The 56590-nt window shown below is 54.7% G+C and carries 56 protein-coding genes, 2 pseudogenes and 1 riboswitch; of the genes and pseudogenes, 17 read left to right on the top strand and 41 right to left on the bottom strand.

The features are described from left to right. Together FKP33_RS27450 and FKP33_RS28095 are read right to left on the bottom strand one after the other, a co-directional pair. A pseudogene (locus FKP33_RS27450) lies at positions 1 to 203 on the bottom strand (restriction endonuclease); the annotation flags it as partial. Positions 204 to 1239: 1036 nt separating this feature from the next. Continuing rightward, on the bottom strand, positions 1240 to 1557 hold the full coding sequence (locus tag FKP33_RS28095; protein ID WP_181410141.1) for a zinc ribbon domain-containing protein: 318 nt from the start codon (positions 1555 to 1557) through the stop codon (positions 1240 to 1242). 172 nt (positions 1558 to 1729) lie between these two features. On the opposite strand from FKP33_RS28095, the pseudogene FKP33_RS13430 reads away from it, so the two are divergent. Both FKP33_RS13430 and FKP33_RS13425 read left to right on the top strand, forming a co-directional pair. After that, positions 1730 to 1894 (top strand): annotated as a pseudogene (locus FKP33_RS13430) (tyrosine-type recombinase/integrase); the annotation flags it as partial. 450 nt (positions 1895 to 2344) lie between these two features. Continuing rightward, entirely contained in the window at positions 2345 to 3307 is a 963-nt protein-coding gene (locus FKP33_RS13425; protein ID WP_054797798.1) for a cation diffusion facilitator family transporter, read from the top strand. Between the two features lie 67 nt (positions 3308 to 3374). Here the strand turns inward: FKP33_RS13425 and FKP33_RS13420 are convergent, their stop codons facing one another. Continuing rightward, on the bottom strand, positions 3375 to 4448 hold the full coding sequence (locus FKP33_RS13420; RefSeq protein WP_127604864.1) for a LacI family DNA-binding transcriptional regulator: 1074 nt from the start codon (positions 4446 to 4448) through the stop codon (positions 3375 to 3377). Positions 4449 to 4608: 160 nt separating this feature from the next. Then, positions 4609 to 4749 (bottom strand): hypothetical protein, encoded by a 141-nt coding sequence (locus FKP33_RS27180; RefSeq protein WP_155614605.1) that lies wholly within the window; start codon positions 4747 to 4749, stop codon positions 4609 to 4611. A gap of 185 nt (positions 4750 to 4934) precedes the next feature. Here FKP33_RS27180 and FKP33_RS13415 point away from each other — a divergent pair, with 185 nt between their 5' ends. Next, positions 4935 to 5453 carry a DUF3231 family protein gene (locus FKP33_RS13415; RefSeq protein ID WP_141335439.1) on the top strand — a complete coding sequence of 173 codons (519 nt, stop codon included), beginning with the start codon at positions 4935 to 4937 and terminating at the stop codon, positions 5451 to 5453. Between the two features lie 84 nt (positions 5454 to 5537). On the opposite strand, the gene sdhB is transcribed toward FKP33_RS13415, so the two are convergent. From sdhB to FKP33_RS13400, 3 genes are read right to left on the bottom strand one after another with little or no spacing between them, the layout of a single operon-like run. Then, positions 5538 to 6305, bottom strand: coding sequence for a succinate dehydrogenase iron-sulfur subunit (gene sdhB, locus FKP33_RS13410; protein WP_127604868.1), 768 nt, complete (start codon positions 6303 to 6305; stop codon positions 5538 to 5540). A 2-nt stretch (positions 6306 to 6307) separates the two neighbouring features. Then, on the bottom strand, positions 6308 to 8068 hold the full coding sequence (gene sdhA, locus FKP33_RS13405; RefSeq protein WP_127604870.1) for a succinate dehydrogenase flavoprotein subunit: 1761 nt from the start codon (positions 8066 to 8068) through the stop codon (positions 6308 to 6310). A 16-nt stretch (positions 8069 to 8084) separates the two neighbouring features. Continuing rightward, the gene (locus tag FKP33_RS13400) at positions 8085 to 8741 is read right to left on the bottom strand and encodes a succinate dehydrogenase cytochrome b558 subunit (protein WP_054797796.1); all 657 of its coding nucleotides are present in this window, start codon (positions 8739 to 8741) and stop codon (positions 8085 to 8087) included. A gap of 255 nt (positions 8742 to 8996) precedes the next feature. Between FKP33_RS13400 and FKP33_RS13395 the strand changes: the two genes are divergently transcribed. Beyond that, positions 8997 to 9884, top strand: a complete 888-nt coding sequence (locus FKP33_RS13395; protein WP_127604872.1) for a LysR family transcriptional regulator — start codon at positions 8997 to 8999, stop codon at positions 9882 to 9884. 10 nt (positions 9885 to 9894) lie between these two features. Here the strand turns inward: FKP33_RS13395 and FKP33_RS13390 are convergent, their stop codons facing one another. From FKP33_RS13390 to FKP33_RS13380, 3 genes are read right to left on the bottom strand one after another with little or no spacing between them, the layout of a single operon-like run. Further along, positions 9895 to 11115 carry a cation:proton antiporter gene (locus tag FKP33_RS13390; RefSeq protein ID WP_141335438.1) on the bottom strand — a complete coding sequence of 407 codons (1221 nt, stop codon included), beginning with the start codon at positions 11113 to 11115 and terminating at the stop codon, positions 9895 to 9897. Between the two features lie 53 nt (positions 11116 to 11168). Next, positions 11169 to 11834, bottom strand: a complete 666-nt coding sequence (locus FKP33_RS13385) for a potassium channel family protein (protein WP_141335436.1) — start codon at positions 11832 to 11834, stop codon at positions 11169 to 11171. A 13-nt stretch (positions 11835 to 11847) separates the two neighbouring features. Beyond that, positions 11848 to 13200 (bottom strand): TrkH family potassium uptake protein, encoded by a 1353-nt coding sequence (locus FKP33_RS13380; protein WP_141335434.1) that lies wholly within the window; start codon positions 13198 to 13200, stop codon positions 11848 to 11850. A gap of 70 nt (positions 13201 to 13270) precedes the next feature. After that, positions 13271 to 13421, bottom strand: a riboswitch (cyclic di-AMP (ydaO/yuaA leader). A 237-nt stretch (positions 13422 to 13658) separates the two neighbouring features. Here FKP33_RS13380 and FKP33_RS13375 point away from each other — a divergent pair. Beyond that, a complete protein-coding gene (locus tag FKP33_RS13375) occupies positions 13659 to 15290 on the top strand; it encodes a CPBP family intramembrane glutamic endopeptidase (RefSeq protein ID WP_141335432.1) in 1632 nt (543 codons plus the stop codon). Here the strand turns inward: FKP33_RS13375 and uvrC are convergent. After that, entirely contained in the window at positions 15247 to 17259 is a 2013-nt protein-coding gene (gene uvrC, locus FKP33_RS13370) for an excinuclease ABC subunit UvrC (protein WP_141335430.1), read from the bottom strand. The genes FKP33_RS13375 and uvrC overlap by 44 nt on opposite strands. 91 nt (positions 17260 to 17350) lie before the next feature. Further along, the gene (gene trxA, locus FKP33_RS13365) at positions 17351 to 17668 is read right to left on the bottom strand and encodes a thioredoxin (RefSeq protein ID WP_054797792.1); all 318 of its coding nucleotides are present in this window, start codon (positions 17666 to 17668) and stop codon (positions 17351 to 17353) included. A gap of 229 nt (positions 17669 to 17897) precedes the next feature. Between trxA and FKP33_RS13360 the strand changes: the two genes are divergently transcribed. Next, complete coding sequence (locus FKP33_RS13360; RefSeq protein WP_127604883.1) at positions 17898 to 18047, top strand: YqzM family protein; 150 nt, start codon at positions 17898 to 17900, stop codon at positions 18045 to 18047. Between the two features lie 144 nt (positions 18048 to 18191). On the opposite strand, the gene zapE is transcribed toward FKP33_RS13360, so the two are convergent. The 3 genes from zapE to FKP33_RS13345 form a co-directional block, all read right to left on the bottom strand. Continuing rightward, on the bottom strand, positions 18192 to 19145 hold the full coding sequence (gene zapE, locus FKP33_RS13355) for an AFG1/ZapE family ATPase (RefSeq protein WP_054797791.1): 954 nt from the start codon (positions 19143 to 19145) through the stop codon (positions 18192 to 18194). Positions 19146 to 19214: 69 nt separating this feature from the next. Then, positions 19215 to 20726, bottom strand: coding sequence for a DnaD domain protein (locus tag FKP33_RS13350; protein WP_141335429.1), 1512 nt, complete (start codon positions 20724 to 20726; stop codon positions 19215 to 19217). A gap of 119 nt (positions 20727 to 20845) precedes the next feature. After that, entirely contained in the window at positions 20846 to 21130 is a 285-nt protein-coding gene (locus FKP33_RS13345; RefSeq protein WP_054797790.1) for a YuiB family protein, read from the bottom strand. Positions 21131 to 21343: 213 nt separating this feature from the next. Between FKP33_RS13345 and hemQ the strand changes: the two genes are divergently transcribed. Then, a complete protein-coding gene (gene hemQ / locus FKP33_RS13340; RefSeq protein ID WP_141335427.1) occupies positions 21344 to 22090 on the top strand; it encodes a hydrogen peroxide-dependent heme synthase in 747 nt (248 codons plus the stop codon). Between the two features lie 145 nt (positions 22091 to 22235). On the opposite strand, the gene FKP33_RS13335 is transcribed toward hemQ, so the two are convergent. Together FKP33_RS13335 and FKP33_RS13330 are read right to left on the bottom strand one after the other, a co-directional pair. Next, entirely contained in the window at positions 22236 to 22508 is a 273-nt protein-coding gene (locus tag FKP33_RS13335; protein WP_054797788.1) for a hypothetical protein, read from the bottom strand. 3 nt (positions 22509 to 22511) lie between these two features. Then, positions 22512 to 23702: an NAD(P)/FAD-dependent oxidoreductase gene (locus tag FKP33_RS13330; protein WP_054797787.1), complete on the bottom strand. Its 1191-nt coding sequence runs from the start codon at positions 23700 to 23702 to the stop codon at positions 22512 to 22514. A gap of 434 nt (positions 23703 to 24136) precedes the next feature. Here FKP33_RS13330 and FKP33_RS13325 point away from each other — a divergent pair, with 434 nt between their 5' ends. After that, positions 24137 to 25126: an NAD(P)/FAD-dependent oxidoreductase gene (locus FKP33_RS13325; protein WP_141335425.1), complete on the top strand. Its 990-nt coding sequence runs from the start codon at positions 24137 to 24139 to the stop codon at positions 25124 to 25126. Between the two features lie 128 nt (positions 25127 to 25254). Here the strand turns inward: FKP33_RS13325 and sda are convergent, their stop codons facing one another. Further along, on the bottom strand, positions 25255 to 25410 hold the full coding sequence (gene sda, locus FKP33_RS13320) for a sporulation histidine kinase inhibitor Sda (protein WP_054797786.1): 156 nt from the start codon (positions 25408 to 25410) through the stop codon (positions 25255 to 25257). A gap of 295 nt (positions 25411 to 25705) precedes the next feature. On the opposite strand from sda, the gene FKP33_RS13315 reads away from it, so the two are divergent. Then, positions 25706 to 26002 (top strand): magnetosome magnetite crystal formation protein family, encoded by a 297-nt coding sequence (locus tag FKP33_RS13315; RefSeq protein WP_054797785.1) that lies wholly within the window; start codon positions 25706 to 25708, stop codon positions 26000 to 26002. A 115-nt stretch (positions 26003 to 26117) separates the two neighbouring features. Continuing rightward, positions 26118 to 26447: an SPW repeat domain-containing protein gene (locus tag FKP33_RS13310; RefSeq protein ID WP_127604893.1), complete on the top strand. Its 330-nt coding sequence runs from the start codon at positions 26118 to 26120 to the stop codon at positions 26445 to 26447. Between the two features lie 69 nt (positions 26448 to 26516). Here FKP33_RS13310 and FKP33_RS13305 read toward each other — a convergent pair whose 3' ends face one another. From FKP33_RS13305 to FKP33_RS13295, 3 genes are all read right to left on the bottom strand, one after another. Further along, positions 26517 to 26906, bottom strand: a complete 390-nt coding sequence (locus FKP33_RS13305) for a hypothetical protein (protein WP_141335423.1) — start codon at positions 26904 to 26906, stop codon at positions 26517 to 26519. 481 nt (positions 26907 to 27387) lie between these two features. Further along, positions 27388 to 27750, bottom strand: a complete 363-nt coding sequence (erpA, locus tag FKP33_RS13300) for an iron-sulfur cluster insertion protein ErpA (RefSeq protein ID WP_141335421.1) — start codon at positions 27748 to 27750, stop codon at positions 27388 to 27390. A 33-nt stretch (positions 27751 to 27783) separates the two neighbouring features. After that, positions 27784 to 28029, bottom strand: coding sequence for an aspartyl-phosphate phosphatase Spo0E family protein (locus tag FKP33_RS13295; RefSeq protein ID WP_230876077.1), 246 nt, complete (start codon positions 28027 to 28029; stop codon positions 27784 to 27786). Between the two features lie 380 nt (positions 28030 to 28409). Here FKP33_RS13295 and mqnE point away from each other — a divergent pair, with 380 nt between their 5' ends. Next, positions 28410 to 29483: an aminofutalosine synthase MqnE gene (mqnE, locus tag FKP33_RS13290; protein ID WP_373423885.1), complete on the top strand. Its 1074-nt coding sequence runs from the start codon at positions 28410 to 28412 to the stop codon at positions 29481 to 29483. Positions 29484 to 29513: 30 nt separating this feature from the next. Further along, positions 29514 to 30578, top strand: a complete 1065-nt coding sequence (locus FKP33_RS13285; RefSeq protein ID WP_127604897.1) for an NAD(P)/FAD-dependent oxidoreductase — start codon at positions 29514 to 29516, stop codon at positions 30576 to 30578. 2 nt (positions 30579 to 30580) lie between these two features. Here the strand turns inward: FKP33_RS13285 and FKP33_RS13280 are convergent, their stop codons facing one another. Then, positions 30581 to 30835, bottom strand: coding sequence for a YuzB family protein (locus FKP33_RS13280; protein ID WP_054797780.1), 255 nt, complete (start codon positions 30833 to 30835; stop codon positions 30581 to 30583). A 78-nt stretch (positions 30836 to 30913) separates the two neighbouring features. On the opposite strand from FKP33_RS13280, the gene FKP33_RS13275 reads away from it, so the two are divergent. Then, positions 30914 to 31162: a NifU family protein gene (locus tag FKP33_RS13275; RefSeq protein ID WP_127604899.1), complete on the top strand. Its 249-nt coding sequence runs from the start codon at positions 30914 to 30916 to the stop codon at positions 31160 to 31162. Between the two features lie 57 nt (positions 31163 to 31219). On the opposite strand, the gene FKP33_RS13270 is transcribed toward FKP33_RS13275, so the two are convergent. The 5 genes from FKP33_RS13270 to FKP33_RS13250 all read right to left on the bottom strand — a co-directional run bounded on the left by FKP33_RS13270 (position 31220) and on the right by FKP33_RS13250 (position 36294). Next, complete coding sequence (locus FKP33_RS13270; protein WP_054799176.1) at positions 31220 to 32038, bottom strand: SDR family oxidoreductase; 819 nt, start codon at positions 32036 to 32038, stop codon at positions 31220 to 31222. Between the two features lie 59 nt (positions 32039 to 32097). Beyond that, positions 32098 to 32862, bottom strand: coding sequence for a Cthe_2314 family HEPN domain-containing protein (locus tag FKP33_RS13265; protein WP_127604901.1), 765 nt, complete (start codon positions 32860 to 32862; stop codon positions 32098 to 32100). A 156-nt stretch (positions 32863 to 33018) separates the two neighbouring features. Beyond that, positions 33019 to 34779, bottom strand: a complete 1761-nt coding sequence (locus FKP33_RS13260; RefSeq protein WP_127604903.1) for a UbiD family decarboxylase — start codon at positions 34777 to 34779, stop codon at positions 33019 to 33021. 51 nt (positions 34780 to 34830) lie between these two features. Then, positions 34831 to 35757, bottom strand: coding sequence for a COX15/CtaA family protein (locus tag FKP33_RS13255; protein ID WP_230876078.1), 927 nt, complete (start codon positions 35755 to 35757; stop codon positions 34831 to 34833). A 192-nt stretch (positions 35758 to 35949) separates the two neighbouring features. Then, positions 35950 to 36294 (bottom strand): thioredoxin family protein, encoded by a 345-nt coding sequence (locus tag FKP33_RS13250; protein ID WP_054798606.1) that lies wholly within the window; start codon positions 36292 to 36294, stop codon positions 35950 to 35952. A gap of 203 nt (positions 36295 to 36497) precedes the next feature. Between FKP33_RS13250 and FKP33_RS13245 the strand changes: the two genes are divergently transcribed. Both FKP33_RS13245 and FKP33_RS13240 read left to right on the top strand, forming a co-directional pair. After that, on the top strand, positions 36498 to 37343 hold the full coding sequence (locus FKP33_RS13245) for an SPFH domain-containing protein (RefSeq protein WP_127604907.1): 846 nt from the start codon (positions 36498 to 36500) through the stop codon (positions 37341 to 37343). Between the two features lie 15 nt (positions 37344 to 37358). Next, the gene (locus tag FKP33_RS13240) at positions 37359 to 37577 is read left to right on the top strand and encodes a type II toxin-antitoxin system antitoxin (RefSeq protein ID WP_127604909.1); all 219 of its coding nucleotides are present in this window, start codon (positions 37359 to 37361) and stop codon (positions 37575 to 37577) included. 112 nt (positions 37578 to 37689) lie between these two features. Here the strand turns inward: FKP33_RS13240 and FKP33_RS13235 are convergent, their stop codons facing one another. After that, positions 37690 to 39288, bottom strand: coding sequence for a copper amine oxidase N-terminal domain-containing protein (locus FKP33_RS13235; protein WP_127604911.1), 1599 nt, complete (start codon positions 39286 to 39288; stop codon positions 37690 to 37692). Between the two features lie 135 nt (positions 39289 to 39423). On the opposite strand from FKP33_RS13235, the gene FKP33_RS13230 reads away from it, so the two are divergent. After that, positions 39424 to 40710 carry a DUF2515 family protein gene (locus FKP33_RS13230; RefSeq protein WP_127604913.1) on the top strand — a complete coding sequence of 429 codons (1287 nt, stop codon included), beginning with the start codon at positions 39424 to 39426 and terminating at the stop codon, positions 40708 to 40710. Positions 40711 to 40862: 152 nt separating this feature from the next. On the opposite strand, the gene FKP33_RS13225 is transcribed toward FKP33_RS13230, so the two are convergent. The 13 genes from FKP33_RS13225 to FKP33_RS27175 form a co-directional block, all read right to left on the bottom strand. Next, positions 40863 to 42578, bottom strand: coding sequence for a putative polysaccharide biosynthesis protein (locus tag FKP33_RS13225; RefSeq protein ID WP_141335419.1), 1716 nt, complete (start codon positions 42576 to 42578; stop codon positions 40863 to 40865). Positions 42579 to 42713: 135 nt separating this feature from the next. Next, positions 42714 to 43202, bottom strand: a complete 489-nt coding sequence (locus FKP33_RS13220) for a DUF456 domain-containing protein (RefSeq protein WP_127604917.1) — start codon at positions 43200 to 43202, stop codon at positions 42714 to 42716. Between the two features lie 51 nt (positions 43203 to 43253). Then, complete coding sequence (locus FKP33_RS13215) at positions 43254 to 44012, bottom strand: Cof-type HAD-IIB family hydrolase (protein WP_054796360.1); 759 nt, start codon at positions 44010 to 44012, stop codon at positions 43254 to 43256. Positions 44013 to 44045: 33 nt separating this feature from the next. Beyond that, a complete protein-coding gene (gene asnB, locus FKP33_RS13210) occupies positions 44046 to 45920 on the bottom strand; it encodes an asparagine synthase (glutamine-hydrolyzing) (RefSeq protein ID WP_127604919.1) in 1875 nt (624 codons plus the stop codon). Between the two features lie 231 nt (positions 45921 to 46151). Then, entirely contained in the window at positions 46152 to 47036 is an 885-nt protein-coding gene (locus FKP33_RS13205) for a metal ABC transporter permease (RefSeq protein WP_054796359.1), read from the bottom strand. Next, positions 47033 to 48001 carry a metal ABC transporter permease gene (locus FKP33_RS13200; protein WP_127604923.1) on the bottom strand — a complete coding sequence of 323 codons (969 nt, stop codon included), beginning with the start codon at positions 47999 to 48001 and terminating at the stop codon, positions 47033 to 47035. The genes FKP33_RS13205 and FKP33_RS13200 overlap by 4 nt, the downstream gene beginning before the upstream one ends. Before the next feature lie 5 nt (positions 48002 to 48006). After that, positions 48007 to 48780: a metal ABC transporter ATP-binding protein gene (locus tag FKP33_RS13195; protein WP_127604925.1), complete on the bottom strand. Its 774-nt coding sequence runs from the start codon at positions 48778 to 48780 to the stop codon at positions 48007 to 48009. A 56-nt stretch (positions 48781 to 48836) separates the two neighbouring features. Further along, a complete protein-coding gene (locus tag FKP33_RS13190; protein ID WP_230876093.1) occupies positions 48837 to 49724 on the bottom strand; it encodes a metal ABC transporter solute-binding protein, Zn/Mn family in 888 nt (295 codons plus the stop codon). Positions 49725 to 50186: 462 nt separating this feature from the next. Next, complete coding sequence (locus tag FKP33_RS13185; RefSeq protein WP_127604927.1) at positions 50187 to 52271, bottom strand: peptidoglycan D,D-transpeptidase FtsI family protein; 2085 nt, start codon at positions 52269 to 52271, stop codon at positions 50187 to 50189. A gap of 21 nt (positions 52272 to 52292) precedes the next feature. Next, the gene (locus tag FKP33_RS13180) at positions 52293 to 53009 is read right to left on the bottom strand and encodes an HAD-IA family hydrolase (RefSeq protein ID WP_127604929.1); all 717 of its coding nucleotides are present in this window, start codon (positions 53007 to 53009) and stop codon (positions 52293 to 52295) included. Positions 53010 to 53163: 154 nt separating this feature from the next. Then, positions 53164 to 54333 (bottom strand): transglutaminase domain-containing protein, encoded by a 1170-nt coding sequence (locus tag FKP33_RS13175; protein ID WP_230876079.1) that lies wholly within the window; start codon positions 54331 to 54333, stop codon positions 53164 to 53166. Between the two features lie 53 nt (positions 54334 to 54386). After that, positions 54387 to 54821 carry a hypothetical protein gene (locus FKP33_RS13170; protein WP_230876080.1) on the bottom strand — a complete coding sequence of 145 codons (435 nt, stop codon included), beginning with the start codon at positions 54819 to 54821 and terminating at the stop codon, positions 54387 to 54389. A gap of 71 nt (positions 54822 to 54892) precedes the next feature. After that, positions 54893 to 55045 carry a hypothetical protein gene (locus FKP33_RS27175; protein ID WP_155614613.1) on the bottom strand — a complete coding sequence of 51 codons (153 nt, stop codon included), beginning with the start codon at positions 55043 to 55045 and terminating at the stop codon, positions 54893 to 54895. 208 nt (positions 55046 to 55253) lie between these two features. Here FKP33_RS27175 and FKP33_RS13165 point away from each other — a divergent pair, with 208 nt between their 5' ends. Next, positions 55254 to 56438, top strand: coding sequence for an MFS transporter (locus FKP33_RS13165; protein ID WP_141335417.1), 1185 nt, complete (start codon positions 55254 to 55256; stop codon positions 56436 to 56438). The last annotated feature ends 152 nt before the right edge of the window (positions 56439 to 56590 follow it).

Raw genomic sequence — 56590 nt, 5'->3', positions numbered from 1 at the left:
TTCTGCTTTTTCTCGGTTCGTCTTTTCCGAGTCCAGATAGCTCCTATGATATCCGCAACTATGATTGAACCGATGAGTATGCCAAAGAAGAATCCCCAATGCAATCCTGGGATGTTGAAGTACAAAGTAAGCCCACCAATAATAAACAAGCCTCTCAAGACATATGCGAGTTGTCTTCCTTCTGCGTAGTAAGTTCTAGCCATTGGTTCTTTAACCCCCTATTTCCTTGTCTTTCCATTGGTCAGTTCGAATTTTCCTAACAATTTCTCTTCTAATCTTCTCTCGGTATGCATGGAACCCACTCTCAATTGTTTTTCTAAAACCGCAATTCTCACATGTTAAAAGCTCAATCCCATACGAGCCCTCATTCATTACTAAGTATCCATTACATTCTTTGCAAATTGGAACAGGAAGTTGTACTTGTTACTGTAGGTCGAGAGATACCAACCCTCAGTTAAGAAGCTCATCATTAGTCAAGAACCAGATTTTAATTCCTACACGAGCGATATTGTAGACGGGGTAAAGTGGGATGTTATTGCAGCTCCGATAAAAAAGGTAATTGCCCCAGCTACTATTGGGTGTTTGAGTAATTCTTTCATCTACCGACCAACCAACTCTCATTTTAGTCTATTAAATGAAAAAGGGGCGCCTACTGAGGCAACACCCTGCTCTTATGCCTATATTCGATTATAGGTCAAAATGCTTAATTTTGGAATATCATGCCGACTAATGCCGAATTCTCTTATTAGGAATAGTCATTATTGTAACAGCCCCAATTATAGCTGTCACCAAGAACAATGTGTACCAAGCATTATTATAGTTCGTCTGCTGATGTTCGAGTTGATGCGCCTTCTCGCAGGCCTTACGAATTGAATTAGAATTGTCCGAAAGCAATGTCTCCAGTATGTAAATAACAACTTCGACCAACAAAACAATTGCACAGATCATACCAACTATAGTCTTCCTGCTCATGCCTGACTGGCCTCGCTTGTTGTCCCGCTTGCTGCTAGAGGCTTATTAAATCTTCTTCTTATCGGAGCAATCAGCAAAATCGATACAATGTTCACGATATTTAGTGCAATCGTCCATCCATAAAAGCTCTTTGCTGTCGAGAACACGTAATCATAAGAATTACGTTACACGAAGGACATGACGCGCGTTTGCGCCCACTGCTGAGTTGCCACCGCATCTTGATACAACGTATTTACGTTGAAAAATAACACTATGCCGAATACGACGTCAGAAGGAATGCGTGATACGAGCCGTTCCGAACATCATCACCGATAACCTTGAATAGTCTAAAGACCAGATACACAACAATGATGTTAAGCAAAGCGTTAATGCACGCTGAATAATTTTAGCCTTTGTGCCGCGCGTAGCCGCTAAGCCATTTTGAGCAAGCGACTCTTCTTCAAGCTTTGTAATAGATACTTGCGGAGCCTCCACATCTGTTGTATCGATAGGTCGCCCTTCATCTGATACTAGCAACTTCGTTCCGCAAGAAGAACAAAACTTAGCGCCCTCTAGGACTTGCTTGCCACAATTTGAACAGTACATTCGTTCCTTCATGATTAAAGAGGAAAAGCTGGCCACGGGGGAACGATATGAAGATAGGAGCTTCCTAGTTGCAGTAAGTATGGTATTCCTTTGTCCCAAGCTAATTGCAGTGTGGTTTGAAAGCGTATGCTCAAGAAGACGAACATGCGAGTGATCAGACTTTCATGATCTTCGTCATACGTGCGCTTCCCTACTCATGAGTCTGGACATTCATCCAAAGATAGTCCAAGAACAGCTCGGTCATTCATCCATAATGATCACCTTGGACACTTACTCTCACCTAATGCCAAATATGCAAGCTGAGGCGGCTACTGCTTTGGAGAAACTCCTAAGGTAGCCGCCTTTCTCCTGCCATTACCCGTAATCCCCCGCCAAATTCCTGCCAAAACGCATAATTCGATCATTTCCCTGCCAAGGTAAAGCTTAAAAGCCCCTATGGGACAAGGGCTCCTAAACATACAGACAAAAAAAGAGACCCGCCAACGGGGCGGATCTAAGGGTGTATATATTAAAAAGGGGGTCTTGCTATCTATAATACACGGATAACATGTTAAACACGTAACAGATATATTTCAATTATGTAACAAAATTGAAAGCGTTATATACCGGAATGAGAATCAATGTCATAATATCGAGAAATATTATCAAAATCAAAGAAAACGCTAACCTTGATACCGATAATTAGTCTCAAAAGGCTGAAAATCGATATCAATTAAAGTATTTGCCAAAATTTCGACCTTGACGTATAATCCAATCAAGGACTTACCTTACAGAAAGGGTGATTCGGATGTACGATTATCACCATCTCGACCATGCGAAGAAACAAAGCCGTTCCAAGAAAACGCTGTGGATCACGCTGAGTTTAACTTTATTCTTCACCATCGTTGAAGTCATTGGCGGACTGCTGTCCAATTCGCTCGCCCTGCTCTCCGATTCCGCGCATATGATCTCTGACGTGCTCGCTCTCGGATTGAGCATGGTCGCCATCTATATGGCGACGAGACAACCAAACGCCAAATATACGTTCGGCTTCCTCCGTTTTGAGATTATCGCTTCGTTCCTCAACGGTCTGGCGCTGGCCATCATTTCGATCGGCATCTGTATCGAAGGGATACGGCGATTTATGAACCCGGAACCGATCGATCTCAAGCTCATGCTGATCATTGCCTCCATCGGGCTGACGGTCAACCTCGTCCTGACGCTGGTGCTCAGCCGCAGTATGAAGGAAGAGGAAAATTTGAACGTGAAAAGCGCTTTATGGCATTTTATCGGAGATTTGCTAAGCTCCATTGGAGTTATTGTTTCTGCCGTACTCATTTATTATACCGGATTGCCTTGGTTCGACCCGATTATCAGCATTGTCATCGGCGGCATCATCTTCACCGGCGGTGCGAAAATCATTAAGGAATCGTACCTCGTCCTGATGGAATCGGTGCCGGAGCGCTTCGATCTGGATGAAATCCGGGCAGCCATCGCTGCCGTGGAAGGTGTCGAAGATGTGCACGAGATGCATCTGTGGGCCGTGTCCTCGGATCATTATTCCCTCACGGCGCACGTCTTTATCGACGACAGCATCCAGCCGTTCTGCATCATCCTCGCCATCAACGAGACGCTGAAGAACAAGTACGGCATCGAGCACACGACGATCCAGATGGAGCATGCGGGCATCCACCCGCACGGCGAATACGGCAAGCAATTTATGCTGGCCAAGGAGCAGAAGCAGACCCGGAGTATCGGTCCTGTCTTCTAGAAGACGTCAAGACGCCTTGCCTCACCTGACCCCCACGAACTGTGGTGACCGGAGAGGCAAGGCGTCTTTATTCGAGCGCTTCCGCAATGCTCGATCTCCGCGCAATCAGGCGGAGCGGAATTTGAATTTCATGGCCGATACGTTTAAGCTTCCGCGCCTCATCTGCCGGAGATTGCTTCAGCGCTCTCGTATCGCCAAGCGCCTCAAGCATCAGCATCATGGTCATTTCAGCCTGCAGCGCATACGGGATATCGAGCGACGTCAGCATCGGGTGGCACACCGTCGTCACCGGATCGTTGTTGATGCCGGCAATCCGAAAATCCTCCGGCACCCGGTACCCCCGCCGTTGTACAGCGGACATGAATGCCAGCGAAATCACATCGTCGAACCCAAGAATGCCGACCGGAGCTTCTCGATTCCAGAGTCTCTCCACTTGTTCCAACGCCTGGTCGATCGTCTCCACCTCATCCGAATCGATCATGTCGTACGGCACCGGTTCAGGCAGCTTCGAAAGCCCGTTTCGAAAGCCCGCTCTTCGTTGAAGATCGGTAGCGTACAAGCTTGTTTTGGCCAAATACACAATCGTTCGGCAGCCCTGCTCATACAGATGTCTCACAGCCTCGTCACAGCCATCGACAAAATCGAGGTTCACGGCCCCGACGGCGATGTCGTTCGGCCATCCCCACGCATTAAACAAAACAAGCGGCGTCCCTTCGCCCACCAGATGGCGGGTCGCTTCCTGCGACATCGCCAGCCCGTGGCAGATGAGCCCGTCCACCCGGCGCTGCAGCAGCACATCCAGGTGGCGCTTCTCTATCTCCGGATCGAACCCCGCTGCCGAAAAAACGGACAAATGGTACCCGTACCCATGCGCCATACGCTGCATTTCTTCGGCAAACTGCCCGTGATATCCGCCGAAGACAGGCACGAGCATGCCGAGCTCATACGACTTCTTCCGGCTTAGACTGGCGGCCATAACGTTGCGGCGGTAGCCGAGCTGTTCCGCCGTCTGTTCCACTTTACGGATCGTTTCCGGCGTCATCGGCACATTGCGCCTGTTCAACACGTTAGAAACCGTAGCAATTGATACTCCAGCCGCTTCGGCGATATCGACGATGGTGATTTGCCGCTTTTTACTCATGCCGCGTTTCCCTCTCCCTGGTCAAAACTTTCATAGAATAAAATAATCGATTTAAGCGTTTAATCTTTTCATTTTACCGCCAATCCATTGGACGCGTCAATGCAGCGGATAAGAAAAAAACCGTTCCGCCCTCTGGCGAAACGGCTGAACAAGACCATCGTTATATCGACGGTCTATTCGGCTCATGCTTGTCCTTGTGATAGGTCGGCATGGTGTAAGCTTTGCTTTCCACCGCCTGATTCGAGTGATCGGCCATCGACTGCATGGTTTGATTCATGCTTTTGTTTTTGCCTTTGCGCATCGAACTTCCCTCCATCCGTTAGGAACAATATGAGTTGCAGAGTATGCCTTCATGTTTTGTCACCAAACACCGGAAGATATGCAGGACGCAAGACGCCAATAATTCCTACGGTAAGGGAAGATAGACCGTCGGTTCTCCGTACATACTACACGAGGAACTTCATCACCATGCGAAGGAGAATCGATATGGGAATCTTAGACGGAAATCCGAAACACGAGCCTATGCATTATGGTGAAATTTATGCTTTGTGGGCATTCAGCTCGCAGACAAAGCTAGCTTCAACCGGTTACCATACGCTGCGTAATCACGCCGGTGATTCGGATTTAAGAGAATTCATGAAGGAATTAATCGATGTCGCGGCTAAAGAAATCGATGACTGCGATGCACTGTTAATCAAGAACGGCATCACCCCCCCGCCGTCGCCGCCGGAGAAGCCGAAAGCGAATCTGGAAGACATTCCGGCAGGCGCTCGTTTCACCGATCAGGAAATATCCGCCTCATTGAGCGTCGATCTGATGATCGGATTAAACATGTGCAGCCAAATCATCGGTCAAGCCATTCGCGAGGATATTGGCATGTTATTTACGAAGTATCATCAAACCAAGACCGGCCTCAGCAGCAAGCTGCTGCGCATGAACAAAGCCAAGGGCTGGCTCGTGCCGCCGCCACTGCAGCTGCAGACGAAAGAATTGGTGCACAGCTAGTCCTTCTATCACAAAAAGGCTCCCTACCGCGCCAAGCGCAAGGTAGGGAGCCTTCATCATTGTATCAAGTTCGGCGTAAGGAAATTACATGCTGAGCCATTTCTTGAACAGATGCTTCGTCGTGTCGAGATTCATCGCCGCGATCGAAGTCGTAAGCGGAATGCCTTTCGGGCAGGAGCGCACGCAGTTCTGCGAGTTGCCGCAGCCTTCGATGCCGCCGTCTTCCATCAGCGCTTCCAGACGCTCGTGAGCGTTCATCTCGCCCGTCGGGTGAGCGTTGAACAACCGTACTTGCGAAATGGCAGCCGGTCCGATGAACGTCGTCTTGTCGTTCACATTCGGACAGGATTCCAGGCACACGCCGCAAGTCATACATTTGGACAGCTCATAGGCCCATTGACGCTTGGACTCCGCCATCCGCGGTCCCGGTCCGAGATCGTACGTACCGTCGATCGGAATCCATGCTTTCACTTTCTTCAAAGCCGAGAACATGCGCTCACGGTTGATGACCAGGTCGCGGACGACCGGGAAGGTGCTCATCGGAGCGATCCGGATCGGCTGCTCCAGCTTGTCGACAAGCGCGCTGCAAGCTTGGCGCGGCTTTCCGTTAATGACCATGGAGCAAGCTCCGCATACTTCTTCCAAACAGTTCGATTCCCAGCACACCGGCGTCGTTTTGTCGCCTTTGGCATTCACGGGATTCCGCTGTACCTCCATCAGAGCGCTGATCACGTTCATGTTCGGACGGTATGGAACCTCGAACTCTTCCGTATACGGCTTGCTTTCCGCTGAGTCCTGACGGGTGACGATAAACTTAATCTTTTTGTTTGCTGTCGCGGTTGCTTCGGCCATGATCAATGACCTCCCTTCTTCTTGTCGGTTGTGTAGTCACGTTTACGCGGCGCGATCAAGGAGACGTCGACATCTTCCCACTCGATTTGCGGGCCGTCGGCCGTCCATTTCGCCTTCGTCGTCTTCAAGAACTCCTCGTCGTTACGTTCCGGGAACTCCGGCTTGTAGTGCGCGCCGCGGCTCTCGTTACGAAGAAGTCCGCCAAGCGTCATCGCGTGCGCGAGCTCCAGCATGTTCCACAATTGACGCGTATAAGCGACGCCCGGGTTGTTGAAGCGAGCCGAGTCGTTGATGTTAATGTTTTTGTAGCGCTGCTTCAGCTCGTTGATTTTATCGATCGTTTGCTCCAGGTTTTTGTTGTAGCGAACGACCGTCATGTTGTTGGTCATCCATTCGCCGAGCTCCTTGCCAAGCACGTACGCATTTTCCGTACCGTTCATTTTCAGGATGCTTTCGTACTTCTCGGTGTGCAGCTTCGCATAACGTTCGTAAACGGTCGAGGAAATGTCCTCCGCATGCTTATCCAACCCTTTGATGTACTCGATCGCTTTCGGACCGGCCACCATACCGCCGTAGATCGCGGAGAGCAAGGAGTTCGCGCCCAGACGGTTCGCGCCGTGGTACTGGTACTCGCACTCGCCTGCGGCGAACAAGCCCGGAATGTTCGTCATCTGGTTGTAGTCGACCCACATACCGCCCATCGAATAGTGAACGGCCGGGAAAATCTTCATCGGGATTTTACGCGGATCGTCTCCCATGAATTTCTCGTAGATCTCGATAATACCGCCCAGCTTGACGTCGAGCTCCTTCGGATCTTTATGCGACAAGTCGAGGTAAACCATGTTCTCGCCGTTGACGCCGAGCTTCATGTCGACGCAGACAGCGAAAATTTCGCGAGTCGCGATATCGCGCGGAACCAGGTTTCCGTAAGCCGGATATTTCTCTTCGAGGAAATACCAAGGCTTCCCGTCCTTGTACGTCCATACTCGTCCGCCTTCACCGCGAGCCGATTCGCTCATCAGACGCAGCTTGTCGTCCCCGGGAATCGCCGTCGGGTGAATCTGAATGAATTCGCCGTTCGCATAATATACGCCTTGCTGATATACGGCACTGGCTGCCGTACCCGTATTGATAACCGAGTTTGTCGTTTTCCCGAAAATGATCCCGGGACCGCCCGTCGCCAAAATAACCGCATCCGCAGCGAACGTATTGACTTCCATGCTGCGCAGATCTTGTCCGGCAATACCGCGGCATACGCCGTCGTCGTCCAGAATCGCGCCGAGGAATTCCCAGTGCTCGTATTTCTTCACGAGGCCGGCCGTTTCCCAGCGGCGTACTTGCTCGTCGAGCGCGTACAAGAGCTGCTGGCCTGTCGTGGCGCCGGCGAACGCCGTACGGTGATGCTTCGTGCCCCCGAAGCGGCGGAAGTCAAGCAAGCCTTCCGGGGTACGGTTAAACATAACGCCCATCCGGTCCATTAAGTGAATGATGCCCGGCGCGGCTTCGCACATCGCTTTAACCGGCGGTTGGTTGGCAAGGAAGTCGCCACCGTATACAGAGTCGTCAAAGTGCTCCCAGGGAGAATCGCCTTCGCCTTTTGTGTTAACGGCGCCGTTGATGCCCCCTTGAGCACAGACGGAGTGAGAACGTTTAACAGGAACCAGAGAGAACAAGTCGACATGGACTCCGGCTTCTGCAGCTTTAATGGTGGCCATCAAGCCTGCAAGGCCCCCACCGACTACGATAACTTTCGAATTCGCCATGATTGTCCGATCCCCCTTAACCTTTCGTTACTGACGTTACATGCTGAAACGCTGGATCCAAGAATGCCGTCAGCGACATAATGAACATAGCGGACATCACCACGAACACGCCCATCCAAACGTAAGTCGACACACGCTGCGCGCGCGGACCGACCGTAATGCCCCAGCTGACCAGGAACGACCACATGCCGTTGCTGAAGTGGAACACAGCGGCGATGACGCCGATTACATACAATACGAAGTAAACCGGATTCGATGCGATTTGGTGCATATGCGAGCCGATTTCCATTTGCTCGACGCTGCCGATCGCAATTTGAAAACGGGTTTGGAAAAAGTGCCACGCCACGAACAGGAACGTAACCACACCGGTCACGCGCTGCAAGAAGAACATCACGTTGCGGAAATAGCCGTAGTTATTTACGTTATTTCGCGCCGTGTAGGCGACATACAAACCGTAAATCGCGTGATACGCCAGCGGAATCCAAATGCCGAAAATTTCGAGCGCCAATACGAGCGGCAAACTGTGCAGCCATTCGACGTGCTCAAGAAAGCTCTCGGGTCCGCCCTTCGCTGCCGAGTAGTTCGTCAGCAGGTGTTCGATCAGGAAAAACCCGACCGGAATAACCCCCAGTAAGGAATGGAGCTTTCGTGAAAAGTACGAGTTCTTGAACATTACCCTTCGTTCCCCCCTAAAATTAGGCTTGCCACGGCCTTCGTGAAAACCATTACCCATTGTACTCCCGACGCCTGAGAGCGTCAACACAAAACGATACAACTATTTTCCATGAATCGACAGTCTTGTATACGGTTCACGGTAATTATTGTGAACAATCCGTGACATATACATCCTACTCTTATTTCGCTTATAATGGAAGTGCCGATTTCTTATAATCTCTTATAACTACAGTGCATATAGAAAGGAATAACTATGGAACAATTCGACATGTTCGTCACGGTCGTGCAGCAGCAAAGCTTGAATAAAGCGTCGCAATTGCTGAACATCTCGCAGCCCGCCCTTTCGCGCAAAATCATGAAGCTGGAGCAGGAGCTTGGCGTCGAGCTGTTCCGCCGTAAAGGCAAGAGGCTCGAGCTGACGCGCGCCGGCGAGGTTTGTTACGAATATGCGCTCGATCAGCAGCGTCTGGAGCGGAAGCTGCACGATTCGCTGCGCGCGTTCCGTTCCGCGACGAAACCGGCCAGCATCGTCATCGGCGCCAGTCTGACCACCCTGCAATCCACCTTGCCCGATTTGATCACCATTTATACACGCGAGCATCCGCATACCGATATTAAAGCCGTCACCGGCAAAACGCACGAGGTCGTCCCGCTCGTCAAGGAGAAAAAAGTCGACATCGGTCTTGTCGCCTCGCAAATCGACGACCCCGGCCTCGTCAGCGTCCCGCTGTTCGACGATCATCTCTGTCTGGTGCTCCCCGCCGCACACCCTTATGCCGATCACGCCGGCTTGACCGTCCACGATTTGCACGAGCTGCCGATGATCTTATTCTCCCGCGGGACATGGTATCGCGTACTGATGGACGAAATGTTCCATCGCTGCGGCGTCCATCCGGATGTGAAGATGGAGATCGATTCGTTCGAAGCGATCGTCCGCCTCGTCGCGACGTGCCAGACAGCCACGCTGCTCCCGGAATCGTACCTGCGCCATCCGCTGGTCGGCAACAATGAGCTGACCGTTCGTTTCGTCCCCGAGCTGGAGCAAACGAAAAGAACGACTTCGCTCCTATATACGGAGGAAGCCGCTCTCGAAGCGCCGATCCGGCGGTTTATCGACCTGGCGGTGAAGCATTACCGTTGACCCTCCAGGCTCACTTCTCCTCGAGCCCCAGCTTGCGCGCGGCATAAGCCGTCGTGCTCGCCTGGAGCAGGATCGTGAGCAGCACCGCCAGGAACGTAACGGACGAGATGATGTCCGCATGCGCGATGCCCATCCCGGCTACCATACCCGACAGCGCGGCGGGAATGACGCCCGTCTCCCGCACCCAGAACATAAATACAATCTCGTTCCGCTCCCACTTGGCCTTCCGGTCCGGAAGCGCGGAGGCCAGCACGGTAAGCGGCCTTGCGATCAGCATGAATACCGCAATGACACCGAGGCTCGGCCACAAGTGTTCGAAGATCATGCCGAAGTTTACCTGGCTTCCGAGCAGAATGAAAATAAGCATGCGCATCAGCACCGTCATATTTTCGGTAAAATGGCCCATTTCCTGCAGCTTGTCGTCCATGTGGAGCTTGAACAAATCGCTGTTCCCCCAAATCAGTCCGGCCGTGAACGTCGCCATAAATCCGCTCACATGCAGCGCGTCGCCCAGCCAGTAGGCCCCAAGCGCGGTAACGACGAGGGCGATCGTGGTGTAATCGCGCAGCCATCCGAGCCTCAGGTGCGCCGTGATGAACGCCAGCCCGAACCCGACACCGATGCCGACCGCGATGCCGCCGAGCGCCGTTTGCAGAAACTCGAGCACGCTTGAGGAGAGCGATATCGCCTGTCCGCCCGTAATCGCGCCGAGCACCGAGAAGGTGAGGATCGAGCCGGTTGCGTCGTTGAAGGCGGATTCGCTTTCCACCGTTTCCCGTACTTTGCTCCGGATCTTCACTTGCTTGAAGACGGGGATCAGCGTCGCCGGGTCGGTCGACGAAATAATCGCCCCAAGCAGCACCGCATACATGAACGGGATCCCCAGCAGGTAATGGGCGGCGAAAGCGACGACCGCGCACGTAATCAGCACGCCCGGCACGCTTAGCAAGGTAAGGGTGACCCATACCTGGCGAAGGCCCGACATCCGGATGTTGCGCCCCCCGTCGAATAAGATGAGCGCGGAACCGACGGTTAAGATGAATTGATTCGTGAACGAGCTGCTCGGCTCGTGAATCAGGTGCAGCCCTTGACCGACGATCATGCCTGCGGCCAAAAAGAGAGCGACGTCCGGCAGTTTCAGCCAATTCGCCGCTTTTCCGAAAATCATGCCCAGAAATAAGACGGAAACGATTAAAAAGATGACATGCTCGATAAGTACGGCATTCTCCAACTCTCCGCGGCTCCTTCCTATATAAACCCAACGGTCGATCGTCTAACAAAGCCTTAACGAACCAAGGCGTTCTCGAAATGCTCGATCTGTTCGTTCGTGCCAATGATGACCATGACGTCCTTCTCGTCTACGGTATCGGTAGCCGTCGGCGCGATGATCACGTCGCCATGCTTCTTATTGATAGCGACGACGCTGCAGCCATAACGAGCCCGGGTATCAAGCTCCTTCAACGACAGACCATCCAAACACTTCGGAACGGCCAGCTCGGCGATCGTGTACTCCTTCGACAGCTCGATATAATCGAGCAGATTCGGGGAAACCAGCTGATGCGCGACGCGAATGCCCATATCCCGTTCCGGAAAAATGACCCGGTCGACGCCGATCTTATGCAGCACCTTCCCGTGCAGCTCGGACAACGCCTTGGCCACAACCATCTTCACCCCGATATCCTTCAAGAGGATCGTCGTCAGGATGCTGGCTTGAATATCGTCGCCGATCGCTACGATCACGCAATCAAAATTCCGGATCCCAAGCGAACGAATGACATCTTCGTCCGTCGAATCCGCAACGACGACGTGCGTGAGCTCTTCGCTCATTTCTTCTACCGCTTCCTCGTCCATATCGATCCCCATTACTTCATAACCGAGCTGTATGAGCTCCTTTGCCAGACTCGAGCCGAAACGGCCGAGTCCGATTACCGCGTACTGACTGCGTTTCATCGAATGCCTCTCCCTATCCAATCGTAATTTTCCCTTCCGGGTATCTGAACAGCTCTTTCTCTGCCTTCGGACCGAGCGCATACGCGAGCGTCAACGGACCGAGCCGGCCGATAAACATCGTAAGGGCGATCATCAACTTGCCGAACGTGGTCAAATCGGGCGTGAGCCCCATCGTCAGTCCGACCGTGCCGAAAGCCGACGTCGCTTCGAACAAAATCATCAGGAAATTGTGATCTTCCGTCGTGGACAGCAGCATGGTGACGAAGATGACCCAGAACAAGGCGATCATGGTTAACGTAATCGCTTTAAGAATCCGGTCTTTGCCGAGCCGGTTATGGAACAGCACGATATCCTCTTTCCCCCGGATCATCGCGATAATCGCCCCGATCAGCGTCGTGAACGTCGTCGTCTTGATCCCGCCGCCCGTCGATCCCGGGGACGCCCCGATGAACATGAGAACAATAATGAAAAACTGCGACGCCTGCCTCATGCCCGCGATGTCGATGCTGTTCGCGCCGGCCGTTCGAGGGGAGACCGATTGAAAGAACGAAGCCAGTATTTTACCGTTCCAGTTAAGCGTGGCAAGCGTCTTCGGATTCGTAAATTCAAAGATGAAGATGACGATGGCCCCGACCAGGATCAGAATGCCGCTCGCGCTCAACACGACCTTGGAATGGAGCGACAGCCGGCGGCGCTGCTTGTACTCCATCAAGTCGGACAGGACGACAAACCCGATCCCTCCTAATATAATCAACGCCATGGAGACGATATTGATCACATAATCGTCCGCGTAAGCCGTAATGCTGGAGAACCGGCCGGTAATCGGACCGAACAGATCGAACCCGGCGTTGTTAAAGAACGAGATCGCATGAAACACCCCATACCCCAGCGCACGCACCGGACCTAAATCGAACGACCACCGGATGGCGAAGATGACAGCCGCTGTGAACTCGATCGTCAACGAGTACACCAGAACTTTACGGATTAAGCGCACGATGCCTTCCATGCTGCCCTGATTCATCGCTTCTTGAAGAATGAGCCGTTCTTTCAGCGAAAGCCGCTTCTTCAAGGCGAAGGCGAACAGGGTGGCCATGGTCATGAACCCGAGACCGCCGACCTGAATCAACGAAATAATGACAATCTTGCCGAATAAAGACCAATGAGTGCCTGTATCGACTACGACCAGACCGGTCACACAGGTCGCCGAGGTCGCCGTGAACAACGCGTCCAGGAAAGGCGTCGGCACCCCGGACGCCGCTGACACCGGGAGCGTTAACAAGCCGGCGCCCGCCAGTATGATCAAGGCGAACCCGATGACCAAAATTTGCGGCGGGGTAAGCTCGATTTTTTTCGATTTGGATTTCATCCTGAACCTGCACCTTCTCAACTTTTTATGAACAACAAAAAAAAGACACGGGAAACCCAGTGCCATCCAAGGTTCCTGTAACACAAGCCTACGAGGTTAGCTGACGGATTCGGGTATACAGGCCCCCTATCCATGCGGCCCGTTACCCGGCCCTGCACGGAATTCACCCCTATGATTCATGGTTCCCCCGTTTTCTTGAAGAAATTCGGCTTCTTATTCAATTGATATGAATTATAAGGTTCTTTGGAACGAAGTACAAAGCTCTATTTGGCGGAAAAGGAAGGATTTTCGGAACATTACGATACATGACAGCGCTCTCAAACGGTGAAGTCTTCTCCTTGCTTGTTTTTTCCGGCGGTTTCTCGTGATATCATGAGATTACCCTATTAGCATGGATGGCCATAACGGAGAATACGATTAAGATAAGCTGTTACGATTTACCGGATAAGGAGTGTGTCATGCCCAACAAAGTTTCTCGTCCCCCCTTATGGCTGGCGGTCATCGGTCTTCTGCTGTACTTCGGGCTATCTTATCTCGCCCCGCTGATTCAGGACCACAACGATCTTGACGGGGAAGCGCAGGCGGCGCCTGCCATTAGTAAAGCGGAAGCGGCCGACCTCGCGATCGCCTTCGCCGATCACAAATTCGGGCTCTCGCCCGGCCGCACGGCGGATACGTTGTTTCAATCGAACACGGTTCGCAGCGGGTACATCCAGAAGGAAGGCTTGGAGGAAGAGTATCGAAAGCGGTTCGAGAAGCGTTATCCAATCGATTATTACGAAGTGGAAATCCGCGATGGGCAAGCCACCTATTACATCGGGGTCAACTTCAACAACCGTCAGGTGATCAGCTATAGCGCTTCGAAAGCGCCGACGGCCAAAACCGAAGCGCGGCCGGCGGCGGAAACGGATACGTCCTCGATCGCCGTAAGCGCCGTCCGCGATATGGGCTTCGATCCGGCTGCGTTCACACTGGCTGGCAGCGCTGCGGACAAACGCCCGCCCGGCGAATTCGTATTCGTCAGCAAGACGGAGCGGATCGGCGAAGCCCCGCTGGAGCTGCACGTGCAGACGGCGAACGGGCAAGCGGTGTCGTTCCGCCCGGCATTCCCGCCGCCGGAAAGCTTCACGCTCTGGCAGCAGATGCAGGACGAGCGGTCCGCTCTGATGACGCGGATCAGCTTGTTCGCATCGCTGCTGATGGCGCTCGCCGCCTTGATCCTCGTCGTACGGCAGCGCAAACAGATCGACTTCGCGCGCGGCGCGCTGCTGTCGATCGTGTTCCTGGCGATCTATGTGAGCAATAACTACAATCTGATGCCCGCCTTCCGTACGATGCACGGCAGCGGTCCTTCGGAGCCGGATGCGGTGTTGTACTTGTGGATCAGCAACATCTATGTGGCGCTGATGGCGTTGTCCTCTTACTTCGCCTTGGTTGCCGGAAGCCGGCTGACGCTTGACCGGGGCGAACGCCCGTGGGCCGTATGGCGTGATGCGGACTTCGGCGGGCAAGTGAAGCAGGCGATGAGCAGCGGATATGTGATCGCCCTGTTCATTCTCGGCATCCAGCAGGCGTTGTTCTTCGCCGCCACCGAGCTGTTCGACGTCTGGGCCGTGAACGACCCGACCGATTCGGTGTACAATATGCTGCACCCCGAATGGTTTCCGCTGCTGGCCTGGTCTGCAGCCATCTCCGAGGAAGCCGTCTACCGGGTGCTCGGCGTGTCGCTTATGCTGAAGCTGACACGCCGTCCTTTCGTGGCGGTGCTTGTGCCTAGCGTCATCTGGGCGATGAGTCACACCCAGTACCCGGTATACCCGGTGTACACCCGGCTTGTAGAGGTGTCGGTCATCGGCATCGTGTTCGGTTACGCGTACTTGCGGTACGGCTTCCTGACCGCCCTGTTCGCCCACGCGGCGATGGACAGCATCCTGATGGGCTTCTCGCTGATGTACAGCGGCGACGACAGGCAAGCCGCCGTCGGCCTCGCGTACTTCTTCGCGCCGGCTGTCGTCGGTTGGCTGCTGCACAGGCTGCACGGGCGCTTCAGGCCTCGATCCCCGTCGAATCCGCCGCTGCGCCATCCGTAATCGGGTCGGCGCTATCGCTTGCGCCGGGCCCGGCTTCGGCTCCTTCGGCGGGGCCGTTCAAGGAAGCGAGAATGTGCTGCGCCAGCTTTTCCCCGATACCGAGAGGCTTGAAGTCTTCGACTTGAGCCTCTTTTATTTTTTTCAACGAGCCGAAGTGCTTCAAGAGCGCCTTGCGCCGCTTCTCGCCGATGCCCGTGATCGAATCGAGCGTCGATACGGTCATCGACTTGGCGCGCGTCTCGCGGTGGAACGTGATGGCGAAGCGATGCACCTCGTCCTGGATGCGCTGCAGCAAATAAAATTCCTGACTGTCGCGCGGCAATGGCACCACTTCGGGCGGATCGCCCATTAACAGCTGGGCCGTCTTGTGCTTGGCGTCTTTGACCAGACCGCATACCGGCAAATGCAAACCGAGCTCGTTCTCGAGCACGTCCACTGCAGCCGCCAGATGGCCCCTGCCGCCGTCGATGACGATCAGGTCGGGCATCTTCAGTCCTTCCTTCAACACACGCTCGTAGCGGCGTCTGACGACCTCACGCATCGTCTCGTAATCGTCCGGTCCCTGCACCGTCTTGATTTTGTACTTGCGGTATTCCTTGCGGTCCGGCTTGCCGTCCGTGAACACGACCATCGCCGACACCGGGTCGCTTCCCTGGATGTTCGAGTTGTCGAACGCTTCGATGCGATGGATCGTGCCCGTACCGAGGTATTGGCCCAAATTTTCAACGGCCTTGATCGTCCGCTCGGCATCCCGTTCGATCAGCTTAAACTTCTCTTCAAGCGCCACGCGCGCGTTGTCGCTCGCCATCTCAACCATGTTCTTCTTCAAGCCGCGGCGGGGCATATGCACCCGCACCTTCAGCCAGCTTTCGAGCGCATCCTTGACGTCGGATTTCGTCTCGGCCGCGGCCGTCTCCTTCGGCACAGGCGTTCCCTGCTCCGCATCTGCGCCCGCCGCAGGCGTCTCCACAGCGGCCGGACGTTCCTCCGCCGGATTCGGCGGCAGGAAAATTTCCTTCGGCAGCGCCGGGTTATCGCTGTAATACTGGGTCACGAACGAGGTGAAATCGTCATACGCTTCGCCATAGTAAGGGAACATCGTTGCATGCCGCTCGATAAGCTTCCCTTGGCGCATATATAGAATCTGGACACACATCCACCCTTTGTCGACGGCAAAACCGAATACGTCGCGGTCCATCTTATCGTTCGTCGTAATCTTCTGCTTCTCCATGACGGCGTCGATATGCACAATTTGATCCCGCAGCTCCTTGGCCCGTTCGAAGTTCAGCTCCTCGGCCGCTTCCTGCATTTTGCGCTTCAGGTCCTCCTTGATCTCGTCGTGGCCGCCGTTCAAAAAGCGCGCGATCTCCCCGACCATCTTATCGTACGTCTCCTGCTCGACCTCGAACTCACAGGGCGCGATACACTGGCCCAAGTGGTAGTACAGGCATACCTTATCCGGCAGCGTATTGCACTTGCGCAGCGGGTACAACCGGTCCAGCAGCTTCTTCGTTTCCTGAGCGGCGTACGCATTCGGATAGGGGCCGAAATATTTCGCCTTGTCCTTATGCACCCGCCGCGTCACTTCGAGCTTCGGATGCCGCTCATGCGTAATTTTTATATAGGGAAAAGATTTATCGTCCTTCAGGAGTACATTGTACCTCGGGACGTACTTCTTGATCAGATTGCACTCCAGGATGAGCGCTTCCATGTTGCTGGCGGTCACGATATATTCGAAATCGACGATTTCGCTCACCAGCAGCTGCGTCTTCGCCGTATGACTGCCCGTAAAATAAGTCCTCAGCCGGTTGCGCAATATTTTCGCTTTGCCGACATAAATGATCGTGCCTTCGCGGTTCTTCATCAAGTAACAGCCCGGCAGCTCCGGAACGAGCGAAAGCTTCGTTTTGATCGCTTCCAGCGTCTTCTTCCGGTCCTGCGGATTCCATTCCCCATGCGTGTCCGACATGCCCTTCTCTCCTTTCGCAGGCAACAAAAAAAGCTCTTTTTCAGCATAGCAGAAAAAGAGCTTTTTCTCACGTCATCGTCAGACTGCCAAATTATTGATGGCGGCCCAATACGTTCTTCAACGCGTCTTTCGATTGGAAGCCGACGACCTTGTCCACCGGTTGACCGTCTTTGAAGACGATCAAGGTCGGGATACTCATAACGCCAAAGCGCGAAGCGGATTCCGGATTGTCGTCCACGTTCACCTTCGCGATCTTCACGTTGTCGCCGAGTTCTTTATCCAGCTCTTCCAGGACCGGAGCGATCATTTTGCAAGGACCGCACCAGGGAGCCCAGAAATCTACGAGAACCGTACCGGATCCTTCCACTTCACCGGTGAAGGATTGATCAGTCACATTTACAATAGCCATGATGGGAATTCTCCTTTCGCGGATAATGTCAACATGTAAAGTATACCACATTGCTTTCACTTTTCAACCGAACCAAAGTTTGCATAATTGTCACTTTCGCATCCTTTACAATCATCTGCGAAGTTGGGTATACTAGGCCTATATAATTACGATAAGTCTCGCGGTGTGCGATCGGACGTTCCTGAAGAGCCCTTCTTCGGGCCGCACGAAGCGACAAGGAGGAACTGAAATGAGTAACGATCCGAAACATCCGGAATTGCACGTATATGAAGAAGAGCGCAATGACTTGATCGATGTCGCGTTGGGCTTCGGGGTTTTCTTCGGCGTTTTGTTTTTAATCGCGATCGTAGCCACAGTCATCACGCTGGTTGCGAAGTAACGATTGGGTAAGGCGATACCTGCTGCCGGATGAGGCGGCAGGTATTTTTTTGTGCGCGAGGCCCGTCCACGGTCTGTGCGCGGCTCGTGCACAAGGGTTTGTGCGTGCGGTCCTTGCTGCGCCCCGTACTCCCTGCCTATTCCTTTATTTCGATCCCCGCTTGTTATACCCGTTCACCATCACCACATCGACGAAAGGCCGAATCCGGTCCATAATGCGCCGGCCCTTATACTCCTCGTCCCCGTCCTTGCTCGTAAAGCTGAAATGCTTCTCCAGCGCGTCCAGATCGTGATTCGACGTGAAGAACGTCGGCTTCCGGTTCATCCGGTAGTTCAGAATCGCACCCATCACATGATCGCGCAGCCACGGATTTAAATTCTCCGCGCCGATGTCGTCGAACACGAGCAGGTCGGTTTCTTTCAGGATGTCGATCGTTTCCTTCAGCTTCAGCGGGTCCTGGAACATCGACTTCAAATCCTCGGCAAAATCCGGCATATACACAATTGCGCCGGTATAGCCGTCCTTCGCCAGCTCGTAGAGCATGTAACACATCAGGAACGTCTTCCCGGTGCCGAAATGGCCGGCCAAGTACAAGCCCGTCTGCGGCAGCCCTTTCGTACGCACGTTCAAAATATAATCCATCACTTGCCCGACCGCTTCCTCCCGCTGCGGATCCTTGTCCAGAATCTCCAGCGACGAATACCCTTGGGAAAGCGCGCGTTCATCCACATAAAAGCTTCGGATCCGGCTGCGAACCGCATCCTGCGTCGACTTCGCCAAAAACTTCTTGCACGCCACCTTATGATCGTAGACGCGCGTCCAGTCATCCCCCGGCTCCACCTGGAGCATCGTGTAATGGCCTTCGAGATCGTTCGGGCAGCGGTCAAGCCCCGGACAATTCGTACAATTATTGTATTCCTTCACATATTGATGCAGCTTGTTTAAATTCAGCTTGATCGTCTGGTTATCGAGCTGCGGATACTTGCTCCGCAGCTTCACGATCAGCGGATCGGCCGCAACCTCGCGCAGCTTCTCTTCCGCTTGCTTCAACAGCTGCCGGCCCTGCGAGCCGCGCAGCAGCTCCCCTAGCGATTCCAACGCGAAGCACCTCCCCCATGAAGTACCTGTTTCTCTTCTCCGGTTCTCTCACTCAGTCCCCGGCAGCCGCTACCTTTGTCCGTCCAGCTGCTGCGCTTTCCGGCGCAGCGCCTCCCGCTCCTCATCCGAACGCGGCTTGCTCGGGGCCGAATCCGGCACGATCGGAATGAGCGGCTTCTGCCTTGCGCCGCCACGGCCGGACTTGGCCGTACCTCCGCTGCCTCCGCGATAGGCGCCCTGCGTGCCCTGAGCCGTTTTTTTCTCGCTGTACGCCATCTGCTCGCGCACGTAACGAACGGCTTGCTCGAACGATCCGACCTGTTTCCCCAGCATGTCGGTGACGATCGCTTCCATATATTTTTTCGACCAGGAACGTTTGGTGACATAAATATAATGAATAAGGACGTTGATCACTTCTTCATGCAAACCGTAATTCAGCTCGACCTTCGCCAGCGTATCGAGCAGCCCGTCCGGCACCGTGCCTTTAGAAAAAATTTTCTCCAGCAAAAACATGTACGGCTCGTTCCGCAAAATGTAATTATACTGATGCTGGTTGCACTCTCCTTGAAACAAATCCGGCACGTCCAGGTAAAATTCCATCTCGACCGGCTTATCCTTCGAACCGGCCCCTTCCACCTTCTCTTCGCCTTCCGCATCGGCCTTGCCGGGCAGCTTGGCCATCCACCTTACCCTATCTTCCGTTCGTTTCTTATCTTGACGGAATACTTGGTTCGCTTTATGCTGCAGCAGCTCGAGCGCGAGCGTGCCCGCTTCGTCGAATACGCCGTCCTCGTCCAGCAGCCGGCAGATGTCGGTTAGGTAGAGGCTGTACTTTTTCGCTACGAAATTGATCGTCGCCATCTGCTCGGGCTCGTATTTCAACCGCTCGACATATTCCCGGTTGAACGACTCCCTCGGAAAATGCATGATGATTTCCGCATACGTGAACCCTTTGTACGTCACTTCCGGCTTCGTCTGGTCAGTCGTGGCTGCGGCCGATTCGAAGAAAGCCTGCTCCAGCTCCTGATCGACGACCTGCGTGTTTAGCCGGAACAGCTCGTAGAACGGTACCGATAAATTTTCGGCGTTCGCCTGCTTCAGCTCGTCCGCTTCGGGCAGCATAAATTCGTCCCGCAGCGCAAAAACGGCATACTTTCCGACTTTATCGCGAAGCAGCAGCGTGAGATGGTGGTTTTTGAAAAACTCCCCCGGCGTCAGCGGTTCGAACAGCTGATACTCGTACAAATAGTCCTCCGAAGCGGCCGCAAAGCGGCGTGACGTGCGAAGCAGACCGACCGCCTCCAGCTTGGAGGTTTGCTCGATAAACCATTTACGCCCGCGCTCTCCGCCCTCGATCTCCATCGTCAGAAACAGCTTCCGCTGCTGCTCGATCGGCGAGAAGCCCACTTGATCGGCAGGCAGCTGGTGATACAATGTATAATAAACGCTAAGGGCAAAAGCGCCGACCATCGGCTGGTACATCGAGGTCAGCACCTTGTAATCGAGACTGCTTAAGGCAAAGTCGCGGTTAACGACAAACCGGTGATACTCGGAAAAGTGAAGCATATTCGTAATTCGCATGCATACAAAACTCCATCCGTGTTGCTAAAGTCTTAATCTTCATTTTACCACAGCAATCGACAACGGTGTAGAAGAAAAAGAAGGCTTCGCCGGCGTACCGGGAGCCTTCCTCCGTTTCCTCAGAACATCTTGAAGCCTTTCTGACGCAGCGACTTGATCGTCGAGCCGCTCAGGATGGCGCCCGCCAATCCGCCTAATGCCGAGATATAATCGACAAACGTATACTCGGCGATATTTTGCGAAAGCGAGCCTGTCCCCCAACCCCAATACAACACAAGACCGATCACAAGTACGATATATCCGTAAATGGGAAACCAAGTCGTCTTCAGCAGCATGTTGAGAATAAACCCGATTCCGAAGAACAGCACGAACAGCAGCACGGTAGCGATAATCAATTGCAGCAATGCAGACAACTCCTTCTTCTCATACCTTCGTCTACTTTCTATTATAATCAAAAGCGCAGGACGGTAAAGGGCGCCCTCGTCCCGGGAATGTGAACACTTTGTCACCGTTTAGCCCCCAGCCTTGGTGCATTTGCCCTTTCCCGCATCTTTAGCTACAATGAAACAAGCAAAAGAATCGAAGTGAAAATCAATATCATGAGGAGAGAGAGATCCATGAGTGAAGCCGTACATACGTTGGAAGGCTGGTACTGCCTGCATGACTTCCGCGCCATCGATTGGAACGTCTGGAAAAGCTTGACCGCGCAAGAAAGAAACCGCGCCGAGGACGAGCTGTTGTCCTTGCTGAAGCAATATCAGAGCACCGAGGATCAGAAGCTCGGAAGCACAGCGTTCTACTCCATCGTCGGGCAGAAAGCCGACTTCGTCTTCATGCACCTGCGCGAAACGCTGGAAGAGCTGAACGAGCTCGAGAACGAGTTTAACAAATCGATGTTCGCTCAAGTGACCATTCCGACCTATTCCTACGTATCGGTCGTCGAACTCGGCGGTTACATGGCCAAACCGGGTACGGATCCGATGCAGGATCCGGACATCGTCGCCCGCTTGAAGCCCATCCTGCCGAAAGCGAAGCACATCTGCTTCTATCCGATGAACAAGCGCCGTGAAGGCAACGATAACTGGTACATGCTCAGCACCGAAGAGCGCCGTTCCTTCATGCGCGGCCACGGCACGATCGGCCGCACGTACGCCGGCAAAGTCAAACAAATTATCGGCGGCTCCATCGGCCTCGACGATTGGGAATGGGGCGTCACGTTGTTCGCCGACGATGCACTGCAGTTCAAGAAGATCGTCACCGAAATGCGCTTTGACGAAACGAGCGCCCGCTTTGGCGACTTCGGCGACTTCTACATCGGCAACCTGCTCGATGCGGATAAGACTTCCGCCATGCTGAAGTTATAAGCCGGCGCCCCTTGGCGAAGCTCCGGGCCCCAGGCGCCGCCGCGGCGGGTTCGCCGCCCGGAGCTTGAGCTGCTTTCCCGGGTTACGCAAAAAAACCTTGCCCATACGGCTGCAGCAGCCGTGTCAGGCAAGGTTTTTTGGGCTTCTAGTCGTCGTCTTCCTCGGCAAGCTTCGCGAGTTCCTGCTCCAGCGCTTTGCGACGCAAATACTCCTCGGTATCGCGGTCGCGTTGACGAGACTTCTCCTTCAACCGTTCAATGGCCGGCAGGATCAGAATGTCGATCTCCTTCTGAACCGTCGCCACCAGATCATAGCGGTCTTGCGTCTCCAGATAATGGCCGACATCGATCAAGGCGTTATACCGGTCGAGCTCCTCGCGGGTCAGCAGCCCGCGAACCTGTACACTGCAGTGACGCATCGTTTAGAAACGGCCTTTCTTCAGGACGAGCGGGATGCCGCCGATAATGTACAGGTAGCGAAGATCGATAACCTTCTTCATCACGGCCGCGACACCGCCTTTAATTTTGCGCGAGCCGACGATGCCGATCGCTTCGCCGCGGCCGAGCGAGGCCACGGTGCCTTTCGGCTTGTACTCGAACTTCTGCAGCTCGGAATTGCGAATTTGCGCAACAAGATTGTGCGCGCACACTTCCGCCTGCTGCATCGAAATTTGCGCGGTCGGCGGATAAGGACGGCCTTCCGGACTCATCACGATCGAGCAATCGCCGAGCACGTAGATGTTCTCATGGCCCGGGATGCGAAGCGTGTCGTCTACTTTGATGCGGCCGCGCATCGTTTCGAAACCGGCTTCCTCCAGCATGTGGTTGCCGCGGATACCGCCGGTCCAGATGATGGTGGCCGATTTGATCTCTTCGCCGGTCGCCAGAACGACGCCTTCCGGTGTGCATTCTTTAATCGCCGTGGCAATTTTGAACGTAACGCCTTTGTTCTTCAGAACGTTCATCGCATACTCGACCAGTTCCGGGTCGAAGCCCGGCAAAGCTGTTGGAGCCGCTTCAATATTATAAATGTTCACGAGAGATGGATCGATGTCAAACTCCTTACAGAGCTCCGGAATGCGATCGGCCAGCTCGCCGACGAATTCAATGCCTGTGAAGCCTGCTCCGCCGACGACGAATGTCAAGTAATCCGTACGGGAAGGCTCGCGCTTGAATTTGGCGAACTGATATTCGATATGCTCTCGAATGAAACGAACGCTGTTGATCGAGCGGATGTTCATCGCGTATTCCTTCAAGCCGGGAATGCCGAACGTTTCCGGCTCCCCACCGAGACCGATAACCAGGTAGTCGTAGGACAACGTGCCTTCTTCGAGAATAACTTTCTTCTCTTGCGGGCGAATTTGAACGACTGTCGATTTCACAAAATCGATTTTGAACTCGTCGATCAACTTTAAGATGCTGACACGTGCATTTTCCGGATTATCCGTGCCGGCAGCCGGCATGTGCAGATGCGTGGTAATGTAATGGTAATCATGCTTATTTACCAGCGTTACGTCCGCCTCGTTATAGTTGAGTTCCTTCTGCAGCCGGATCGCCGTCACAATACCGCCGTAACCTGCACCCAAAATGACAATCCTTGGAATTCGACTCATGGCTCTATCCCTTCCATCCTCGCGTATTTTCTATATTTCTTTATAAGTTTGACCAAAATTCTTTGTGAAAAATTACACAATCTATGCCGGAATGTGATTTTAATTTTATTTTTGGCATCAGTTAGTCAAAATATAAGCGTTTCAAGTGTTTATGCAACAACAAATTTAACCAATTCAAAAGAAATGATATAATGATACGCTTGAAATAGCAAGTATTATTTTGATTAAAATCGCCCCTTTTTCGCCATCTTAAGAAAGGGATTCCCCCGATTGTTTCCTCTCTCGTTTTTTCCCGCCGGAATTGAAATTATACGGAAAGGTTATGAATACCATTAATTAATTTAATCTAAATACGCTATGCTTTCATATTTTCATGGAAAGAGCGTACGTTTATAATAGAATGGATACATATCGTACCGGAGGTGCTTATTGTAATGAGTAGCGGAATTGTTGACATTATTATCGTCGGCGGCGGTCCGGCAGGCATGTTCGCTTCGTTCTACGGCGGCATGCGCCAAGCATCCGTCAAATTAATCGAGAGTATGCCGCAGCTCGGCGGACAGCTCACCGCGCTTTACCCGGAAAAATACATCTACGATGTGGCCGGCTTTCCGAAAGTAACGGCTCAGGAGCTCGTCAACAATCTGGACGAGCAGATGAAGCATTTCTCCGACATCCAAATTTGCCTGGAAGAGAAAGTGCTATCCGTGGAGAAGAAAGACGAGCGTTTGTTTGAAGTTACGACCGACAAAGGCGTACATCAGTCCAAAGCCGTTATCATTACAGGAGGCGTCGGAGCGTTCGAGCCGCGCAGACTGGAATTGCCCGAGGCCGTTAAATACGAGAAGAAAAACTTGCACTACTTTGTCAGCGACCTTAACCGCTTCAAAGGCCAAAAAGTCTTGATCAGCGGCGGAGGCGATTCCGCCGTGGACTGGGCGCTCATGCTGGAACCGATCGCCGAGCAGGTAACGCTTATTCACCGTCGCGATAAGTTCCGCGCTCACGAGCACAGCGTTGAAAACCTGATGAATTCGAAAGTCAACGTCGTAACGCCGACAGAAATTAAGGCGCTTCACGGCGAAGATACGATTACCCAGGTCACGCTGGCCGATATCAAGAGCGGTGTGGAAACTGTCATCGACGTTGACGCGGTTATCGTCAATTTCGGATTCGTTTCCTCCCTTGGACCGATTGCCGAATGGGGACTGGAAATCGACAACGGCTCGATCGTCGTCGACTCCCGTATGGAAACGAGCATACCGGGCATTTTCGCCGCGGGCGACATCACCACATACCCAGGCAAGCTGAAACTTATTGCCGTAGGCTTCGGCGAAGCGCCGACTGCGATCAATAACGCGAAGGTGTACATCGACCCGACCGCGAAGCTGTCCCCGGGGCACAGCTCGAATATGAAGAGGTAATGCCGGTTTTTCAGGGCAATTGTTCTCGCTAGCGACAAATAACCCCTGCTTACGCTTTAGCGGCGAAGGAGGGGTTTTTTTGGAGTATGAGGGCTACTATCCGATAGGGGAGAGAAAGAAAGTTCAGGTCATGAAACCTGCGCGTCCCCTTCCCGGTAATAATCCAGGTTAAGTTCGCGACGATGTATTTCTTCCAGCAGCAGTTCGACAAATTCTTTTTCCAATTTTAGATCGAGCGCTTTGAAGTATGAATCCACCAATATTTCATTACTGATCAATTTCATCTCAATCACCTTGATTCTTTAAAGTAAAATTATAGTAACACGGTTCAAAAATTAGAACAAGCGTTCCGTTATCCACATCAATATGTGCACAACCTGTGTGCATCTTGTTAATAACTGTAGAAAAATGGATAATACTGCGCCGGGTCATGTGGACAAAGTTATACACAATGAAACCGGACGTGCATGCAATAAAAAAATTTTATCAACTTTGGTTTAATTTCCCATTTGACTCGAAACCGTATTTACGGTTCTGCGTATTGCGTAATAGCTTTTACGGATGGAAGGGGCTGTTCTCTTGGAAACGCGTAAACTCATTTCGGCCTTATGCTATTTCAGCATTTTCTTCGCGGGGTTCATTATCCCGATCGTTATTTACTTCATTACCGATGACCCGGAAGTGAAGCATCATGCGAAAGCGGCGTTCGTCTCGCATATTTTGCCTTTCGCCTCTTTATTGTTTTTGTTGATCGCCGTCTTTACGCTGCCGACCTTCAGCGGTTTTATTATCGCGCTAGTACTTTGCGGCGTTCTGTATGCAGCCGTTACGATCTACAACGTCATTCAAGGTATTCGGGTGCTCGTCTCCCGCTAACAAAGTGTTGACCCCATGCGCCATTAATCCGAACTATCATGTAATCGCTTGCATATCATGTAATAAGAGCTAGCTTTCCAGCCGGCTCTTATTACGGATCGGGGTGGTGAACGCGATGGCCTTTCGCAACGGATTCACGGCGATGATCGGCGTCCTCTGGCTCACAGCACCTTGGTGGGCAAGCTTTACCGATACGTCCGGCGCCGTCCTTGCCGGCGTGCTGTTCGGGCTGCTTCAAGCGGTTTCCTCGCTGCTCGCCCGCGGCAGAACCGGTTGGTCTTCATGGCCGAATTGGATCAGCTTGCTGTGCGGCGTTTGGTTTATTTTGTATCCGTTCCTGTATCATTTCGACTGGATGCTGACCCTGCTGTACGTTGTTCTCGGTTATTTGACCGTACTGCTCAATTACACGAATATGAATACCGACCCTCCGCAAGCGAAATGAGCTGACGCGGGCGTTAAGAAACCTTTCGGGACTTTTACCGAAAGGCTTCTTTTTTATGAACCACGAATGTCAATCGTATAGTTCAATAAAATCGCTATGCCGATATAAGCTGCCAGGTTCAAAAGGTACGCCATTGTTTCCGATCACAAGCCAAACTTCAACTCCAGTGCCTGCTCCCTCAGGATCCTTTACATCCCCTTCCACAACAACTCTAAGGTTGTCAGATGCATGGAACCCGTAGACCAGATGAGTTGTACCACTATGCGGACTCAGCAAGACCTCTTCTTTGTAAAGAACCTCCCCTTCGGTTTCCATGTACGGGAAATATCGATTAACCGTAGCACAAACTCTCATCGCATGATCTTCCAGGTTTCTTAGATTAATAACAAGACTATCGATAGGCAGTCCACTAGCCGTAATCCGGGGAACAACAAACGGTTTCGTAGTGATCTTCGACATACTATCACCTCCTGAATATGAGAGAATACTATATTATATTTAATTATTAGATAGTGGTATCGGCGAATCGATAGAATACGAATGTACAAGCACCGAAATTGGATTGGTTTTTTTAAGTTTACGTAAGGCTAATGTTCATGGTAAAATCGGAAATCTGTGCGGTAAATGGAAGTAACCTTCCCTGTTGTGGATGACGTGGATAAGTGGCTTGATAACGCGCCGAATCTGCTTATCCACATGTGGATAATTCCGTTTAGCCACCGTAGTTATTCACCTTCTTCGTTATCTACCGCAGCGTTAATCGCCAAAATAAAAAAACTCCCAACGTTATTTCCGAAGAAATCATATTGAGAGAATCTGGAGCGTGGTCATAACGAAAAACCTCCTGACGTATGTTCCGTAGAACTAACGTCAGGAGGTGTGCAATCCGCAACCCGTAATCAACTATTGATCAGAATCAGAACCCGCACCGCTCCCGCGATTAATCCTCGCAAGGCTGTGCCAGTACCGCATCTTCCTCTTTCGTACGGAAGCTGGAGCCGCACCCGCACGTCGCTACCGCGTTCGGGTTGTGGATGGTGAAGCCGCCGCCCATGCCGGCATCCTGGAAGTCGATCTCGACACCGTACAAATACTTGGAGCTTTCTGCGTCGACAACCACCTTCAATCCGTGGATGTCCATCACTTTATCGTCTTCCTTCTGGTTATCGTCAAAGCCCATTCCATAGGAAAATCCGCTGCAGCCTCCGGATTTTACGCCAATGCGAAGGAACAAGTTGGACGACTCCTCCGCCGCGAGCATTTCTTTAATTTTATCGCTAGCTGTTTCGCTGATTGTAATCATATGAATTCAGCCTCCCTTACGATTAAATCGGTTCTAACATAAAGTATACTCTTTTGAAGCCGACACCTCAAGGGATTTTGTTCCCTGCCCGCCGCTTCTTCTTATTTTATCAATTTCGTAATAACGTAACAACAGCACGTCCAATTGTTGGCTGCACAGATGAACCTCGGGATGCATCAAACCGAGCTCACTGCCCAATTGAACCATCCGTTCGCGAACGCTCTCGATTTCCCGGGAAAGCGCCAGGTACTGCTCTTGTGAAACAGAAATCAGCATCATCGCACCGTCCCCTCTTAGAAAAATCGTTTTAGTAAGAAATCCGACAATGCTAAAGTATACTAGATTTGGCGGCTAATTGAAATACCAAATTTTAGGTTTTTCCACTTTACTGAAATAAAATTTTATGGTAATCGTGTCATTTACTCCCATGGAAATAATCAACCTTGGTTTGCTGAAACATTTTTGTCGAAACCATGTATTGCCCAGCCCGAACAGGAGGTTTATAATAGGGTGTATTGTTCAACCTTATTTGTGTTATAAGGATATCTTATATATGATGTGTGATCAGCATGCGCCCTTGAGCCTACGGCCAAGGGCGCCTATCCAGTTTACGGAGGTGGATTCGATTGAAATCCGCAATCAGCAACCCCGAATTGCGCATGGCCGAAATTGCTGAGAAAGTAGAGCACGGCGAGCGCCTGACGTTAGAGGACGGCGTGTTCCTCTACGAATCCGACGATTTGTTAACGATCGGACAATTGGCGGGCAAAGTGAACCTGCGCAAGAACGGCAAGAAAGTGTATTTTGTCGATAACATGAGTCTCTATTTTACGAACGTATGCGAAGAGCACTGTGCATTCTGTCATTTTCGGAGAGACGAAGGCCAGCCGGGCGCCTATACGTTAACGCCTGAAGAAATGTTCGCCTATATCGACAAGCATTACCATCCCGGCATGCGCGAGTTTCACATTACGGGCGGGCATAACCCGAACGTACCTTTCCAATACTATGTAGACTGCATCCGGGGTCTCAAGCAGCGTTACCCGGACGTCACGATCAAAGCGCATACGGCGGCGGAAATCGAGTTTTTCTCCCGTCTAAGCGGATTAAGCTATAAAGAGGTGCTGCAAACGCTGATCGACGCCGGGCTGGGCACGATGCCGGGCGGCGGAGCGGAAATTTTGTCCGAACGCTACCGCAAGAAGATGCACCTCGTCGACAAGGCTTCTACCGATCAGTGGCTCGAAGTGCACCGGACTGCGCATAAGCTCGGGTTGAAAACGCACGCGACGATGCTGTTCGGTTCCATCGAAACGTTCGAGGAACGCATCCGCCACTTGATGTATTTACGCGAGCTTCAGGACGAAACGGGCGGGTTCATGGTATTCATCCCTAACTCCGTGCAGCCGGCCAACGTCGATGCGGGTTTGAAACGCCGCGTCTCCGCTTACGATAACTTGCGAACGATCGCCATCAGCCGTTTGATGCTGGACAACATTCAGCATGTGAAAGCTTATTTTATCAATCTCGGCACACAGCTGACGCAAATCGCCTTCGCCTTCGGGGCGTCCGATGCGCACGGCACGATTATTCAAGAACGGATCAGCCATTCGGCGGGAGCCACTTCCCCTGAAGGATTGACCCGGGACGAGCTGGTTTACTTGATCCAAGGAGCGGGACGAATTGCGGTTGAACGCGACACGTTCTACAACGAGATCAAGGTTTACGAATAAAATGCATGTGAGAAAGGGTTTGCCGTTGTTATGAAAAAACTTGTCATTTTAGGCGGAGGATACGGCGGTTTGACCGTAGCCAAAACATTGCTCGAGGGGGATTTGCCGTCTGATACGGTCATGATCCTGATCGACCGCATGCCGTATCAAGGGTTGAAAACCGAATACTACGCGCTTGCGGCGGGAACCGTGTCCGATAAAGACATACGCGTCCAGTTTCCGGTCGATCCGCGGCTGATTTTGAAGTACGGGGAAGTGACGTCCGTCGATCCGGAGTCGAAGCTCGTGCACTTCGAGAACGACGATCCGCTCTCGTACGACTGGCTTGTCATCGCGCTCGGCTGCGTCGATAAGTACCACAACATTACCGGCGCGAAAGAGTTCTCGAACAGCATCCAGACGTTGTCCGCCACCCGAAAAACGTATCAAGGCGCCAACGACACTGCCCCCTACGGTCAAGTTACGATCGTCGGAGGCGGCCTCAGCGGCGTGGAGATGGCGGCCGAGCTCCGGGAAAGCAGGCCCGATCTGAATATCCGCATTCTGGACCGCGGCGCAAGCGTCCTGTCTCCGTTCCCGCAGAAGGTGCAGCGCTACGTAAGCGAGTGGATGCTGGAGCATGACATCGAGCTGCGCTCGCACGTCTCGCTCTCCCGTCTGGAGGGCGGCCTCTTGTATAACGGCGATGAGATCATCCAAACGGACATCACCATATGGACGGCGGGCATTCAACCGAGCCCGATTGTGCAACAGTTAGATCTGCCTAAAGATGCGCAAGGACGGCTAATCATTAACGAATACCATCAACTGCCCGACTATCAAGAGATTTACATCGTCGGCGATTGTGCGTCGCTCCCCTTCTCCCCGAGCGGTCAGGCCGCCGAAGCCCAAGGCGAGCAGGTTGCCGAAGTATTACAAGCGGTATGGAAAAACGAAACTCCCCGGCTCGGTAAAATCAAGCTCAAGGGAGTTCTCGGGTCGCTCGGCAAGAAGGCCGGCTTCGGTATGATGGGCAAACGCACCGTCATGCTCGGCATGATGCCGCGGGCGATTAAAAGCGGCGTGCTCTGGATGTCCAAGCGCCATTTCGGATAGTTTTATTCCCCTAAGAGATCGAACATCGCTTCGATCTCTTTTATTTTCGCTTGAATCGCTTCGTCTAATCCTTCGGCCGTCTCGGCTGCGACGATCTCGCCGTTCACCAGGGCGAACGGGAACAAGTAACACTCGCCGCAATTCCCCAGACAGCCATACTCGATCACGTCGTACTCGGGGTTGCTTTCCAGCGCCTTCATCAGCTTATCTGTGCCGTGATGCATATTGTTTGTGCAAAATTCTATGATCGGTCTCATGGACGCTTCCCCACCTTATAGCCATTTTAATTTTCAAACGATTGTAATATAATAAAGGATAGAAGGGAGATGATGCAAATGAGTGAGAGTACGCAGCAAAGCACTATGTATGACGAAGTGCTTGAAGTTTTAGATAAACTTCGTCCATTCCTGCAGCGCGACGGCGGTGACGTGGAACTCGTAGACGTGGAAGATGGCATCGTTAAGCTAAGATTGATGGGTGCATGCGGAAGCTGCCCGAGCTCGACGATTACGTTGAAAGCCGGCATCGAGCGCGCGCTGCTTGAAGAAGTGGAAGGCGTGCAAGAGGTTATACAGGTGTTCTAATTGCACTTGCCAAGCAAGAAAGGGTCGACCCTCCGGGGGTCGGCCCTTTCTTGCCTTTCAGGCGTTCGTACCCGCCTCTGCGCTCGCTTTCGTCTTCGCGCCGCTGCCGACGATCGCTCGTATCGGATCAAGCCCCCCGGAGACGTCGATAATGTTGCCGGTTAAGAAGTCCGACCGTTCCTCGCACAAGAAGGCGATTACGCGGGCGATGTCTTCTCCGGTTCCCGGACGCCCCCTAGGCGATTCGTCGTCATGCAGATGCTCCACTTCGTCGATCGTCCGCTCCTTGTTCGCGCCGCGAATATCCCCCGGGCATATCATATTGACCGTAATGCCGCTGGCCGCTTCTTCGACGGCGATCGTCTTCGTGAACGAGACGAGGCCTACCTTGGCAGCGGCGTATACGGCTCGGTGCGGCCAGCCTCGCGCCTCCGAGGCGTGACCGAAGCCGAAGTGGATGATGCGCCCCCATTGACGCTGCCGCATCATCGGCAGAACCAGATGGTCCAGATGCATGACGCCGAGCAAATTCCCCTGCATCAATCCTTCGATCTCCGATGCGTCGTAATCCCGAAACAAGCGGCGCTCGCGAATGAACGGACCGGCGTTGTTGATCAGAATGTCAATTTTGCCGAAGCGGTTGACGGCTTCCGAGACAAGACGTTCCCGGTCCGCAGGCTTTGCTACGTCCCCTTGAACGGCGTAACCTTCTACGCCCAGGCTGCGAATTCGCGCGCACAGCTCCTCGGCTTCCTGCGCACTGTTGACGTAGTTGACGAGCAGGTCGACGCCTTGCTCAGCAAGCAGAAGCGCGGTCATCTTGCCAAGTCCCTTGGCGCTTCCGGTAATGAGTGCGGTTTTCCGCATAGGCTGCATGCTCCGTTCCTCCCCGCTTCCAGTTCTTCCTCAAGTATAGTGGATGGCGGGATGCGATTTCAACGCCCGGCGCGCCGTCCGCCCGCTCTGGAAGTAGGCGCAGACTTTGGCGCTGCAGTCGCGGCCGGATGCCTGGCAATGTAACGGAATGCGGTCGTTACGGCTTTCATGGCCATTTCGCAGCCTTCGCGCAGATCGTCAAGATTGGCTTTGATCTCTTCCGTCTCGGGACGCAGCCGTTCTCCGCGTCTGCTCTCCTCCGCTTTCATCAAATCGTCGAGCAGATCGGCGTTAATCGTATGAATCTCCATGTTGCGCTTGTTGCGCAGACGGTCGACCGGTTCTTTATACTTTATCTTTAGCTCATACAACTGCTGCTCCAAATCCGTGTGCAGCCCGTTCTGATGCATATTGCGGAGTACGGTAAAATAGGAAAAACGGGATTTGACGCGCTCGGTCTGCAGTACAAATCGTTCGTTCAGAAAATGTCCGAGTTTATCGAGAATGGCAAACAGGCGGATCAGCGCGTTGCGGTAATAGTACAGATGACGATGGTACTCGTCCGTCTCCCCGGGCTGCATCTGATCGACGTAATCCGAATTGACCCGGCTTCCGTACAGAATCGCGGCATACTCGCTCTGCTCCAGCTCGTCCAGCGCACGCAGGAAGTTTTCGCTCCAGATGACGAAGCGCCGCTCATGCGGTGTCTGCCGGTCACCGGGGATGCGCGAGAGGACTTGCAAATAGTTGCGTATGGCTTGATTGGCTTCCAGCAGAAGCCCTTCGTCCTTGCGCGGCGGTTCGCCGAATAAAGCTCTCAACATGGTTTTATCTCCATCATCGCGTAAGATATAACTATTATTATACCCCATGATTAGGCTGAAAACCATCGAACGGGCTTGATGGAACGGATTAAAGCAGCGAGCCGAATTGAAAAACGACGAGGCCGGGATCTCTCCCGGCCTCGTCGTTGATTTGGCTTAAGCAAAATATTCGTTCCACCGCGAGTCAACCAATTCAACGATATCTTCGCGCGGGAACAGCTCGTCCGGATAGCCCGGCTTCATCCGGGCGTCGATGACGATCGGCACCCGGTACCCGATATGGTGCCGTCTCAGCTCGGCGTCGGCATACATATCCGCCGCCGGATTGAACCGGGTAAACACCGTCCACAGGAACGGCGTTTGCCCGGAGGCGATCGCCGTGTCGTCGACGAGCACGACGAGCGGCCAATCGCGCAGCTGCTCGCCGGCGTCGCGAACGAGGCGGGCGGCCAGCTCGGGGTCGTCCGCGAACGAAGCGCCGGCGACGACTAAACAGCCGCGGCAGTATGGAACCGCGCTGTGAATGCCCGGCAGCTGCCCGCTTTCGTAGACGGCGGGCAGCTTGCGCTTCGGCTCGCCGACGCCGAGCAGCACCGCTTTGCTGCCGTGATTGAGCCGGTCGCCGGTATAATCAAGCGTATCGTGCGCCGTGTGATTGAAGATGAACAGATCCGTGGCCGGATCGAATCGTTCCAGCACCGTTTCCAGCAGCTGCGGGAAGTTGCTTAGATCGACGTGCTGATTGGTCACGATCAGGAACTTGGTCAGCGTCAGCTGGCCTTCCCCGAAGATGCGGAACGCCGTCGCCAGCGCCTCGCGGCTGTAGCTTTCGCGCACGATGGCGGCAGCCAGCGGATGCACGCCGGTTTCCGCGTACGCCCACAGTTCCTTCACGCCGGGCATCGCCATCGGGAACGCCGGCGCCAGCAGGCGCTGCAAATATTCGCCGAGGTAATAGTCTTCCTGCCGCGGCTTGCCGACGATCGTAGCCGGGTAGATGGCGTCCTTGCGGTGCCATACATGGCTCACATCGAAGACCGGGAAATCGTGCACAAGCGAGTAATAGCCGAAGTGATCGCCGAACGGACCTTCCGGCCGGCGCACATGCGGCGCCACCTTGCCGACGATGGCGAACTCGGCCTCAGCGATCAGCCGGTGTCCGCCCCGCGGATTGTCCACAAGCGGCAGCTTCTGGCCGAGCATCAGCGAAGTGAGCAGCAGCTCCGGCAGATGCTCGGGCACGGGCGCGATCGCCGAGGCGATCAAGGCCGGCGGGCCGCCCAGGAACACCGTAACCGGCAGCGGTTCGTTACGCAGCTCGGCTTCATGGTAATGGAAGCCTCCGCCTTTATGGATTTGCCAATGCATGCCCGTCGTCTGCGGATCGTACACCTGCATCCGGTACATGCCGAGGTTATGGTGCTTCGTAACCGGATGCTCCGTGTATACAAGCGGCAGCGTTACGAACGGACCGCCGTCCTCCTGCCATGACGTCAGAACCGGCAAGCCGGCAAGAGGCGCTTCGGTGCGGCAATGCTGCAGGATCGGCGCAGCCTCCCGGCCGACGCCTTTGGTGCCGATTTTGAGCAAATCGAGAATAAGCTGACGCTGCTCCCACAGCGCCTTCGGCGTCGGCGGCAGCAGCGTATCCATCGCGCCGACAATTTGCTTCATCAACTGCTCCGGACGCGGACCGAACGCGAGATCAACGCGGCGGCTCGTCCCGAACAAGTTTGTAACGACGGGAAAGGAGGCTCCTTTTACATGCGTGAACAGCAGGGCGGGCCCTTCCTCTTCAATGACGCGGCGGTGAATTTCCGCGAGCTCCAGATTCGGGTCGACCGGTGCCGAAATCACCTTTAGTTGATTCTCTTGGCGAAGCGCCTCCAAAAAAGCGCGCAGGTTGGAAAATCGCATGCGTGTGCCTTGCTCCCTTCACTTTCTAAGTATGTAGATGAAGAAGAAGGCTTACGGCAGCCTTGGAGCTGCGTAAGCCTGAACGTTGTGCTCCTCCGTATGGAGGGAAGTAATGCCGAAGTAACAGAGGATTCCGAATAAACAGGAGATCAGCACGGCATGCAGCAAGCTGGCCAGCAAGTAAATTTCGTACCCGATCGACAGCGTGACGAACGCGCCGCTTGCAATTTGCAGCGTGACGAAGATCAGCGACAGCTTGGCCGCTTGGTAAACGCTGCTGTCCGGCTGTGCTTGAGAACGGACGAACAGGAACAGCGCCAAGATGACGAGACCGAGCACCGCCGCCGCCACCCGGTGAGCAAATACGATGCCCGTCGATCCGGTAAATTCCGGGATCACCTGACCGTTGCAGAGCGGCCAGCCGATACAACCGCCGACCGACTCCGTATGGCGGACGAATGCGCCCAAATAAACGACCACATAGCTGTAAATCAGCACGAACCAGACCGACATCCGGACGCCCCGGCTTAGACGCGTACCGTCTCCGCGGTGCATCGCTTCGCCGTATTTGGTAAAGACCAAATACAAGAGCAGCGTAAACGCGAAAGACATCAGCGAAAATCCGAAATGCAGCGCGAGCACGGCCGACGATTGCGGCCACAAGACGGCAAGCGCTCCAAGAACCGCCTGCAGCAGCGTGAAGAACATCGCGCCGCCGACATACCACTTGGCGTCCTTGCGCTTGCTGTATAAAAACACAAGAATCGTTGTCGCGAGCAAAATGATCCCGACGACGCCGACAACAAACCGGTGACTGTATTCAATAAAAGATTCGATTGTATAGGCCGGAACGAATTTGCCGTTGCATAACGGCCAATCGTCTCCGCAGCCTCGCCCGGATTCCGTCTTGGTCACTAACGCGCCCATGACCAGAATCAAGAACATGCCGAGCATACTGGCCAATGATAAAGCCTTCATTCTTCGCTCCATCTTCATCCGCTTTCACCCGCTTCTTGTTCGTTATTTCTCGACATAATCGGACACCGACGAACGTTTCATTAACATTATAACGATAATCAGGGGGCAATTCCACGCGGAATTGTTACAAAGCGATGAAAGAAGAAAAGCCCAGGCGGAAGCGATCCGTCCCGGGCATTCTCCATCCGTCGGTTAGGGAGCGAGCGTATTCGCAACTTCAACCGCGCGATCCAGAAACTGTTCGATTTCTTCCCGCGTTTTGCGCAGCTTGCTCACAAAGCGGATCAGCTCCTGGCCGTTCCTGAAAGCGATAAAGCTCGGAATGCCTAAAATATTCAGCTCGCTGCACAAGTCCGGCATCTCATCGCGGTCCACGTGGATAAATTGCAGCCGGTCGGCGTAAGCTTCTTCAACTTCCGGCATGAATGGTTCGATGAAATGGCAGTCCTTGCACCATGTGGCTTTAAAAACGGCAACGGTCGGTTTGGAACCGCCGATGATTTCTTGAAATCGCTGTTCAGTCGTCACTTTCTCCATAGGAAACACCGCCTATTCTTAATATCAGAAATGGAACTTACCCCACTTATAGCATTCGACAAGGCGTCTGTCAATGAGCCGGGGTGCCTTTCTGGACGAGAAAAGAGTATCCATTATTTAGGAATTTACATTAATTCCTAAAAGTGATATCATTACAGTATCAAAACAATATTTAAATGAATGACGAAAAGGAGTGTTTGTTCATGCAGGAAAAAAAACCTTGGGTGATTAACGGATTCGTCGGTTTGCTTGGGCTCGTTGCCGTCGATGTGATCGGCACGCTGCTGCTCATCGATAAAGAATGGCCGGCTCTCGCCATTGTGCTTGCTCTGTTCTCCATCGCGCTGCTTTCGTCCTTGACGATCGTCCAGCCGAATCAAGCGATGGTCGTCACCTTCTTCGGCAGCTACTCCGGTACGATTCGCCGAAGCGGCATCTGGATGACCATCCCGTTCTCCGTTCGGAAGAAAGTGTCCTTGCGGGTTCGCAACTTCAACAGCGCCAAGCTGAAAGTCAACGATATCGAAGGCAACCCGATCGAAATCGCCGCCGTCGTCGTCTTCCGCGTCGTCGATTCGGCGAAAGCGTCATTCGACGTCGACAATTATGAGCAGTTCGTGGAAATTCAAAGCGAGACGGCGCTCCGTCACGTGGCTAACAAATATCCGTACGACACGTTCGAAGACGGCGGCTACTCGCTGCGGGGCAATTCCGACGAAGTCGCTGCGGAACTGGCCCGCGAGCTGCAGGAACGGCTGTCCGTTGCCGGCGTGGAAGTGATGGAGGCGCGTCTGACGCATCTGGCGTACTCTACCGAAATCGCCAGCGCGATGCTGCAGCGCCAGCAAGCGGCCGCTATTATCGCCGCCCGCTCGAAGATTGTGGAAGGCGCGGTCGGCATGGTGCAGCTCGCTATCTCCCAGCTTCAGCGAGAGGGCGTCATCGAGCTCGACGAGGAACGCAAAGCCGCGATGATCAACAACCTGCTCGTCGCCATCGTATCCGATCGTTCCGCCAATCCCGTCATCAATACGGGAAGCTTGTACTAGAAGGCGCAGTCCGTTATGGCCGCGAAGAAAAATTTCCCTCTGCGGCTGGATCCGAAGTTATACGAGGTGCTTGAGCGATGGGCCGCGGACGAATTCCGCAGCGTAAACAGCCACATCGAATATTTGCTGCGGGACGCGGCTTCCCGAGCCGGAAGACACCTATCGCCGCGCCCGCCCGCCTCAGCTCCGAAAGAGCCGGCCTCCAGCGCAGACGACAACCCGACAACCGAATAAAGCGCTTGCCCCCGCGCATGCGGCAAAGCCCCCGAACGATCCTTGGCGGACAACGTTCGGGGGCTTATGCATGTTGGTCCCCATATTGGGAAAATGTAACGGGTAAAGCTCGTTATTCGCGGACGATGCCGACCGTTTGCGTTTCTTGCGTCCAGCCAACCTTAGCGTTCATGCTCTCCGCAACGAAACGCACCGGAATGTACGTTGAGCCGTCGACGATAACTGCGGCTTTCTCCAGCGTTTGCAACTGTCCGTTCACGCTTGCCTGCGTGCTGTTGATCGTCAGAACGGTTACGTTGCCGCTAAGCGGGTCAGTGATCGTGACTTGCTGCTTGGCCGCATCCCATTCGACGTCGGCGTCGAGCTGCTCGGCGACGAAGCGCGCCGGAACCATCACGGTCCCTTGATCGTTGAACGGCGTCAGGCCTGGAATGATGCTGTCTTCGGAAGAGACGGTCAGATTTACTTCTTTCTTCGTGATGTTCAGTTCGTCCTTCAACAGCTTGTAGAGGTCCGACTTCGGATCGAGCGAGGCGACGAGCTTGCTCGAGGTCAGGCGTCCGGATTTGTTCATCCACTCCACGACTCCGCCGGTTGTATCGATAGGATCGATCGTCACCGGTTTGTTGACGTTCCATACTTCGCCGCTGGAGGTCACTTTAATCGACTTGAGTCCATGCTTGGCCGAATCCGGCAGCGTGAGCAGCAATACGCTTGTCGACTTGCGGGTTACGTTCTCCGCGTCTACATACAGATCCATCGTCAACGATTGGTTGTCGTTCAGCAAGTCCTGTATCGACATGCCGTCTTCGTTCTTAGGCAAGCTGTTCAGCGATTGATCAAAGCTCGCTACGACTTGTTCCAAATTGCTTTTCAGGAACGTATAGATGAATTCGACAGCTAATGTTTTATTCTCCAGGAAAGGCATGATCGAATCGAGCGCGCCTGTGTCGCCTTCGGCGTTCGCACTGCCGGCTTTGACCATTTCCTTCAAGAACGGCGCATATACATCATACAGCGCGGCGATAAATTGCTTAAGGCCTTCCTCATCTTTCAGAACATTGGTCAGGAAACCCTTGATCAGCCCGACCAGCTCGCTGCCCTTCAACTCAACGTGAAGCTTCTGCAGCTGCAGCGCTTCTCCGTTCACGGTTACGTTCGCTGCCTCCGCGGAGATCGTCTTCGGGTTCGGGAAGTTGCTCGTGAAGAACGAGCTGAACTTCGGCATCGCCTCTACGGCCTTCTGACCGAGCTGCTCGATCTGCTTCTGCAGTTCCGGCGTCGTCGGAAGAGCGGAACCTGCGCCTATTGCGGCGCTGTTGCCAATGACGATCGGCTTCTTCGCGCCTTCGATTTGAATCGTATAGATCATGTCGGATAAGACCAGGTGAAACGGAATTTTCACGTTCGCGTAAGCGAGCGAGCCTTTCGCGGAAAGCTCGGTCGGGCTTTGCTGCTTCATCTCGGTAACTTCTACCTTGAAGCCGTTCAACAGCTCGATCGCGCGCTTCTCTTCCGGCGTTATGGATGCGGCGGGATCCGCTGTCAGCTCCAAGGTTACACTTGATGCGCCTTCCGAAGATTTAACGGTAAACAGGTTGGACATGACTTTGCTGACGTCGACCGAGCCTACCGGTTGACAACCGGCCAGTACGATCACAAGGGCGATCAGCATGAGACTTAGTTTGGCGCTCCAATGTTTCTTCTTCATTCTTACCTCCTGAAATATGTAAATAAGTTCGGGGCCGTGCTACATTTTATACGCTTTTTATTTGGAAACGTTGCACTCGCCTGCGAAAATATACAAATTGTAACAATTTCCCATCGACAGGAAAGGAGGAACGGGATGAATCGTGATAAATACCGCTGGAGCGGAACCGATCTGCTGCATAAGCTGGCCGATCTGCCTCATGAGCTTTGGCATTGGTTCAAAGGCAAGGCGCACAGCGTGCAGCACGAGGAGCCGCTGCTCGCGGCCGCCCACCGGATCGAGCTGAACCGGCCTTCGCTCGACGCTTTGAAGCGGCGCTATGCCTGGAAGCTGTCGCTTGCGGGCAAGGACGGGGCCGCCTCGGCCGAGGCCTGGGACGAAGCCGCCGTCAGCCCGTGGGAGCGGCAGCTGACGGCGCGCCTGGCCGCGGAGCGCGATGCGCATAACCGGAACAACTTGACGCGGACGACCGCCTACCTGAGGATGTACCGCGAGCACCCGGAGCTGCACTGGGCATTCCTCGCGCATATGGTGTCGCGCAACGGAGGCTGGAGCATGACCGATCTTCGCGGCGAGTTTCTCCCCTACCTGTTAAGCGAAGATCAGCGGGAGTGGGTGTTCCGATTCCTGGAACGGGCGAACGCGCTTATTTTTCGCGACGCTTATCCGCAGCTGCTGCTATATGAGGCCAGCCTAAGGCATCGCAGGCCGCTGTTTCACCTGCTCCCCGCCTTCGGGGTATCGCGCTTCATGCGCCCGTTGTGGGAGCATTTCTGGGAACGGCGGGAGTCCGCTCTCTTGACGGTCGGACTCATTATCAACGAGCAGCAGCATATCGAGGAGCGGGTCGTGCGCAACGCTTCGTTCCTGCAGCAAGTGGTCGATACGTTCTTCTTCCAGGCACAGTCGCTGCTGCAGCTGAACCAGGTTGTGTTCCCGTACCGGTATGCAGCCGATTGCCGGTTGGCCGGCCTGATCCTGGAAAGCTTCAGCAGCTTGCGGGAGCGTATCGAGGTGGGCAAATCGCTGTACGCGATCTTGTTCGGCATTCCGGCCGTGCACGAGGGGGCCGTGCGCTTTGCCTGCGAGCGGCGGCACACAGGGTCGCGCGCGGATTATTGGCCGCAGCTGTTCGCGTCGGTGCGGCACGGTCCGCCGGTGAAGCGCGGACAGCTGCAGGAGAAGCTGGACGGCCTGCGGCTAAAGCCAGGAGCCGCGCCCCTGTACAGTCCGGGTCTCGCGGAGGCGTGGCCGGACCGGCCGATCGCCCCCACGGAGCCCGGAGACTGGTTCACGGATATCGCCGTGCTCGGTTATTTAAGCAGCATCCCGGCGCCGTTCTCGTTCGAGATGACGCAGGCAAACGGCTTCGGGTTGAAGAAGATCGAGATGACCGTGCTCGCAGGGGACTTGCTTGTTTGAGAAGCGGCGCACAGGCTGGGCACCGTTCGCCCAACACCAATACCCCAATCCTTCACCCTCTTTCGAGCAGGCGTGGATTGGGGTATATGCCGTTCTAGCTAAGCGGTTTTACTCAGGTTTTGCTCAGGTTTTGCTCAGGTTTTACTCAGGCTTTACGAGCCGCCTTGCCGCTTCTTCGACCGGTCTAACCGCGACAGCAGCGGACCCGCCAGCTTGCGCAGCGGACCTGGCGCCTGCTGCAAATCTTGCAGCCTCAGGACGCGCGTCGCAAACAGCAGCAGCGGATAGGCTGCGCCGACGATCGCGCAGATAACGATCGACTGCACCATATCGTTGAGCCGAACCGAGGCGAACGGTGTCACGTAGAGGCGGCACGCTTGATCGAGCAGGATGCCGATGACTGCGATTAGCGCCGTTGAGCCGATCAGCCCGATCCAGCGCTTTCCGCCGAAGATGCGGAAGCTCACGTTCTGGCGAAGCACGCGGACAATGATCGCCGTCATGATGATAAAGCAAAGCGCCGTCGCCGCGATAATGCCGTAGATGCCGAAAAGCGGCGCAAGCGCAAAGCTGACGGCGAGTTTGGCGGCGATGCCGACGATCACCGCGAGCACAAGCGTCCTCATCCGCCCCATGCCCATCAGTACCGCGCCGGACGTCTGCATGACAATTTGGAAGATGGCGGTTACCGTCAGCATGGCAATGACCGGACCGGCATACGTCTCCACGATCTCCGATCCCGTCACATTGCCGAATATGAAGCCGTTCAGCGGGCGGGCGGCAAGCGCGATCAGCAGCACCATCGGCAGGCCGGAGAGCAGCGAAAGCTGCAGCACCTTGGCCGTCTGCTCGGACACCTGCTTCATGTCCTTCTGCGAATAAGCCGCCGAGATGATCGGGACGATCGATTGGCTGAGCGCGACGGCCAGAATGATCGGGATGCCGGCAAGCGACTGGGCCCGCCCGGTTAAGATCCCGAGTATTTCACGGGCCGGCTCCTCCCCGAACCGGTCCTTCAACAGCAGCGTCACGATCGAAGAATCGATCGTATAGATGAGCGTCACCGTCATCGAGAAGATGACGATCGGTACCGACAGCTTGAACAGCTGGCCGTAGATCGCGTGGAACGCAAGCGGCGCTGAGGCCGAGGCGGCCACCGCCGCGTTCGCGCCCGATTCCGCTGCCGCCTGAGCAGCCGGCACAGCGGCCATTCGCTCGCTGCGGTCGCTGCGCTTCAGCCGGAGCGCGTAATACAGCATCACGGCCGCCGCCGCGATACTGCCCATCACGCCGCCGAACGAAGCGCCGGCGACTGCGGCGTCCAGGCTGTGGCCGAGCAGCAAATACGCCAGCGCCACCGAGGTGGCGACGCGGAATATTTGTTCGATAATTTGCGAAATGCCGTTCGGCATCATCATCCGGCGGCCTTGAAAATAACCGCGCATGATGGCAATCAGCGGGAACAGCAGCAGCGCCGGCGCAATCGCGCGAATCGGCAGCGCCGCCTGCGGGTTGACGATGCTTTCCGCGAAGTAAGGCGCGGCGGCATACATCAGTACGGTCATCACGACGCCCGCCGCCAGGGCGAACAGCAAGGCCGCCTTGTAAATCCGGTTGGCCTCCTCGTGGCGTCCGAGCGAGGTGCGCTCGGAGATCATTTTGCTCAGCGCGCTCGGAATACCGGCCGTTGCCACAACGAGCAGCACGGAGTACAAATTGAAGGCGATTCCGTATGCCGCCATGCCGATATCGCCGAGCAGGTAAACGAGCGGAATGCGCTGCACGACGCCGAGCGCCCGCGCCACCAATGCGGCTAACGTTAATATAAGCGTACCTTTGACTAGCGAATCTTTTCCGACTTTAGACACAGGCGTTTCCCTTCTCCCTTATCAACCGAAGAAAAACCGCCCGAACCAAGCTCCGGCGGTCTTCTTCCAAAGTGCCTTATTTCAATAACGGAACGACGGTGAACAACGGCGCTATGGCCCCGGTTCTGGCCGTACTTACGCATAGCGCACGACCCAAACGACGAACAGTGCGATCATCAGCAGCTGAAAGCCGAATTTGACTACCAGGCTGGAGAAAAAGCCGACCAACGCCCCGACTCCGGCACGCAGCGCCTGCTTCCAAGGGGTGCCGACGATCAGCTCGCCGAGGACGGCCCCGAGAAACGGTCCTACAATGAGCCCGACTCCCGGAATGACGAACGGTCCTGCAATCAGGCCGATCGTGCTGCCGATCACAGAGGCGCGGTTGCCGCCGAACTTCTTGACGCCAAGCGCGTTCACGAGATAATCGGCAATCATGAGCACGGCCACGATGGACGTCTGGATCAGCCAGAACCAGAAGCCGAACGGTTCGAAGCCGAGCATAAACCCGTATACGAAGAACGCTCCGTAGATGGCCAGCGCCCCCGGCAGTATCGGGTACACCGCGCCGGCCATGCCGATGACGAACAAGAGGACGATAATCGACCAAGCTGCCAGCACCATGCAGCCTCACTCCTTTCGCTACGCTTTCTTGTAAAGCCCGGCGACGCCCGCTTAAATGCCGGCGTTACCGCCCAATGCATATTCGCGGATGATGCGTGCGACTCCGTGCTCCTCGTTCGTAAGCGTGACGGTGTCGGCGAGCTTCTTCACTTCGTCCTGCGCATTGCCCATAGCGACGCCAAGACCCGCTTCGCGGATCATCGACACGTCGTTCAAGCTGTCGCCCATCGCAATCACCTGCGACATGTCGAAGCCGTAAAGCTCGCACAACCGGCGCAGGCCGCTCGCTTTATTGACGCCCTTCGGGTTCATCTCGATATTGCACGGGTGCGAATTGGTGATCTCGAACAGGTCCCACGATTCCAGCTGCTGCCGGATCGTACCCAGCACCTCGAGATTCTCCGTATAATAGCCGAACTTCAGCCACGTCCGCGCATCGATATCGCCGACCCCGTCCCACGTCTCCTTATTAAACACATCGCCGACGCTGTACGCCCAGTACCAGGGATCGTACTGAATCGCCAGCTGGTGCATGCGGCGCACTTCATCCGCCTGCATCGGGTGCCGCTCGAGCAGCTCGCCCGGCGCCTTCCAGACCTCGCCTCCGTTGACGGTGACGAGCGGAGAGGTCAAGCCGAGCTCCACCGCGTACGGCAGCGCATTCTGGATCCCGCGTCCGGTCGCGAACACCACCTTGATTCCCGCATCTTCGGCCGCGAGTATGGCCGCGCGGGTTTCGGCTGAAATCGTCTTCTCCTCCGTCAGCATGGTGCCGTCCATGTCGAGTGCAATCATCCGGTATCGACTCATTCGTACCTCTCCTTTATCCCAGATCGTCCTTCCTTACAGCGCATAAGCGAGCGAAGGCTGCTTCTGTTCGTTTATATATGTCGTATGCCAAAGCGCGAACATGTAGATCGTCCAAATGCGGCGGGCGTAGTCCCCTTGTCCGCTGCGGTGCGCGTTCAGCATGGAACGCACGGTGTCCAGACGAATGTACTCTTCAATGCCGCTGCCCTCGATCTGCTCCACGATTTGCTGCCCCCGCGGACCCTTCATCCAATCGCGCATCGGCACCGGAAACCCGAGCTTCGGCCGGTTCAAAATAAAGTCGGGGATGATCCCCTCCATCGCCTTACGGAACACGTATTTCGTCGTCCCCTGCGCAATCCGGTACTTGGCGGGTATACGGCGCGCCACCTCATACAGCTCCACGTCCAGGAACGGTACGCGCAGCTCGAGCGAGTGGGCCATCGTCATTTTGTCCGCCTTCATCAGAATATCGCCCGGCAGCCACAGGTTCATGTCGATGTACTGCATCCGCGACACCGGATCAAGATGCTTGCTTCTGTCATAAAATACTTTCGCTACCTCAAGCGGATTGCGGTAAGAGCGCAGCAGCTCGCGATCGGTGCGAACGATGTCGGCCTTCATCTCCTCGGTGAAAATTTTCGCGTTGCCGAGGAAACGCTGCTCGAGCGGCGTTGTCCCGCGCAGCAAGTAGTTGCGGCCCTTGAAGCCCTCCGGCAGCACCCGCGCCAACGCGTGCAGCATCCGTTTCACGCCATGCGGCAGCCGTTCGATCGGGGCCAGCGAGTTCGGCTCGTTATAGATCCGGTAACCGCCGAACAGCTCGTCAGCGCCTTCACCCGACAGCACGACGGTCACATGCTCGCGCGCAAGCTGAGCCACGTGATACAGCGCAATCGCCGAAGGATCGGCAACCGGCTCGTCCTGATGCCACACCGCTTTGGGCAGTGTCGCGAAATAATCGGCTTCCGTAATGATTTTATCGTAATGCTCCGTATCGATCGCATTCGCCGTCTGACGGGCGATCACCGTTTCGTTGTTGGCACCCTCAAAACCGACGGAGAACGTGCGGATCGGCTCGATCGAACGCATCAGCGTCGCGATGGCCGTCGAATCGATGCCGCTGGACAAGAAACAGCCCCGCTCCACGTCGCTCTGCATATGATGGATGACCGAATCCTGAAGCGTCGAGCGGATTTGCTCCACACAGTCCTCGAACGAGCGTTCCTCCGGCGCGAGCATCGGATCCCAGTACTGGCGGATCGACATTTGCCCGTCGTAGGTCACCGTTACGGTGTGGCCCGGCGGCAGCTTGCGGATGCCGTCAAACATCGTATCCGGCTCCGGCACATATTGGAACGTCAAGTAGTTCAGCAGGCTCTCGCGATGAATCGAACGCTCCACGCCGGCAGCCAGCAAGCTCTTGATTTCCGAGCCGAACAAAAACCGCGAGCCGTCGTGATAGTAATAAAACGGTTTGATGCCGAAATGGTCGCGCGCCCCGAACAGCAGCCTTTTACGCCGGTCCCAAATGACAAAACCGAACATCCCGCGCAGCTTCTCCACGCAGGCTTCGCCGTATTCCTCATAAAGATGGACGATGACTTCCGTATCCGTATGCGTCTTGAACTGATGCCCCTTGCTCTGCAGCGAATCCCGCAAATACTTATAATTATAAATCTCGCCGTTAAATGCGATCCAAACGGTATCGTCTTCGTTGGCGAGCGGTTGATGCCCTTCCTTCAAATCGATGATCGACAAGCGGCGAAAGCCCAATCCGATCCGGTTATCGCTCCAAAATCCAATATCGTCCGGTCCCCGATGCACGATGCAATCCGTCATGCTCTTCAATAATTCGGGAGACGGCTCACGGTCTTCAAAATACATAACGCCGGTAATTCCGCACATTCGTCTAAAGTCCTCCTCTTACCGCGTATCACAATCCGCGAAAAAAATGTCCGATATAACAGTATAGCATAGTTTCGCGGTTATCTGGAAATCGGTTGTCCCCTGGCGGCAGCTTCGGGCCCTCCGATGCGCCCACAAAAAAAACATCCGATCCGAACCTTGGGCGGCGGGTGTACGCCTTCCTTCCAAGGTCCGGTTCAGGATGCTTTTTCTTTGCCGTCTGCGCTTCGCTTACGCGGCAAGCCGTTTCGACTGGGTGCGCTGTTTCAGCTTGCGCCAGACGATACCGTGCGACGGGGACAGCAGGAACGCCGCGACGAACAAGACGCCGGCAACCGTAATCATGCAGCCCGCGATCGAAGCGTCGAGCAGCGTTGCCATCCCGTAGCCGAGCACCGCGCTAAGCACGCCGACGATCATGCTGTACACGATCATGAGGCTGAGTTTCTCAGTCAACAGGTACGCCGTCGCCGCCGGGACGACCAGCATGCCGACGACGAGGATCGCCCCGACGCTCTCGAACGAGGCAACCGTCGTAACGGAGACCAGCCCCATCAGCAAGTAGTGGAACAGCGCGACGGGAATGCCTACCGCTGCCGCCATGGCCGGGTCGAACGCGCAAATTTTAAATTGCTTATAGAACAATCCGATCACGAGCAAGCTGACCGTCAGCACGAGGCCGAGCGCCCAGACCGCCTTCGGTCCGATATCGATACCGAACGCCTGAATGGTCTCCCACGGCACTTGAATGATCTCCCCGTACAAGACGCAGTCAAGGTCCAGGTCAACTTGGCGGGTGAACACGCTGACGAGCAGAACCCCCAAAGCGAACAACGCTGTGAATACGACGCCGATGGACGCATCGGACTGGACGCCGCTCTGGTTGAACCATTGAATCAGGAAAACGGTCAGCAGACCGATCACCGAAGCGCCCAGCATCATGAAGAAGGAGTCGCGCGAGCCGCTGATTAAGAAGGCGATGACGATCCCCGGCAGCACGGAGTGGCTGATCGCGTCGCCGATCATCGCCATCCGCCGCAGGACGAGAAAACAGCCGAGCAGACTGCACGAACAAGCAACGAGCGAGGCTGTCAGTATAATCCAGAAGTCGTTCATAGTCCCCCCTCCTCCCCTGTGCCGTGCGCCGGCTGCCGTACACTCTGAACTTGCACTTGGCGCTGCATGTCGCGCAGAACGGTGCGCTTCACCGCCAGCCGTTCCAGCACCTTGGCCGCGAGCCCTCTCTTAGGCGCGAACAGCACGGAAACGATGAAGAGCGCCGTGGCCGCGAGCACGCTGAGCGGACCGGTCGGCAGGTTGCTGCCGAGGCCGCTGACGAGCGTGCCGACAAAGCCGCTGATTGCGCCGAAGATGCCGGACAGGACGACCATCACGCCGAGCTTCTCGGTCCAGTAGCGGGCCGAGACGGCCGGAGTGATCAACAGCGCCGACATGAGCACGACGCCGACCGCTTGAATGCCGACAACGACGGCGACGACGATCAGGAACATCATAAACTGGTCGAGCGCCGCGACCGGCAAACCGATCCCTTTGGCAAACCCCGGGTCGAAGCTGAGCAGCTTGAATTCTTTGAAGAGCAGCCCGCATAGGATGACGAGGATTAAGGCGACTACCGCCATCGTAATAACATCGGAGAGCACCATCGAAGCCGCCTGCCCGAACAAAAACTTGTCGAGCCCGCTCTGATTGCCGCTCCCGCCGTGTTGAATTTTCGTTAAGAGCACGATCCCGACGCCAAAAAATACCGACAGCACGATGCCCAGCGCCGAATCCTGTTTAATCCGGGAATGCCTCGTCACGTAACCGATCCCGAACGTCGCGATGAGCCCTGCCGCCGCGGCGCCGATCAGGAAGAAGAAGATGGACTTCGAGCCGGTCAGCATGAAGGCGATGCAGACGCCCGGCAGTGCGGCGTGCGCCAGCGCGTCGCCCATCAGGCTTTGCTTGCGCAAGTAGGCGAAGCTGCCGAGCACTCCGCTGCTCAAGCCGAGCAGCATGCTGCCGAGCAGAATCCACTGCGCGTTCGGATCGCGCAGCATATCGAATAAATACGCGAACATCGCGATCACCTCGAGCTGACGATCACGGCGTCTTCATCGCTGTGAAGCAGCGCGAGTCGTCCGCCGTACGTCTTTTGTAAGTTGTCTTTCGTAAACCAATCATCCGTCGGCCCGATGCCCATGAGCTCGACGTTAAGCAGCATAATCCAGTCGAAATATTCCTTCACCGTTGCCAGGTCGTGGTGAACGACCAGCACTGTTTTGCCCTGCTTTTTCAACTCGTTCAACAGTGTAATGATCGCTTTCTCCGTCGCCGCATCGACCCCGACGAACGGTTCATCCATGAAATACAGCCGCGCATCCTGTGCAAGCGCCCGGGCAAGGAAGATGCGCTGCTGCTGTCCGCCCGACAGCTGACTGATTTGACGGCCGGCGAAATCGGCCATGCCGACCTTCTCCAGACAATCCATCGCCATCTCCCGTTCTCTGGCGCCCGGCCGCTTGAACCAGCCCAGATGGCCGTAACGGCCCATCATGACAACGTCGAGCGCGCTCGTCGGGAAGTCCCAGTCTACCGACTCCCGTTGAGGCACATACCCGATAGCCTTGCGCTGCTGCTCATACGGCTTGCCGAAAATCGTCACCTCGCCTGTCACACGCGGAATCAAGCCCAGCGCAGCCTTGATCAAGGTCGATTTGCCCGCGCCGTTCGGCCCGATAATGCCGATGAGCTTGCCTTCGGGCACCGTGAACGTGACGTCTCGCAGCACCGGCTTCTTCTGATAGGCAACGGTCAGCCCTTGCACCGATAAGGGGGATACAATCTCTTGTTTAACCATGGAATCTCACTCCTTCTCCCAATTCCTGCTTCATCTTTAACCAAGCAGCCCAAAGATTATTTCAACGCCTTAACGATGGTATCCACATTGTGCCGCACCATGCCGAGGTACGTGCCTTCCGGCGTTCCTTCCTCACCCATCGCGTCGGAGAACAGCTCCCCGCCGATCTTCACGTCATGCCCTTGCTTCGCCGCGCCCTGAATGACCGCCTCGATCGATTTCTTCGGCACGCTCGATTCGACGAACACCGCTTTGATCTTATTCGTCACGAGGAAATCGCGCAGGTCGCTGACATCCTTGGAGCCGTATTCGGACGCGGTGCTGATGCCCTGCAAGCCCATCACTTTAATTCCGTATGCTTTGCCGAAATAGCCGAAGGCGTCATGCGCCGTCACGAGCACCCGCTGTCCTTCCGGGATGGAAGCGATTTGCTTCGCTGCGTACTCATCGAGCTCCTTTAACTGGGCGATATAAGCGTCCGCATTTTTCTTATAGTCATCCGCATGCGCCGGGTCGAACTTCGCCAGCTCGGTTTGCACCGTCTCAGTTGCGCTGATCCACAGCTTGACGTCGAACCAAACGTGCGGGTCATGCGAGCCGGAGCCGTCGTCCACCAGGTGCAAACTTGATTCCGGAATGTTTTTGGTCACAGCTACCGTCGTTTTTTGCTTCTCCATGTTCTCGAAGATTTCCGTCATTTTGCCTTCCAGATGCAACCCGTTGTAGAAAATGATCTGGGCGTCCTCCAGCTTGCGAATGTCGCCTTGGGACGCTTTGTACAAGTGAGGATCGACGCCGGGTTTCATCAATCCGGTCACCTCTACGTGCTCGCCGCCGACCTGCTTCACGATATCGCTGATCATGCCAATCGTCGCCGTCACTTTGATGACTTCGTTGCCCGCCGAATTTGTCGGACTTGCCGTGTTTCCGCATGCTGCGGCCATGGCCGCGATCCCCAGAAAGATGATCGTCATGATGAACCGCTTCAATGAAGACGGCAGCCCCTTGCTGTTAAGCATTGTATGGTCCGTTTTCAAAGTAACTCACTCCTACTCTTTTCATGGTATTATGTCTTGATCTATATGGTGCCTAAAGTTGTCTTAGACCTCATTTGTTGGTCTCGACAACTTTTCTTTCCCACCAGACTATATTTTTATTATATACAATAATGTTTCCTTAGTGCAACATTTATTTTAATGAAATCACCCAGCCTGCCGCATACCCGCGGACCAACCCCTGTAATTATGTAAATAGCGGAACTTTAATTTACTATTTCGTCTGTCGGTCCTGTCGGCGCTGGCTCAACAAAAATAGCGGAACTACGGTTCGCTATTTCCACTCCAACCGCGACTGGGCGGCTAAAAAGAGGGAATAACGCTTCATAGTTCCGCTATGGGTAAATGTAACTATGGCGCCGGAGTCGGCGTCACTGCGCCTGCGGCGCCGTTCGTGCCTGCCGACTTCTTCGGAACGCCGTCGAGCCCGTAATAGTAATCGTACGCATCGAAAATTTTGCGCGCGATCGGAGCGGCGCCGTAAGCGCCGTACCCGCCTTCCGGCACGACGACCGCAACGGCGAGCTTCGGCTTCTCCAATGGCGCGAACGCGATAAACACCGCGTTGTCGACGTCTTTGTTGCCGGCGACCTTCTGCGTCGACGTTCCCGTTTTGCGGGCGAGGGTGTACGGGAAGTCGTCGAAGCCGTTCACTTTCACTTCTTTCATTCCTTTAAATACAGCATCCCAATATTCCTTCGAGAAATCCGTCTTGTCGAGCACCACTTTCTCGTTAAACTGCTGTAACGGTTCTCCGTCGTAAGTCTCGATCCGATCGACGAGCAGCGGCTTCAGTCTTTCGCCCCTTGTCGCCAATGTCGTCGCATACTGCGCAAGCTGGAGCGTCGTGTACTTCTCGTTCTGGCCCCAGGAAGCGAACACCATGCGCTGCTGGATCGACTCTTTCGTATTCGTTTTGTATTCGCTGATCCCCGGCGATTCCTTCGGCAGACCGCTTCCGGTCAATACACCGAGCCCGAACTTCGCCAAATACGAATCCCAAATATCGACCGCCTTCTCCCGTTTCCGGCCGTACAGCTCGTTGCCGATCATCGCCGACATGAACGTATTGGACGAGTACTGGATCGCTTTCGTCGCATTAATCGGTCCCCAAGCCCGGGTGTCGGAGTTGGACAGCTTCGCGTTGTTGTCTTTCCCGTAATAGAACGTCCCTGTGTCTTGATAGATCGTGTTGACCCCGAACAAGCCTTCCTTCAATCCGATCAACACCGAGAGCGGCTTCACGACGGAACCCATATACACGATGGAGGTTGGATGATACTTGATCTCCTCGGCCGGATAATCCGGGTAAGCGGTCGTAATCGTGCCGTTATTGATGAACGACTGGATCCGGTCGTACTCCGATTTCGGAATTCCGCCCGCCCATACGCCCGGGTTATAGTCCGGCATGCTGGCCATCGTAACGACCTTCCCGGTTTCCACCTCGATGGCGACGGCATACCCGGCCACCGCGTTCTTGCCTCTGCCGATATACGGATCGTTGCGAACCGCCGGGCTTTTTAAATAAGCAAGGTGATCCATGATGGCCGTTTCCGTGATGCTCTGCACATTTTTATCGATCGTCAAATACAGATTGTTGCCCTTCTGCGGCTTCGTAATTTCGACTTGACCGATGATTTTGTGGGCGGCGTTGACCGGGTACGACTTGACGCCGTTCTTGCCGCGAAGCTCTTCCTGATACATCAGCTCAATCCCGTCATAGCCGACATATTCGGTATCCATGTAACCCTTGGTATTGGTTTTGTCTTTATAGAATTCGATCCCGTACTTCGGCTCCCGCGCCTGGGAGAACGGACGCATATAGCCAACCAGCTGCACCGCCACCGGCTTGACCGGGTCATAGCTGCGGATGCTCTCCTCGGTGATTTCCAGCCATTTCAGCTCGTCGCGGTGCTCCAGGATGAAGGCCATCTCGGCCTGCGTCAAATCCGCCTTGATCCGCCGCGGCACCGAGAAGTAGCTCGGCTTCGTCTCCGTCTCCTTCATCTCCAGGTCGTAACCGACGTCCATCTCCTTGATGATGTCGGCGGCCGATAAGGGGGCAGCGGTCGGGCGGCCGTGCGTGGCAAAGATGTCGGCCAGCCGCTTAGCCAGCGCGACGACTTCCTCCTTCGGCTGCTTCTGCTCGACGCGGAAATAGAGCGATTGCGACGACGTCGTCGAGGCGAGCGGCGCGCTTTGCCGGTCGAAAATATTGCCGCGGATCGGCGGAATCGGCGTGTTCGCATTGTTGATATCGTTCTTCTCTGCCAGCAGTTCCTTGCCTTCGACGAATTGGAGCATCGCCAGCCGCACGATCAGGACAGAGAACAAGAAAAACGTAAAGAAAAAGAACACATTGATCCGAAGCGTAAAATTCCGGCGCTTGCTGGCCTCCTGCTTCGTCGGGTCTTCCATGCCGATCGGTTTTTTCATGAGGTAAAGCTGCTCCTTTCGTTAAGACACAAGCAATTGTCGCAGCGAATGAATGCCTTCGCCCGTATGGTAGTCGTAACGCTTGATCTTCACCGCATCGATGCCCGCTTGCGCCGGCGCCCAAATATCGTTCCGGTCATGGTCGCCGACATACAGCACATCTGCGGCTTCAAGCCCCGCACGCTCCAACGCGAGCCGGAAAATCGCCGGGTCCGGCTTCTCCAGCCCGACTTCCGTCGAGACGATGACCGGCTCGAAGAAATCCAAAATCCCTTTATCCGCCAAAATTGACTTCAGCGTCGGGGCAAAATTCGAAATGATGCCGAGGCGCAGCCCTCTTCGCTGCAGCTCCGCCATCGTCTCGATGACGTCCTCGAACAGCGCATAATGTTCCGGCGACGTAAACAGGTCATACAGTTCATGACAGCAGGCATGGATTTGCTCCTCCGTCCATTTCTCTTCCTCCACGCCGAGCTTCTGCAAAATATAGTGGTACACCTTCATCCAGAACAAACGGTCGGATTCGGGCGAACAAGCTTCGAACGCGTCCGAAGGCTTTCCATAATACAATAGACGAAACGCCTCGGTAAAAAGTTCACCGACTTGCTCTTCCCCGCGATGCAGCGAACGGGAAGCCAAGTGCCGGTGCAGGATCGCGCTCGCCGCCGGTATTGTCAGCAGCGTATCGCCTACATCAAAAAATACGGCTTTATAGGCCGTTAACGGTTTGTTCAGCACGTCTTTACCACCTTTTTTCAATCGATCGTTGTTACCAGTTTACCACAAACCGAACCGGAGAAGAAAAGCTTCTTGCCATGGATCGCCGGCCAAAAAAACCATAAAAAAGCCGGAAGACCGCTGTTCGCGATCCTTCGGCCAGGAAACGGAGACGTTACGCCTCCTTAATATGCGTATCGTTGAAGTTCGGCGGATTGAACCAATTGCCGCCGCTGGCGACCCATGTGGAATCGAGTGGCACCCAAGCTTTCTTCTCGGACAAGTATACCTCGTTCCAGGCATGCGGTCCGTAACCGCCCCGGCCGTCGTAGCCGAGTCCGGTCACAACCTTCACATCGAGCCCGACGGAACGGGCCATGACGGCATACAGCCTGGAGAAGTCGATGCAGACGCCTTTTCTCGTAGTGAATGTATCCTCGGGCGTCTGCTCCTTCCAGATGCGCTGTTCCTCGTAAAGCTTGACTTTGTCCCAGTCGTACGAGACCCGCGTGCCGACCCAGCGGTAGAGCAGCTTCGCCTTCTCCTCGTCGGTTTTCGCCTTGGCTGTCACCTGCCGGGCCGCCTGCGCGATATCCGGCGCGATCCGGGCGTCGAGCACCTCGTATTTGCGCTGTAAAATGTTGCTGAACTCCTGCTCTACCGCACGGGTAAAAACAGGCAGCTGATTGGCCAGAAAATCGCCGGTTACCGGCTGAATGACTTCCTTGGCGCCTTTCTGGTATAACGAGGACGCTTGAATGTAACCCGCCACAGGCGTTTGCGGAAACAGCGTCGTGAAAATGAACAGAGCGGCAACCAGGACAAGGCCCCGGCCGAGCCCCGTCACCCCGCCGATACCGCCGCCCAGCAGGCTGCTGAATACCGTCGGCGCGCCTCCGTTTTCCCCGGATCGCGGCAAACGGTCGCCGCGAGCGGACAGCCAGCCGTCCACAACGGGATCGATCAGCCGGTAGACGAGCTGTTTGATCAGACCGTAGCCGACCACGAAGAGCACACTGTTCCGCAGCAGCGAGAAATCCCGCAGCCCCGTCACGACGGTATAATAGAACTGCTCCCAAAAACCGAGCTCCTCGGACGGAATGGTAATATTCAAGCCGACGAGCCAAGCCTGTACTTTCGGCGACATCCCGTTCGTCAGCATCCACGCGAGGAACAAGCTGACAAGTGTAACGGCGCCCTCCGTCACCATCAGCGCCAAATGCTTGGCCGAAGAGGAAGCGCCGCGAAACAATCCTTGTATGACGGAAAAGAAAAATACTGCAGCAATAAGCAGCGTGACGGCGTTGAGCGACATCGCCGTCCTTAGCAAGTCCGTATCGCCCATACCTCCTCCTCCTTCCTACCCGGCCCGGTTGATGTCAAGCGCGGCTCCCTCCATTACAAACCCGCGTTCTTTTTCGCTTGGTCAATCAAGCCTTTGATAACATCATCCATTTTGACCGTGAAGGTCTGGTTCATAAACGTCACCTTCACATCGCCCTCGCCGGCTTTGCCTTCGAGCTTGATGCTTTTCGTCGTAACCGTGAACGATCCGTCGGGATTCGCCGCGTACTTGGCCTCTTTGATTTCTTCGCTGAACGTTCGGGCCAACTGGGCCTTCACTTCCGCTGCCGCTTGCGCCCCCACCGTCGTGCCGAATTCAAGCAGTTGATCTTTATAATTCGCCCCGTAGTAGAACAGCCCCGCTAACACAGCCAGCACGAGAATCCATTTCATCACCGTCTTCACCAGGTTGACGACGATGAACAGGACGACGAGCGCACCCACGATGACGTACCACCGGTCCTGTAAAAAATTCATGATAAAGTCCATCCGCTCTCCCCCTCCTTCAATCCCATGTGCGGCTAAACTAGCCGCTTTCCCCATCATACAACAGCTGGTCTCTACTCTTCATCTCTTTTTTTTCGCAGCTCGGCGAGCTTTCGCCGGATCTCGTCAGAACGATCCTTGTGCCCGGTGCCCTTGCGCGTTCTTTTCAACCGAAGCGCCGAAACGACCAGCACGGCGATCAGCAGCACCCACATGAAACCTTCCATTTGGCCGTCGCCCCTTTCTGTTAGGGTTGCAAACCGTTAATCGGGCTAATCGTTAACCCGTTCAATTATTGAGGAGTTTTCCAACTGTTGTACTAACTTGGCCGAGCCCGGCGTAAACGTATAAAGAGCTTGTATGAATAAGCCGGCAACGAACATCGGCAGTACCCGCTGTAACCGTTGCGGGATTAGAGAACCTCGGGGTGATAGGATGAAAACCGCTATATGGCTTTATTTGTTTATGTTCGTCGCGATTTTCGATCTGCACGCGCAGTATCCGATTTTGTCGCCGTTCGCCGTGTCCTTGGGCGCCGCCCCTTCGTTCATCGGCCTCATTCTCGGCGTCTATTCCATTACGCATCTACCGGGCAACTTGATCGCCGGATACGGCGTCGATCGCTTCGGCAGCAAAAAATTTATTCTCTTCAGCCTGATTGTAGCAGGAGTGCTTCTCTTGATTCAATCCCGGGTCACCGACCCGTGGCAGCTTCTGATTATCCGCTCGTTCAGCGGGTTCGTCCTGGCCTTTCTGTCTCCGGCTTGTTTATCCATGCTGGCGAAAATCGCCAAGGACCGCGTCCACCAAGGCAAATTGATGTCCGGCAACGGAATGGTGCATACGCTGGCGTCCGTCATGAGCCCGGCGGCCGGCGCTTATTTGGTGGCCCGCTTCGGCTTCGAACAGTCGTTCGTTTATTTGGGATGGGGCTTAATCACCACGGGCGTACTGGCCTCTATCTTCGTCAAAGAAAGCCCGGCTCCCAGGATGGCCGCGTTCGCGGAGCCCTCAAAAGCGTCGGACGCGCACCATACGGCGTCTTCGAATGACGCTTCAGAGCTTGAGACCGCCGCCGGATCGGGTACGATTCCATGGCTGTTTTTCTGCATCCCGCTGGCTCTCTCCTGCTCCCAGGGCATTCTGTTCTTCGAGCTGCCGCTGATGAAAGAGACGCACAGCTCGATTATGACCTCCGGCATATTTTTCTCCTTGGTCAGCTTAGGATCGCTAGTGACGCTCAGCTTGTTATTCTTAAACCGGGTATCGCCGGTCTGGCGCGTATCGTTCGGGAGCTTGGCGCTCGCGTTCACTTTCTTCGGCATGTCGGTGCATTGGCCGCTTCCGATGTCGGTTTCGCTGTTCCTGATCGGGATGGCGAAAGGCGTTATTTTCCCCGCAATCGCTTCTTTTCTTGCCGGGGTCACAAGTGCCAGCCGGTACGGACGCACGTTCTCGTTTTTATCGATATCGTATTCGGTAGGGGCCTTTATCGGCCCGATCGTCTCGGGACATGTACGCGACATCATGTCTCCTTATTTTATCGCATTCGCGTTCCTGATGGTCGCCTTATCGATGGTTCCGTTCCGGGCGATTCTGACACCGTCCCGCACATCTTAATCCGCGGCCGCAAGCCTCGCCGTCCATGAACCGGTCTTTCGCCCGGTTCCGGGCGGCTTTTTTTGTCACATGAGAAGATGGTCGCAAACGGATAGGCCAAAAGTACAAATTATGGTAAATCCCGCAACCTTATGTAAATGGCCTCCGTTAAG

The organism is Paenibacillus sp. tmac-D7, from assembly GCF_006519665.1.
Taxonomy (GTDB): domain Bacteria; phylum Bacillota; class Bacilli; order Paenibacillales; family NBRC-103111; genus Paenibacillus_G; species Paenibacillus_G validus.
Note: the sequence above shows the minus strand (reverse complement) of the source record. Positions and strands in the feature narration are given on the sequence as shown.

Excerpts from the sequence above, each read along its gene's own strand:
- FKP33_RS13350 (WP_141335429.1), bottom strand. The coding sequence starts at position 20,726 with ATGCGAATTACGAATATGCTTCACTTTTCCGAGTATCACCGGTTTGTC.
- FKP33_RS13265 (WP_127604901.1), bottom strand. The coding sequence starts at position 32,862 with ATGTTGAGAGCTTTATTCGGCGAACCGCCGCGCAAGGACGAAGGGCTT.
- uvrC (WP_141335430.1), bottom strand. The coding sequence starts at position 17,259 with ATGTCGGACACGCATGGGGAATGGAATCCGCAGGACCGGAAGAAGACG.
- FKP33_RS13330 (WP_054797787.1), bottom strand. The coding sequence starts at position 23,702 with ATGAGTCGAATTCCAAGGATTGTCATTTTGGGTGCAGGTTACGGCGGT.
- FKP33_RS13280 (WP_054797780.1), bottom strand. The coding sequence starts at position 30,835 with ATGAGACCGATCATAGAATTTTGCACAAACAATATGCATCACGGCACA.
- FKP33_RS13200 (WP_127604923.1), bottom strand. The coding sequence starts at position 48,001 with ATGTTCGCGTATTTATTCGATATGCTGCGCGATCCGAACGCGCAGTGG.
- sdhA (WP_127604870.1), bottom strand. The coding sequence starts at position 8,068 with ATGGCGAATTCGAAAGTTATCGTAGTCGGTGGGGGCCTTGCAGGCTTG.
- sdhB (WP_127604868.1), bottom strand. The coding sequence starts at position 6,305 with ATGGCCGAAGCAACCGCGACAGCAAACAAAAAGATTAAGTTTATCGTC.
- FKP33_RS13310 (WP_127604893.1), top strand. The coding sequence starts at position 26,118 with ATGGCCTTTCGCAACGGATTCACGGCGATGATCGGCGTCCTCTGGCTC.
- FKP33_RS13245 (WP_127604907.1), top strand. The coding sequence starts at position 36,498 with ATGCAGGAAAAAAAACCTTGGGTGATTAACGGATTCGTCGGTTTGCTT.
- FKP33_RS13425 (WP_054797798.1), top strand. The coding sequence starts at position 2,345 with ATGTACGATTATCACCATCTCGACCATGCGAAGAAACAAAGCCGTTCC.
- FKP33_RS13170 (WP_230876080.1), bottom strand. The coding sequence starts at position 54,821 with ATGGACTTTATCATGAATTTTTTACAGGACCGGTGGTACGTCATCGTG.
- FKP33_RS13230 (WP_127604913.1), top strand. The coding sequence starts at position 39,424 with ATGAATCGTGATAAATACCGCTGGAGCGGAACCGATCTGCTGCATAAG.
- FKP33_RS13165 (WP_141335417.1), top strand. The coding sequence starts at position 55,254 with ATGAAAACCGCTATATGGCTTTATTTGTTTATGTTCGTCGCGATTTTC.
- FKP33_RS13255 (WP_230876078.1), bottom strand. The coding sequence starts at position 35,757 with ATGAAGGCTTTATCATTGGCCAGTATGCTCGGCATGTTCTTGATTCTG.
- FKP33_RS13420 (WP_127604864.1), bottom strand. The coding sequence starts at position 4,448 with ATGAGTAAAAAGCGGCAAATCACCATCGTCGATATCGCCGAAGCGGCT.
- FKP33_RS13240 (WP_127604909.1), top strand. The coding sequence starts at position 37,359 with ATGGCCGCGAAGAAAAATTTCCCTCTGCGGCTGGATCCGAAGTTATAC.
- FKP33_RS13215 (WP_054796360.1), bottom strand. The coding sequence starts at position 44,012 with ATGAGTCGATACCGGATGATTGCACTCGACATGGACGGCACCATGCTG.
- mqnE (WP_373423885.1), top strand. The coding sequence starts at position 28,410 with ATGGCCGAAATTGCTGAGAAAGTAGAGCACGGCGAGCGCCTGACGTTA.
- FKP33_RS13235 (WP_127604911.1), bottom strand. The coding sequence starts at position 39,288 with ATGAAGAAGAAACATTGGAGCGCCAAACTAAGTCTCATGCTGATCGCC.
- FKP33_RS28095 (WP_181410141.1), bottom strand. The coding sequence starts at position 1,557 with ATGTACTGTTCAAATTGTGGCAAGCAAGTCCTAGAGGGCGCTAAGTTT.
- FKP33_RS13305 (WP_141335423.1), bottom strand. The coding sequence starts at position 26,906 with ATGTCGAAGATCACTACGAAACCGTTTGTTGTTCCCCGGATTACGGCT.
- erpA (WP_141335421.1), bottom strand. The coding sequence starts at position 27,750 with ATGATTACAATCAGCGAAACAGCTAGCGATAAAATTAAAGAAATGCTC.
- FKP33_RS13295 (WP_230876077.1), bottom strand. The coding sequence starts at position 28,029 with ATGATGCTGATTTCTGTTTCACAAGAGCAGTACCTGGCGCTTTCCCGG.
- FKP33_RS13335 (WP_054797788.1), bottom strand. The coding sequence starts at position 22,508 with ATGCGTCACTGCAGTGTACAGGTTCGCGGGCTGCTGACCCGCGAGGAG.
- FKP33_RS13205 (WP_054796359.1), bottom strand. The coding sequence starts at position 47,036 with ATGAACGACTTCTGGATTATACTGACAGCCTCGCTCGTTGCTTGTTCG.
- FKP33_RS13195 (WP_127604925.1), bottom strand. The coding sequence starts at position 48,780 with ATGGTTAAACAAGAGATTGTATCCCCCTTATCGGTGCAAGGGCTGACC.
- FKP33_RS13375 (WP_141335432.1), top strand. The coding sequence starts at position 13,659 with ATGCCCAACAAAGTTTCTCGTCCCCCCTTATGGCTGGCGGTCATCGGT.
- FKP33_RS27180 (WP_155614605.1), bottom strand. The coding sequence starts at position 4,749 with ATGCGCAAAGGCAAAAACAAAAGCATGAATCAAACCATGCAGTCGATG.
- FKP33_RS13415 (WP_141335439.1), top strand. The coding sequence starts at position 4,935 with ATGGGAATCTTAGACGGAAATCCGAAACACGAGCCTATGCATTATGGT.
- sda (WP_054797786.1), bottom strand. The coding sequence starts at position 25,410 with ATGAAATTGATCAGTAATGAAATATTGGTGGATTCATACTTCAAAGCG.
- FKP33_RS13260 (WP_127604903.1), bottom strand. The coding sequence starts at position 34,779 with ATGCGATTTTCCAACCTGCGCGCTTTTTTGGAGGCGCTTCGCCAAGAG.
- FKP33_RS13250 (WP_054798606.1), bottom strand. The coding sequence starts at position 36,294 with ATGGAGAAAGTGACGACTGAACAGCGATTTCAAGAAATCATCGGCGGT.
- FKP33_RS13285 (WP_127604897.1), top strand. The coding sequence starts at position 29,514 with ATGAAAAAACTTGTCATTTTAGGCGGAGGATACGGCGGTTTGACCGTA.
- FKP33_RS13185 (WP_127604927.1), bottom strand. The coding sequence starts at position 52,271 with ATGAAAAAACCGATCGGCATGGAAGACCCGACGAAGCAGGAGGCCAGC.
- hemQ (WP_141335427.1), top strand. The coding sequence starts at position 21,344 with ATGAGTGAAGCCGTACATACGTTGGAAGGCTGGTACTGCCTGCATGAC.
- FKP33_RS13360 (WP_127604883.1), top strand. The coding sequence starts at position 17,898 with ATGAGTAACGATCCGAAACATCCGGAATTGCACGTATATGAAGAAGAG.
- FKP33_RS13270 (WP_054799176.1), bottom strand. The coding sequence starts at position 32,038 with ATGCAGCCTATGCGGAAAACCGCACTCATTACCGGAAGCGCCAAGGGA.
- FKP33_RS13400 (WP_054797796.1), bottom strand. The coding sequence starts at position 8,741 with ATGTTCAAGAACTCGTACTTTTCACGAAAGCTCCATTCCTTACTGGGG.
- FKP33_RS13395 (WP_127604872.1), top strand. The coding sequence starts at position 8,997 with ATGGAACAATTCGACATGTTCGTCACGGTCGTGCAGCAGCAAAGCTTG.
- FKP33_RS13175 (WP_230876079.1), bottom strand. The coding sequence starts at position 54,333 with ATGGGCGATACGGACTTGCTAAGGACGGCGATGTCGCTCAACGCCGTC.
- FKP33_RS13220 (WP_127604917.1), bottom strand. The coding sequence starts at position 43,202 with ATGGTGCTGGCAGCTTGGTCGATTATCGTCCTCTTGTTCGTCATCGGC.
- FKP33_RS13385 (WP_141335436.1), bottom strand. The coding sequence starts at position 11,834 with ATGAAACGCAGTCAGTACGCGGTAATCGGACTCGGCCGTTTCGGCTCG.
- FKP33_RS13325 (WP_141335425.1), top strand. The coding sequence starts at position 24,137 with ATGAGTAGCGGAATTGTTGACATTATTATCGTCGGCGGCGGTCCGGCA.
- FKP33_RS13275 (WP_127604899.1), top strand. The coding sequence starts at position 30,914 with ATGAGTGAGAGTACGCAGCAAAGCACTATGTATGACGAAGTGCTTGAA.
- FKP33_RS13380 (WP_141335434.1), bottom strand. The coding sequence starts at position 13,200 with ATGAAATCCAAATCGAAAAAAATCGAGCTTACCCCGCCGCAAATTTTG.
- trxA (WP_054797792.1), bottom strand. The coding sequence starts at position 17,668 with ATGGCTATTGTAAATGTGACTGATCAATCCTTCACCGGTGAAGTGGAA.
- FKP33_RS13190 (WP_230876093.1), bottom strand. The coding sequence starts at position 49,724 with ATGGCCGCAGCATGCGGAAACACGGCAAGTCCGACAAATTCGGCGGGC.
- asnB (WP_127604919.1), bottom strand. The coding sequence starts at position 45,920 with ATGTGCGGAATTACCGGCGTTATGTATTTTGAAGACCGTGAGCCGTCT.
- FKP33_RS27175 (WP_155614613.1), bottom strand. The coding sequence starts at position 55,045 with ATGGAAGGTTTCATGTGGGTGCTGCTGATCGCCGTGCTGGTCGTTTCG.